The following is a 55,621-nucleotide window of genomic DNA, read 5'->3' on the forward strand; positions in this document are numbered from 1 at the left end:
CGCCCGCCACGGCGAGGCGGCCCACCGCAGCCCGGTCGGCAGCAAGTCGGGTGGTGGGTCGGGTGGCGGGTGGCTGCTGGGGCAGGGGCGGGGGCTGGGGTGGGGAGGTGGGTGGCGGCGGTGAGGAGGGTGGGGAGCATGCGGGTGGCGTGGGTGGCGTAGCCGTGCGGGGAGGGGTGGATGCCGTCGGGGCCGAGGAGTTGGGCGGCGCGGTGGTGGAAATCGGGGCCGGAGGTGGGGGCGAGGTGGGCGTCGGTGCGGGTGGCGGTGCGGGTGTGGAGGCGGGCGAGGCGGGTGGAGCGGTGGTGGCCGATCCAGCGGACGGGGGTGCGGAAGCCGGGCGCGTAGCCGGGGTCGGGGCAGGGGACGACGACGAGTTGCCAGCCGGCCTCGCGGAGGGTGCGGGCGAGGTGGGCGTGCCGGCGGGCGGCGCGGCCGAGCGGGGCGGGCAGCAGGACGTCGTTGCCGCCGACGATCAGTACGGCGACGCCGGGCCGCAGCCGGGCGGCGCGCAGGACTTGGCGGCCGACGGCGGCGGTGGTGGCGCCGGCCCGGGCGTGGACCCGCAGGTCGACGGGCCGGCCGGTGCCCTCGGCGAGGCCGGTGGCGAGCAGGGCGCCGAGGGTCTGCTCGGGGCGGTGGGCGCCGAAGCTCTGGGCGAGCGAGTCGCCGAGCATCAGCAGGGTGAGCGGGTGGTCGGCGGCGTCCGGGGCGGAGCCGTACCGGCCGTCGGCGACCGGGACGAACCAGTCGGTGGGCGGCCGGTGGGCGAGCAGGCGCAGGTACAGCCGGGCGAGCCGGTGGGCGAGGCGGCACATGGGGGGATGGACTCCGGGGTCGGGCGGGAGGGCGGTCAGGCGGCGGTGAGGACGACGGCGGCGTTCTGCCCGCCGAAGCCGCAGGAGACGGACAGGGCGGAGGGGGCGTCGACCGGCCGGGGCGCCTTGGTGACCACGTCGAGGCGGATGGCGTCGTCGAGCCGGTCGAGGTTGGCGGTGGGCGGGACCAGCCGGTGCTGGAGCGCGAGCACGGTGAGGGCCGCCTCGATGGCGCCGGCCGCGCCCATGGTGTGGCCGATCACGCTCTTGTTGGCGGTGACCGGCGGCGGTCGGCGGAAGACCTGCCGCAGGGCCGCCGCCTCGGCGGGGTCGTTGAGCGTGGTGCCGGTGCCGTGCGCGTTGACGTGCCCGATCTCCTCGGGTGCCAGCCCCGCGTCGGCGAGTGCCGCCCGTACGGCCCGGGCCAATCCGTCGCCGCCGGGGTGCGGGGCGGTGAAGTGGTGGGCGTCGCCGCCGGCGCCGTGCCCGGCGAGGTACCCGCGGACGCGGGCGCCGCGGGCCCGGGCGTGGTCGGTACGTTCGAGCAGCAGGACGCCCGCTCCTTCGCCGAGGACGAAGCCGTCCCGGTCGGCGTCGAAGGGCCGGGAGGCGCCGGCCGGGTCGTGGCGGCGGCGGGAGAGCGCGCCGAGGCGGTCGAAGCCGACGCAGGTCATCGCGGAGCGGGCGCTGTCGGTGCCGCCGGCCAGCACGAGGTCGCAGGTTCCGGCCCGGATCAGGTCGCTGCCGAGGGCGAGCGCGCTGGTGCCGGAGGCGCAGGCGGTGCTGACGACCAGGCCGGGGCCGAGGGCGCCGAGGTCGAGGCTGACCTCGCCGGCGGCCATGTTGGGGATGGAACGCGGGATCATCAGCGGGGAGATCCGGTCGGCCCGGCCCGCGGCGAGCCGGCCGTACTCGACCACGTGGGTCTGCACGCTGGTGGCGCTGACCCCGAGGACGACGCCGACCCGGGTGCCGTCCCAGTGCGCCGGGTCGAGCCCGGCGTCGGCGACGGCCTGGCGGGCGGCGAGCACGGCCAGCTGGCTGAACCGGTCGAGGCGCCGGGCGAGCCGCCCGCCGAGCAGGGCGGGCGGGTCGAAGTCGGCGACCCGGCAGGAGAAGTCGACGTTCAGGCCGAGGAGTTCGGGGTCGGGGCGGGCGGTGGGCGCGGCGCCGAGGAAGTGCTCCCAGACGGCGTCGGCGCCGCTCCCGGCCGGGGTGACCAGGCCGAGTCCGGTGACGGCGACCATCGAATGGGACGGAGCCGCCGGACGGGACGGGGCAGCTGAACGCAGCGGGCTCAACTGACCGATTCCCGGGCCAGGGTGGCGTCCGCGTGGGCGGCGAGTTCGCCGAGGGTGCGGTCCGGGCCGATGTCGGCGACGGTGACGCCGAGCTTCTCCTCGACCACCAGGGAGAGTTCGACCAGGGCGAGGCTGTCGAGGGCGAGCGAGGCGAGGGTGGCGTCGGGGGTGACCACGGCCGGGGAGACGTCGAACTCGTCGATCAGGCAGGCGCGGATCGTCTCGTAGCTGCTGGGCATGGTGAAGTTTCCTTTCAGCTGGGGGTGTTGAGGGTGTCGATGACGGCGGAGGCGGCAGCCCGCCGCCCGGGCAGCCGGGTCCAGGCCAGCGCGGCGCCGAGCAGGGCCACCGCGCCGCCGACGACGGCGGCGGCCGCCAGACCGTCGGTGAAGGCGGCCGGGTCGCCGGGAGCGGCGCCGGTGAGCGAGGTGGCGAGGACGGAGCCGAGCACCGCCACGCCGAGGGTCGAACCGACCTGCCGGGTGGCGTCGTTGAGCGCCGAGCCGACCCCGGCCGCGCCGACCGGGACGGCGCTCATCACCACCTCGGTGGCGACCGGGGCGAGCAGCCCGGCACCGAGCCCGGCGAGGGCCTCGAAGAGCAGCACCCGCCCGTCCCCCGAGTCGGCGGCCAGCCGGCCGAGTTGGACGAATCCGGCGGCGATCAGCAGCAGTCCGCCGGCCGAGGGCACCCTGGCCCCCAACGGCCGTGCTAGCAGAGGCCCGAGGAGCGCGCCGACGGCGAGCCCCAGGGACAGCGGGACCATCCGCAGCCCGGCCTGCCAGGCGCTCAGGCCCCGCACCTGCTGGAGGTAGAGGGTGAGCAGGAACATCGCGCCGAACATCGCGAAGGACATCAGCGCGAGCGTGGTGGTGGCCGGCCAGACCGGCCCGCCGCGCAGCAGCCGGACCGGCACCATCGGTGCGGCGCAGCGGAGTTGGCGACGCACGAAGGCGGCCAGCAGCAGGACGGCGATCGCGAAGGCGGTGAGCACGGCGGGGCCGGTCCAGCCCCGGCCGGGGGCCTCGATCACGCCCCAGACCAGGGCCAGCAGTCCGGCACAGGACAGCAGCGCCCCGGGCCGGTCCAACGGCCGGGCCTCCGGCGCACGGGACTCGGGGACGGCGACCAGGGCCGCCGCGCCGATCACCGCGATGACCGGGACGTTGAGCCAGAACGCCGACTGCCAGCCGTACCGGTCGACCAGCAGTCCGCCCGCCACCGGGCCGAACACCGCACCGACCCCGGCCACCGCCGCCCAGATGCCGATCGCCCGCTTCCGGGCGACCGGATCGCGCAGCACGTGCACCACGGTGGACAGGGTGGCCGGCATGAACAGGGCCGCGCCGAGGCCCATCCCGCAGCGCGCGGCGACCAGTTGGGCGGGCCCGGTGCCGAGCGCCCCGGCGGCCGAGGCGGCCCCGCACAGCGCCAGCCCGGCGAGGAAGGCGCGCCGCCGGCCGTACCGGTCCCCCAGCGCACCGCCCGCCAGCACGCAGCCGCCCAGCGCCAGCGCGTAGCCGTCCACGATCCACTGGGTCTCGGCGAGGGTCGGGCCGAGGTCGGCGCGCAGGCCGGGGACGGCCACGTTGAGCACGGTGAAGTCGAGGCCGAGCAGGAACAGCGCGGCGCAGACCACCGCGACCGCCGCCCAGGCCCGCCGCGCGGTGGGCGGCGAGCTCACGGGCGCCGGGGCCGCAGGAGTCGAGCTCACGGGCGCCGGGGCCGCAGGAGTCGGGCCCACAGACGTCGGGGTCGCAGGCGTCGGGGTCGCAGGAGTCGGGGCCATCAGGCGGACAGCCGCAACGGCTCGTCGCGCCGCCGGAAGCCGATCCGGTACAGCGTGGCCGCGCCGCGCAGGAAGGTCACCTCGCTGGCCCGCAGGTAGCGCCGGTACCGCCGGTAGCCCTCGGGGCCGACCAGCTGCTCGGCCTGCTCGCGGGCCCGCAGCAGCCGGGCCGACCAGGAGGCGAGGGTGCGGGCGTAGTCCTCGGCGGAGGCGGTGAGGGCAACCACCGAGAAGTACGGGTCGCAGGCGGCGGCGATCTCGCTCAGCCGGGGCAGCCGGGCGGTCGGGAAGACGTCGTTGCCGACGAAGTCGCCGATCGGGCCGGAGCCGTCGGCGGCGCCGTCGTAGGCGATGGTCTGCAGCGACATCCGGCCGCTGGGGCGCAGCCAGCGGTGGCAGGCCGCGAAGTAGCGGGCGTAGCAGTCGAGGCGGTCGGCCCGGCTCATCCCGGCGGTGGCGAAGTGCTCGAAGGAGCCCATCGCCATGACGGCGTCGTACGGCCGGTCGGGGTCGTGGGCCTCCCAGCTCTCCAGTCGGGGTTCGACGCCGGGCAGGGCACGGGCGGCGAGGAACTCGTACTGGGCGCGGGAGACGGTCAGCCCGACGGCTTCGCGGACCCGGTCGTCGCCGCTCGCGTGCGCCAGCATGGCGCCCCAGCCGCAGCCGACGTCGAGCAGCCGCAGGCCGTCGCCGGGGCGGGCGCCGACCAGGTCGAGGTGGTGGTCGAGCTTGGCCCGCTGGGCGCGCGGCAGGGCGGTGGCGTCGGGCGCGTCGCGGGGGATGCCGTCCCACTTGGCGGCGGTGTAGGCGAGGGTCTCGTCCAGCCAGAGGGCGTAGAAGTCGTTGCCCAGGTCGTAGTGGAACTCGATGTCGGCGGCGGTGGTGCCGGCCGTGGTGACGGTCATGCGGATCCTGTTCCGGGTGGTCCTGCGGTCCGGGCGGTCTGTCGGTCCGGGTGGTCTTGCGGAGGTCCAGGTGGACTTGCGGAGGTCCAGGTGGACTTGCGGGGGCCCGAGCGGCCTTGCGGGCCCTACGGAGGCCCGGGCGGGCGGTGCTCTCAGCCGGCACCGGCCCGGCGGGCCCGGACGGCGAGGGCCTGATCGCGGCGCTCGACGAAGCGGGCGGCCCGCGCGTCGGTCCGTGCGAGGTGTGCGGCGATCCGTTCGCGGGCCTGTTCGCCGGTGGGGCCGAGCCCGGTCAGCTCGGTCACCCGGAGGGCGCGCAGCAGCGGGACGAGCACCTCGTCGTGGTGCACCCGCAGGTCGTAGACGCCGGCCACCGCGATCTCGGCGGCCAGTCGGCCGAAGCCGGGCATGGCCTGGCCCGGCATGGCGAAGTCGCGGATCGTGGCGTCGAGCGTGACGAGCACCTGGTCGGCGTCCACCTCGACTGCCGCGCGCAGCAGTTCGCGGTAGTAGACCATGTGGAGGTTCTCGTCCTGGGCGATCCGGGCGAGCAGCCGCTCGCAGACCGGGTCGCCGCTGAGCCGCCCGGTGTTGCGGTGGCTGACCCGGGTGGCGAGCTCCTGGACGGCGGCGTAGGCGACCACGCCGAGCACCCCGTCGAGCTCGGGGGCGGTGCCGGTGGCGAGGTGCGCCATCCGGGAGCGCTCCAGCGCGACGGGGTCGACGGCGCGGGCGGCGTGCAGGTAGCCCCGGATGGCGGCGGCATGGCGGTCCTCCTCGGCGGTCCACCGGTGCAGCCAGGCGCCCCAGGCGCCGTCCCGGGAGGTCCGGCTGCCGATGGTCCAGTGGTAGCCGGGCAGGTTGTCCTCGGTCAGCAGGTTGACGACCAGGGCGGAGCGCACGGCGGGTGCCAGCGCGGACTGCTCGGGGCGCCAGGGCTCGCCGCCCAGCGGGCCGTCGAAGTCCCGGCCGAGGCTCCAGGGGACGTACTCGTGCGGGAACCACTCGCGGGCGGCCGCGAGATGACGATTCATCAACTCCTCGGCAGTGGCTTCGAGTTCGGAGAGCCAGCGGGCGGTTTCCGCGGTAGCGATCTTCACGGGCCATGATCGTCGCGGACCGGCGCGCGGCTGCGCAAGCCCGCCTCACCCGTTCAGGTGACCCCGGGATCACGGCCCTGACCTGGGTCTATGCCACCGGCAATCCGGGCGCCGAGCGGCCCGACACGCGGCGCGTGAACGGCAACGACAACGGTCACCAGTACAGCCTTTGGATCTTTGTCGATTTTGCGGTTCACTTCGAGTGCGGGCGATCGCACCCCGTCACCACCCACCCGTGCGTCCAGAGAGGACTTCGATGGCCGGGCACGAGCATTCCCACGATGATCATGCGCATGACCACCAGAACCCGAAGGGCCACGGCCACGGAGGGCACGGCGGCCACGCGCACGGCCACGGGGGCCACGGCGGCCACTCCCACGGCGTCGCCGCCGACGCCGACCGCCGCTGGCTGGTCAGCGCCCTCACCCTGATCGTCGTCTTCATGGCCGGCGAGGTCGTGGTCGGCTTCGCCGCCCAGTCCCTGGCCCTGATCTCCGACGCGGCGCACATGCTCACCGACGCCGCCTCGATCGTGCTCGCCCTGGTCGCCATGCGGCTCTCCGCCCGCCCGGCCCGCGGCGGCTACACCTACGGGCTCAAGCGCGCCGAGATCCTCTCCGCCCAGGCCAACGGCGTCACCCTGCTGATCCTCTCCGCCTGGCTCGGCTACGAGGCGATCACCCGGCTGATCAGCCCGCCCGAGGTCACCGGTTCACTGGTGCTGGTCACCGCGCTGATCGGGATCGTGGTCAACCTGGCCGCCACCTGGTGCATGTCCAAGGCCAACCGCAGCTCGCTGAACGTCGAGGGCGCCTTCCAGCACGTGCTCACCGACCTCTACGCCTTCATCGCCACCGCCGTGGCCGGTGCGGTCATGCTGACCACCGGCTTCGCCCGGGCCGACGCGATCGCCTCGCTGATCGTGGTGGCGCTGATGCTCAAGGCCGGCATCGGGCTGGTCCGGGACTCCGGGCGGATCTTCCTGGAGGCCGCCCCCGCCGGGATCGACCCGGACGCGGTGGCCGACCGCCTGGTCACCGAGCCGCTGGTCGAGGAGATCCACGACCTGCACATCTGGGAGATCACCTCCAACCAGCCGGCCCTGTCGGCGCACATCCTGGTCACCCCCGGCGGCGACTGCCACGCCGTCCGGCGCGAACTGCAGCGCCGGCTGTCCGAGGAGTACGGCATCACCCACAGCACCCTCCAGGTCGACCACGTCGGCGAGGACGAGGCGGGCGCGCTGCTGCAGATCGCCGGCCCGGGCGAGTCGGCCGCCGAGCACTGCGCCGACGCCCACGGCCCGGTGCACCGCGCCGGCCCGCACGAACACTGAGCGCGAGCACTGAGCAGGATCGCTGAGCACGAACGCCGAGCACGAACGCCGAGACCGCCGTTCGTCGTCGCAGTGCGGCATGATCTGACTCGTGACCGCACCGCGACTGATGCTGCTCGACTCCGCCAGCCTGTACTTCCGGGCCTACTACGGCGTACCGGACTCCCTGCGCTCGCCGCAGGGGGAACCGGTCAACGCCGTCCGCGGCCTGCTGGACTTCATCGCCCGGCTGGTGCACGACCACCGGCCCGAGGAACTCGTCGCCTGCATGGACGCCGACTGGCGCCCCCAGTGGCGGGTGGACCTCGTCCCTTCGTACAAGACCCACCGGGTCGCCGAGGCCGCCGTGGACGGCGAGGAGGAGGTCCCGGACACCCTCGCCCCGCAGGTGCCGGTGATCGAGCAGGTGCTGGACTCCCTCGGCATCGCCCGGGTCGGCTGCCCCGGCTACGAGGCGGACGACGTGATCGGCACCCTCACCGCCCGCGCCACGGGCCCGGTGCAGATCGTCACCGGCGACCGCGACCTGTTCCAACTGGTCGACGACGAGCGGCTGATCACCGTGCTGTACCCGGTCAAGGGGATGGGCAACCTCCAGGTCACCGACGACGCGGTGCTGCTGGAGAAGTACGGCGTGCGCGGCGACCGGTACGCCGACATGGCCGCCCTGCGCGGCGACCCGTCCGACGGCCTGCCCGGCGTCAAGGGCATCGGCGAGAAGACCGCCGCCCAGCTGATCAACGAGTACGGCGACCTGGCCGCGATCCGCGCCGCCGCCCTGGACATCGGCTCCCGGCTCACCCCGGCCCGCCGCCGCAACATCGTCGAGGGCGCCGCCTACCTGGACGTCGCCCCCACCGTCGTCCGGGTCGCCCAGGACGCCCCGCTCCCGGACTTCGACCCGGTCCTCCCCCGCGAGCCCGCCGACCCGATGACGCTGGAGCACCTCTCCGCCCGCTGGGGTCTCGGCACCTCCCTGGAACGCGTCCTGGAGGCCCTGGCCACCCGCTGAGCCCGCTCCCCGCCGGCGACCTGTCGGCAGCCAGCCAGCGACCTGTCGGCGGGCAACGGTAGGGTTCGGGGAAACTGATGATCAGTTGTGTGTTTCCGAACTCGGGGGGTCCCTTGAACACCGTCTCCGTCAAGCGCCGCGGCGCGTTCCTGCTCGCGGCCGCCGCCCTGGCCACCGTCGGCGTCGCCGGCACCGCCCAGGCCGTGCCCAACTCCGGCTCGCTGTGGGTCGGCTACGGCAAGAGCAACACCTACGCCAGCGTCAAGTGCGTCCAGCTCATCTCCAACAGCCTGCACTACCAGACCGGTTACCACACGGTCGACGTGGACGGCTCGTTCGGCCCGGACACCTACGGCGCGATCGTCGCGCTCCAGAAGTGGGCCAGCCTGGACCCGGACGGCGTCGTCGGCCCGCGGACCGGCGACGTCATGATCGAGGCGACCAAGGACAGCTACCACTGCTACTCCTCGCTGCCCACCCTCAAGTAGGCACCGGCACCCAGCACTGCAGGGGCCCGCACGTTCCCTCGAACGTGCGGGCCCCTGCGCGTTGCCGGCGGCCGGGCCCCGTCCGGCCGGACAGGGCCTAGCCCCTAGCCCACCGAGGAGTAGGCGATGATGCCGCGGCGCAGGCCGTCGACGGCCTTGCGGGCGGTCCTGCGGAGTTCGGCGTCCTCGCCGGCCGCGTCCTGGATCTGACCGAGGACGTCGATCAGCTGCTTCGTCCAGCGGACGAAGTCGCCGGCCGGCATGTCGGCGTCGCGCAGGACCTGGTCCAGGCTGTGGCCGAGCGCCCAGCGGTAGGCGGCCCAGGCGAAGCCGAGGTCGGGTTCGCGCTGGCCGACGCCTTCGGCGGTGTTGATCCGGTGCTGCTCCTCCAGGGCGTCCAGGTGGCCCCAGATCCGGACCATCTGGCCGAGCGCCTCCTTGGCCGCGCCCTCCGGCACCCGGGGGGCGCCGGCGTCGTCGGCCTGCCGCGACTCGAAGACCAGCGCCGAGGCGCAGGCGGCGAGTTCGGCGGCGGCGAGGCCGCTCCAGACGCCCTCGCGGATGCACTCGGAGGCCAGCAGGTCGAGCTCGCCGTAGAGCCGGCCGAGCCGCTTGCCGTCGTCGGTGACGGTGTCACCGCTCAGGTAGCCGAGGTCGGTGAGCAGGCCGCAGACCCGGTCGAAGGTGCGGGCGATGGTGTGGGTGCGGGAGCGCATCCGGCGTTCCAGCAGTTCGGTGTCGCGGTGCAGCCGGTGGTAGCGCTCGGCCCAACGGGCGTGGTCCTCGCGGTCGGAGCAGCCGTGGCAGGGGTGCTGGCGCAGCTCGGTGCGCAGCCGGGTGATCTCCGGGTCGTCGGCGGCGGCCGCGCGGCCGCGCCGGAACCGCTCGGGCTCCAGGTGGCCGGCCTTGGTGCGCAGCGCGGAGGCGAGGTCGCGCCGGGACTGCGGGCTGCGCGGGTTGAAGGACTTGGGGATGCGGACGCGTTCGACGGCGACCACCGGGTGCGGGAAGTCGATCATCGCGAGCCGCTTGACCTGCCGCTCCGCGGTGAGCACCACCGGGCGCGGGCCGTCCTGGAAGTCGGGGTGGCGCGGGCCGCCCCGGCCGGAGCGGCTGACCGGCGGCAGGCCCGGGTCGAGGACCAGGGCGAGACCGGCGAACTTGCCGGTGGGGACGTGGATGACGTCGCCCGGCTTGAGCTGCTCGATGGACTCGACGGCGGCGGCGCGGCGCTGGCTGCTGCCCTCGCGGGCCAGCTCGTTCTCGCGGTCCTTGAGCCGGCGGCGCAGCTCCATGTACGCGTCGAAGTCGCCGAGGTGGCAGGTCATCGACTCGCGGTAGCCGTCCAGCCCCTCCTCGTTGCGCTGCACCTGGCGGGCGATGCCGACGACCGAGCGGTCCGCCTGGAACTGGGCGAAGGAGGTCTCCAGCAGTTCGCGGGAGCGGTGCCGGCCGAACTGGGAGACCAGGTTGACGGCCATGTTGTAGGAGGGCCGGAACGAGGACTTGAGCGGGTAGGTGCGGGTGCCGGCCAGACCGGCCAGCGCCTCCGGGTCGAGGCCGCGCTGCCAGAGCACCACGGCGTGGCCCTCGACGTCGATGCCGCGCCGCCCGGCCCGGCCGGTGAGCTGGGTGTACTCGCCCGGGGTGATGTCGGCGTGGGTCTCGCCGTTCCACTTGACCAGCTTCTCCATGACCACCGAGCGGGCGGGCATGTTGATGCCGAGCGCCAGGGTCTCGGTCGCGAAGACGGCCTTGACCAGGCCCTTCACGAAGAGCTCCTCGACCACTTCCTTGAACCGGGGCAGCATCCCGGCGTGGTGGGCGGCGATGCCGCGCTCCAGTCCGTCCAGCCACTCGAAGTAGCCGAGGACGTGCAGGTCCTCGTCGGGGATGTCGGCGCAGCGCTCCTCGACGATGGCCCGGACCACGGCGCGGTCGGATTCCTTGTTGAGCCGCAGGCCGGAGCTGAGGCACTGCTGGACGGCGGCCTCGCAGCCGGCCCGGCTGAAGATGAAGGTGATCGCGGGCAGCAGGCCCTCGGCGTCGAGCCGGTCGATGACGTCGACCCGGCCCGGCGTCCAGACCTTGCCGGGGCGGCCGTTGGGCATGGAGCGGCCCCGGCCGCGGCCGAACCGGTCGCGCGGGTTGCGGTCGAGCTCGGAGCGGGCGAGCCGGACCAGCTCGGGGTTGACGGCCTTGCCGGGGTTCTTGAGGCTGTGCTTGGGGCGGCCGTCCCGGTCGGGGTCGGCGAACAGGTCGTACATCCGGTTGCCGGCCATCACGTGCTGCCACAGCGGGACGGGGCGGGTCTCGGAGACGATCACCTTGGTGCCGCCGCGGACGGTGTCCAGCCAGTCGCCGAACTCCTCGGCGTTGGAGACGGTCGCGGAGAGCGAGACGAGGGTGACCGACTCGGGGAGGTGGATGATGACCTCCTCCCAGACGGCGCCGCGGAGGCGGTCGGCGAGGTAGTGCACCTCGTCCATCACGACGTAGCCGAGGCCGTCGAGGGTGCTGGAGCCCGCGTAGAGCATGTTGCGGAGCACCTCGGTGGTCATGACCACCACGGGGGCGTCGCCGTTGACGGAGTTGTCACCGGTGAGCAGGCCGACCTTGGCGGCGCCGTAGCGCTTGACCAGGTCCCCGTACTTCTGGTTGGAGAGCGCCTTGATCGGCGTGGTGTAGAAGCACTTGCGGCCGCCCTGGAGGGCCAGGTGCACGGCGAACTCGCCGACGATGGTCTTCCCGGAGCCGGTGGGGGCGGCGACCAGGACGCCGGAGCCGGCCTCCAGGGTCTCGCAGGCCTCCAGCTGGAAGTCGTCCAGCGGGAAGTCGTACAGCTGCTGGAAGCCGTACAGGGCGGTGGCCTGCTCCTTCGCCCGGCGACGGCTGGCCGCGTACGCCTCGGCGGGGCTGAGCTCCTGGTCTTCCTGGGGCTCTGGATCGGGGGTGTTCATCGCCGTCCGGGTGTGGTTGGTGTGATCTCGCATCTCAGCGAGAGGTTACCCGGGAGGAGTGACATCGATAGCACCGTTTTCCGAGGCACCGTTTTCAGAGCCGGGAGATCACTCCTCTCTCAGATCCATAGTTGCAAATGTCTTCAAGTGATCAGAGTCCGGCAAGATCCGAGCGACTCCGGTCATTCGCGGTGGAGTCCGGGATTCGCTCCCTACCTTCGTGAGCCAGGGCCGCGAGCGACGCGATCACCGCGCCGTCCCCGGCCACCGACTCACGGGAGGACCGCCACGATGGCGAACCTGGAGACGTCCCTCAAGGACTCCATGTCGATCGACGGCGCGATCGGCGTCGCCCTGGTCGACTACGGCAGCGGCATGGCCCTCGGCACCCTCGGGGACGGCGGCGAACTGGACCTCAACGTCGCCGCGGCCGGCAACACCGACGTGGTCCGCGCCAAGATGCGGGCGATGGAGGCGCTCAACCTGCTCGACAACGAGATCGAGGACATCCTGATCACGCTGACGCACCAGTACCACATGGTCCGGCCGATCACGACGCCCAGCGGGCGCGGGCTGTTCCTCTTCCTGGTGCTCCACCGCAACCGTTCCAACCTGGCGATGGCCCGCCACCGGCTCAAGCAGATCGAGCTCTCGCTGGAGATCTGAGCCCGCCGACACCAGGGAAGGGGGGCCTCGTGACGATCGGAGTACCTCCCGGCCGACGGCCGGGGGAGCTGTACCAGGCCAAGGCCGAGTTCTTCCGGATGCTCGGCCATCCCGTCCGGATCCGGGTGCTGGAGCTGCTGCAGGCCGGACCGACACCCGTCCGCGGACTGCTCGCCGAACTGGAGGTGGAGCCCTCCAGCCTGTCCCAGCAGCTCGCGGTGCTGCGCCGGTCCGGCATCGTCACCGCCACCCGGGACGGCAGCACCGTGGTCTACGCGCTGGCCGGCGGCGACGTCGCCGACCTGCTGCGAGCAGCCCGGCGGATCCTCACCGGGCTGCTCGCCGACCGCGACCTGCTGCTCGCGGAACTGCGGGCGGCGGGCGACCAGGGCCCGGCCGGCCCCGCGCCCACTCCTTGAACAGGGGCCGGTCGGCCGCGTGCCTACTCCTTGAACAGTTCCACCAGCGCGTCCGCGAGCCGCTCGTAGTCCGCCGCCCGGTTGTACAGCTGGGCGCTGACCCGCAGCACCGCGCCGTCGGGCCCGGGCCGGACGGCGACCCGGATCCGGTGCCGCCGCCACAGCTCGCCCAGCAGCGCCTGGTACTGCGCCTCGGTGTCGCCGCACCCCGCCGGCAGCCGTACGGCGCGCATCCACACCCCGGGCGTCGCGGGCAGCGCCCGCAGGCCCGCCCGCTCGACCAGCACCCGCTGGCCGTACGCGGCGAGCGCGGCGTTGTGGGCGGCGACCGCCTGGACGCCCAGTTCGCGCAGCAGCTCGAAGCCGGCCGGGGCGGCCAGCCACGGGGTGTAGTCGCAGGTGCCGCGCCACTCGACGTTGGCCGGGAAGCCGCGGTGGTGCTCCCAGGACAGCGCGAGCGGGCGCACCCGGGCGGTCCACTCGGGGCGGACGGACAGCACCCCGGTGGCGCGCGGCGCGAAGGCCCACTTGTGCAGGTTGCCGAACCAGAAGTCGGCGTTCGGGTCGACCGGCCCGGGCAGCATCCCGGGGGCGTGGGCGCCGTCCACCACGGTGGTCACCCCGCGTCCGCGCAGTTCGGCGACCAGGGCCGGGGAGGCCACCGCACGGGCGGTCAGCGAGGTGATCCGGTCCAGGACGGCGACGGTGGTGCGGTCGTCCACGGCGGCGAGCACCGCGGCCCGGACGGCGGCCTCGTCCGGGGCGTCCAGCGGCACCTCGGCGACCACCAGCTCGGCCCCGGTCTCGGCGGCCCTGCGGGCGACGGCCTGGGTGACGGCGCCGTAGCCGTGGTCGGTGACCAGGATCCGGTCACCGGGGGCGAACGGGATGCTGTCCAGGGCGATCGCGGCCGCCTCGGTGACGTTGGCGACCAGGGCCAGCCGCTCCGGGTCGGTGGCCAGGTCGGCGGCGATCCGCGCCCGGGCACCGGCGATCCGGGCCGGCAGGTCGGCGAAGAAGCCGTCCGGGTCCAGCTCGTGCTCGGCCCGCAGCTCCTGCTGCACCCGCTGCACCGGGACCGGCACGGCCCCGAAGGAGCCGTGGTTGAGGTGCGCGGCCTGCGGCGAGACGCTGAACAGGCCCTCGGCGGCGGGCAGCGGGACCGGAGGCTCGGCGGTGCTCAGGTCGTCGACCACGGCGGTACTCCCTCTGGTGATGTGTGACATTGCATGCGTCAGGCTACGGCCCGGCCTCTGTTCCGTACACGTCTTCGGGGCGATCCATTGAGTTCCCGCCGGACCGACTGGGAAACTCCGCCTGACCGCGGAGACCGCGACGGAACGGGGAGAGCACAGGATGAGGATCGAAAGACCGGGACCGGTCGGGCAGCGGCAGTGGACCCCGCTGACCATGGCCAACGCGGGGCTCGCCTTCGGGCTGGAGCTCGCCCTGCTGGCCTCGCTCTGCTACTGGGGGTTCAGGACCGGCTCCGGCCTGGGCACCCGGCTGCTGCTGGGCCTCGGCGCACCGGCCCTGGCGGCCGCGTTCTGGGGGCTGTTCCTGGCCGCGGGCGGGCCGAGGTTCCGCCAGCCGCTCGGCGTGGAGATCGTGCTCAAGCTGCTGGCCCTGCTCACCGGGGCGCTCGCGCTGCACGCCGGCGGGCGGACCACCCTGGCAGTGGTCTACGCGGTACTGGTGGTCGTCAGCGTGACCGTGGAGTACACCGTGCGCTGACCCCGCAGAAGGGTTCGCGCCGTCCTCCGCAGGCACCGGCCGGCGGCGACTGCGCAGGGTAACTCCGCTGTCCGACAACGATCGTGGCGCCCCGGGAACGGAGTGTTCGGTCACGTCCGATAAGCTGGGACTTCAAGAGAGCTTGAAGTCGAGCGGCAGCGACGAGTCAAGGAGCGGTGACCATGACCGGGACGGCACCCGTCGACCTGCTCAGCGTGGGCGAGGTGGCCCGCCGGGCCGGGATCGCCACCTCCGCCGTGCGCTTCTACGAGGAGCAGGGGCTGATCTCCTCCGAGCGCTCGGCCGGCAACCAGCGCCGCTACCGGCGGCACGTCCTGCGCCGGATCTCGCTGATCCTGGTCGCCAAGCGGCTCGGCATCCCGCTCGCCGAGGTCGCCGAGGTGTTCACCGGGCTGCCCGAGGACCGGATGCCGGGCAAGCACGACTGGGAGCGGATCTCCCTCCGCTGGGCCGAGCAACTGCGCGCCCGCCGAACCGAGTTGGAGCGGCTGGAGGACGAACTGACCGGCTGCATCGGCTGCGGCTGCGTCTCGCTGCGCCGCTGCCGGGTGCTCAACCCCGGTGACGAGCTCGCCACCGAGGGGCCCGGGCCCCGGCTGCTGCTGCCCTCCGAGGAGCAGCAGGGGGAACAGTAGGGGGACCCGCGGGGGGAGCAGTGGCGGGTTGGTACCCGGTCGGACGCGGCCCTCGTGAGGTTCCCCGCCACGCCCGACCGGGGGCTTTTCCGGTTACGGCTGCTCCGGGAAGTGGCAGGCCGCCTGGCGCCCGCCGACCCCCACCACCTCCAGCAGCGGCCGTTCCGTCCGGCAGCGCGCCTGCGCCTTGGGGCAGCGCGGGTGGAAGCCGCACCCGGTGGGCGGGTCGGCCGGGCTCGGCGGGTCGCCGAGCAGCACGATCCGTTCCCGGGCCCGCTCCGCCGCCGGGTCCGGCAGCGGGACGGCGGACAGCAGCGCCCGGGTGTACGGGTGCGCCGGACGGCCGTACACCTCGGCCTTGTCGCCGATCTCCACGATCCGGCCCAGGTACATCACCGCGACCCGGTCGCAGACCCGCTTGACCACCGAGAGGTCGTGCGCGATGAACACGTACGCCAGGCCCAGCTCCCGCTGCAACTGCTCCATCAGGTTGACCACTTGGGCCTGGACGGAGACGTCCAGCGCGGAGACCGGCTCGTCCGCGACCACCAGCTTCGGCGAGGTGGCCAGCGAGCGGGCGATGCCGATCCGCTGCGCCTGGCCGCCGGAGAACTCGTGCGGGTAGCGGTCGAGGTGCTCGGGGATCAGCCCGACCAGCTCCATCAGCTCGGCCGCCCGGCCGCGCGCCGCCGCGGCACCCGCGCCCTGGACCAGCAGCGGCTCGGAGATGATCCGGGCCACCGTCTGCCGGGGGTTGAGCGAGGAGTACGGGTCCTGGAAGACCATCTGCAGGTGCCGCCGGTGCGGCCGCAGCCGGGCCTGGGACAGCCCGCCGATCTCGGTGCCGTCGAAGGTGACGGTGCCCGAGGTGGGGTCGAGCAGCCGGACGATCATCCGGCCGGTGGTGGACTTGCCGCAGCCGGACTCGCCGACCAGGCCCAGGGTCTCGCCCGCGGCGAGGTCGAAGCTCACCCCGTCCACGGCCCGGACCGGCGCACCGGCCCGGCCGGTGCGGGTACGCCGTCCGGCGAAGGTCTTCACCAAGTCCCTTACGGACAAAAGCGGTTCGGCCATCAGAGGGCCCCTTCCGGCACCAGTGGCAGATGGCAGGCGGCCCGGTGGCCGACCCCGGGCGGGCCGGACGGGTCGAGCGGCGGGCGCTCGGCCAGGCAGCGGGCGTGCTCCTCCGCGGTCGCCGCGGTGGTGCGGGCGCAGCGCGGGGCGAAGGAGCAGCCGGGGGCGGGGGTGAGCAGCGAGGGCGGGCTGCCGGGGATGGCCCGCAGCGGGGCGTCGTCGGAGTCGTCCAGGCGCGGGAGCGAGTCCAGCAGCCCGCGGGTGTACGGGTGCGCGGGTGCGGCGAACAGCCGTTCCGCCGGGGCCTGTTCGGCCGCCCGGCCGCCGTACATGACCAGCACTTCGTGGGCGACCCGGGCGACCACGCCCAGGTCGTGGGTGATCATCACGACGCCGAGCCCGCGGTCCTGCTGGATCCGGGCGATCAGGTCGAGGATCTGCGCCTGGACGGTGACGTCCAGCGCGGTGGTGGGCTCGTCGGCGATCAGCAGGTCCGGTTCGCAGGCGAGCGCCATGGCGATCATGACGCGCTGGCGCATGCCGCCGGAGAACTGGTGCGGGTACTCGTCGACCCGGCGGGCCGGTTCCGGGATGCCGACCTCGGCGAGCATCTCGACGGCCCGGGCCCGGCCGGCCTTGCGGCCCGCCCGGAAGTGCACCCGGTAGTGCTCGGCGATCTGTTCGCCGACGGTGTAGAAGGGGTGCAGGCTGGACAGCGGGTCCTGGAAGACCATGGCGATCCGCCGACCCCGGACGGCGCCCAGCTCCCGCTCCCCCAGACCGGTCAACTCCCGTCCGTCGAGCCGGATCGAGCCGGAGACGGCGGCGCCGCGGTGCAGGCCCATCAGGGCCAGCGAGGTGACGGACTTGCCGCTGCCGGACTCGCCGACCAGGCCGAGGGTGCGCCCGGCCTCGACGGTGAAGGAGATGCCGTCCACGGCCCGGACGGTGCCGCGCGGGGTGTCGAAGGCGACCTTGAGGTCCTCGACCTCCAACAGGCTGGTCATCAGTACCTCACTCTCGGGTCGACGTACGCGTAGAGCAGGTCGACCAGCAGGTTCGCGACGACGATGAAGAAGGCCGCGAGCAGGGTGACGCCGAGGATCACGGGCTGGTCGGAGCGGGCCAGGCCGTCGTAGAACAGCCGGCCGACGCCGGGCAGACCGAAGATCGACTCGGTGATGACGGCCCCGGCCAGCAGCCCGCCGAGGTCCATCCCGAAGATGGTCAGGATCGGTGTCGTCGCGGAGCGCAGCCCGTGCTTGACGGTCACCGTGCGCGGCGGCAGCCCCTTCGCCCGGGCGGTGCGGATGTACGGCTCGGCCATCGCCTCGATCATCGAGGTGCGGCTCTGCCGGGCGTACATGGCCGCGTACAGCAGGGCCAGGGCGGTCCAGGGCAGCAGCAGGTTGGTGGCCCAGTCGAGCGGGCCGTCGGTGAACGCGTGGTACGAGGGGTAGGGCAGCAGCCCGGCCGTGCGGACCACGCCCCAGATCAGCATGATCGAGGTGAAGTAGACCGGCAGCGAGGCCGCCCCGACCGAGAGCACCATCAGGGCCCGGTCGGTGAAGCCGCCCTTGCGCAGCGCCGAGGTGACGCCCGCGCCGAGGCCGAGCAGCAGCCAGAGCACGGCCGCGCCGAGGGCGAGCGAGACGGAGACCGGCAGGCGGTCGGCGAGCAGGTCCCGGACCGGCAGCCCGTACTCGTAGGAGTAGCCGAGGCAGGGGAAGCCGCAGTGCACGGCACTCGGGCCGGTGCCGTAGTCGCGGCCGGCGAAGATGCCGGTCAGGTAGGTGGCGAACTGCTCCCAGACCGGTTTGTCCAGGCCCATCGCCGCCTTGACGTCGGCGAGCCGTTCGGGGCTGCAGGTCTTGCCGCAGGCGGCCGCGGCCGGGTCGTTGGGCAGCAGGTAGAAGATGGTGAAGGTGATGGCGCAGATGGCGAGCAGGATGCCGGCCACGCCGAGCAGGCGGCGGCCGAGGTAGAGGATCACGACCGGCCTCCGCGGGGGTCGGGGTGGCGGTTCACGAGCGGGCTCCCCGGGGGTCGAGGATGTCGCGCAGCGCGTCCCCGAGCAGGGTGAAGGCGAGCACGGCGAGGAACAGGAAGGCGGTCGGGATGAGGAAGTAGGTGGGGTCGGTCTCGTAGTGGGCGATGCTCTCGGCGATCATCTGCCCCCAGGAGGGGGTGGGCGGGCGGACGCCCACGCCGAGGTAGCTGAGCGCGGCCTCGGTGGCGATCATGCCGGGGATCAGCAGCGTGGTGTACGCGATGACCGGGCCGGAGACGTTCGGCAGGATCTCCCGGGTGAGGATCCGCCAGGAGCGGGCGCCGCCGACCCGGGCGGCCTCGACGTACTCGCGGTGCTTGAGCGAGAGGGTCTGGCCGCGCACCACCCGGGCGATGCCGGGCCAGGTGAACAGGCCGATCACCAGGGTGATCAGCAGGATCCGGTTGACGTCCTTGGCCACCGACATCATCGCGATCATGAAGATCAGCGAGGGGAAGGACATCGTGAGGTCCATCAGCCGGGACAGCACGGCGTCGGTCCGGCCGCCGAAGTAGCCCGCCGAGACACCGGCCAGGGTGCCGGTGACCACGACCACCGCGGTCGCGGTGAACGCGATCAGCAGCGACACCTGGCCGCCGTGCAGCACCCGGGCGAACAGGTCGCGCCCGGTGATCGGCTCCACGCCCAGCCAGTGCCGGGTGCTGATGCCGCCGAAGTCACCCCTGGGCATGCCGCCCAGGTAGGCGTCCACGGCACGTTTGTCGAACTCCTCGGGGGACCAGCCGCCGAGCGCGCTCAGCGGGCCGGCCAGGGCGGCCGCCAGGACCAGCACGCCGACCGTGACCAGGCCGAACCGGGCCGAACCGCGGGCCCACAGCTGGTCCAGGACGAGCCGCCACGGCCCGCGCCCGGCCGCCACGGCGGGGCCCGCCGGCGCGCCCGCCGGCGCCGAGGGGGCTTCGGTGGTGGTGCTCATCGCGCCGCTCACTTGCCCTTGGCCGGGTCCTTGAGACCGACCACGGCCAGGTCGATCATCCCGGCGTAGCCCGAACTGCCGAACGCCCCGGCCACGTTGGTGCCGACCATGAGCGGGCGGCGCTGCCACATCAGCGGGACGGCCGGGGCCTTGCGCAGCAGGTCCTCGTCCAGCTGCTGCCAGGCCTTGTTGGCCTCGTTGACGTCCGGCATGGCCGCGATCGCGTCCATCCGGTCCATCGTGGCCTGGTCCCGGAACTGGCTGTAGTTGCCCTGGTTGCCCTTGTCCTTGATGGTGCGTCCGTCGAACAGGAACGGCAGGAAGGTCGCGGCGGAGGGGTAGTCCGGGCACCAGCCGTTGATGGTCAGCTCGGGAGCGTTCTTCGTGTCGCCGAGGGTGTCGGTGAAGGCGGACGGGTCCACGGTGTTGACGGTGACCTGGACGCCGGCCCTGGCCAGCGACTGCTGGATCGCCTCGGCCCGGGTCTTGTCGTTCTGCGAGACGGTCAGCCCGACTTTGAGGTCGGTCTTCCCGGCCGCCTTGAGCAGGGCCTTGGCCTTCTCCGGGTCACCGGCCGCCGGGATCTTCAACGGGTCGGCCGTGGCCCCGCCGGTGAGCGAGGGCGGCAGGAAGGAGGTCGCCACGTCGGCCATCGCCGGGCCGCCGAACGCGGTCACCTGGGCCTCCCGGTCGACGGCCCACATGATCGCCTCGCGCACCTTCGGGTCGTCGAAGGGCGCCTTGGCGGTGTTCAGGTACAGCATGTCCGTGCAGCCGGTCCGCTCGGCCGCCATCCGGGACTTGACGTCCGCCTTGGGCAGCACCTTGGCGACCGACTCGTGCTGCATCCAGGGCATGTTGAGGGCGTTGGCGTCGGCGCCCTCGCTGGCGATGATCCGGTCGTCCGCCTGGCCGCCCTTGATGCCCTCGGTGACCACGATCCGGTCCGGGTAGGCCTTGCGGACGGTGTCGGTGGCCTGGTCCCAGTGGGTGTTGCGGACCAGCACCAGCTGCTTGCCCCGGTCGTAGGTCTCGATCTTGTACGGGCCGGAGGAGAACGGCCGGGAGTCGTACTGGGTGCCCTTCTCCTGGGACTGCGGCACCGGGGCGAAGGTCGGCAGGGTGACGGTGTCCGAGAACTCGGCGACCGGGCGCTTGAGGTGGAAGACGATCGTCCGCTCGTCCGGGGTCTCGATGCTCGCCAGGTGCTCGCCGGTGAGCGGGCCCTTGTAGTTCTCGCCGCCGGCCAGGTACTGGATCGCGTAGTCCGGTCCGCCGGTGAGGTCCGGGGAGAAGGAGCGCTCGACGTTGTACTTGATGTCGGCGGACCTGATCGGGCTGCCGTCCTCGTACGTGAGGCCTTCCTTGAGGGTGAAGGTCCAGGTCTTGCCGCCGTCCGCGGACTTGCCCAGGTCGGTGGCGAGGTCCGGGACGATCTCGCTGCCGGCGGCCCCCGGCTCGGCCTTGAAGGTGGTCAGGGTGCGGTAGAGCAGCCGGGTGCCGAAGTCCATGTGCGGGACGGTCCAGTTGCGGGCCGGGTCGAGGTGGGCGAAGTCCTGGTTGGTCAGGACGGTGAGGGTGCCGCCCTTGGCCGGGGTGCCGCCGATGACCGAACCGCTCTCCGCGCCCGGGCCCTTGGTGCTGCTGGGGGCCGCGTCGTCGCCGGTGTCGCTCTTGTCGTTCTTGCAGGCCCCGAGGCCGAGGGTGAGGGTCGCCGCGAGGGCGGCGGCGAGGAGGGCATGGCTGCGCCTGGTCATGTGGCAACTCCGCTGTGGGGGGGCCTGCATCGGTCAGCGGGGCCGGCTCTGGCCGCGCCGCTGTGTGACCCGTAACATAGTAATGTGAAATTGCACTGCACAAGAGGTGGCGCCCGCCGTTACCCAGCTGTGTCCCACCAGCCCCAGCTCCCCACCCCCGCCTAGGAGTTCACCGGTGACCCAACCCCAGCCCCGGCTCGCCACCGGCAGCCACGACCTCCCGGTCTCCCCCGCCCTCGACGCCTTCATGGGCACCGCCTGGGCCGCCACCCCGCTCCCCGCCGACCAACGCGTCCCCGGCTACCCCGAGTTCGCCCGCCGCCGGGCCCGGCTCTCCGCCGCCTTCCCCGGCGAACGGCTGATCGTCCCCGCCGGACGCCTCAAGGTCCGCTGCAACGACCTCGACCACCGCTTCCGCCCGCACAGCGCCTACGCCTGGCTCACCGGCCTCACCGGCGAGGACCAGGCCGACCACGTCCTCGTCCTCGAACCGGCCGGCCCCGAGGGCCACGAACCCGTCCTCCACGTACGGCCCCGATCCCCGCGCAGCGGCGGCGAGTTCTACCGCGACCGGCGCTACGGCGAGTTCTGGGTCGGCCGCCGCCCCGACCTCGACGAGACCGCCCGGCTCACCGGACTGCGCACCGAACACCTCGACGACCTCGACACGTTGCTCGCCGGACCGCAGCCCCCCACCCGGGTGCTGGCCGGCACCGACGCCCTCGTCGACCGGGCCACCGGGCGCGGCTCCTTCACCCAGGACGACGAACTCGCCGCCGTGCTCTCCGAGTTGCGCCTGGTCAAGGACACCTGGGAGGTCCAGCAGCTGCAACTCGCCGTCGACCACACCGTCAGCGGCTTCGAGGACGTCGTCCGCGCCCTCCCCGCCGCCCTGCGCCACCACCGCGGCGAACGCTGGATCGAGGGCGTCTTCGACCTGCGCGCCCGCGCCGAGGGCAACGGCCCCAGCTACACCACCATCGCCGCCTCCGGCGCCCACGCCTGCGTCCTGCACTGGATCCGCAACGACGGCGCCCTCGACCCGGACGCCCTGCTGCTGCTCGACGCCGGCGTCGAGACCGACACCCTCTACGCCGCCGACATCACCCGCACCCTCCCGCTCAGCGGCACCTTCACCCCGGTCCAGCGCCAGGCCTACGAACTCGTCCTCGCCGCCCAGAGCGCCGGCATCGCCGCCCTGCGCCCGGGCGCCCGCTTCCGCGACTTCCACCGCGCCGCCATGCGGGTCATCGCCGAAGGCCTCGCCGACTGGGGGGTCCTGCGCGTCCCCGCCGAGCAGGCCCTCGCCGACGACAACGGCCTGTACCGCCGCTACACCCTCTGCGGCAGCGGCCACATGCTCGGCCTCGACTACCACGACTGCGCCAAGGCCCGCGCCGACCACTACGTCGACGGCACCCTGGAAGCCGGCATGGTCCTCACCGTCGAACCCGGCCTCTACCTCCAGCCCGACGACGAAACCCTCCCCCTCGAACTCCGCGGCCTCGGCATCCGCATCGAGGACGACCTCGTCATCACCGAGGACGGCGCCCACCTGATGTCCGGCGCCCTCCCCCGCACCGTCCCGGCCATCGAGTCCTGGATGTCCACCCTGCTCAGCTGAGCCGGGCCCCCCGCGCGCTCCGCCAGAGGTCCGCCACGAGCTGCTCCGCCGGGCCGGTGGCGGCCAGGCGGTGGGCGGTGCCGGCCCAGAGGTGCATGGCGGCGGTGTCGGCGCGGCGGGTGGCGGCGGTGCGCAGGGGGGCGGTGAGGTGGTGCACCTCGGGGTAGGCGGGCGGGGCGTACGGGCCGTGGCGGTCGATGAAGGCGTTGCGCAGGCCGCGGGCGGGGCGGCCGGTGAAGGCGCGGGTGACCACGGTCTCCGGGAGCTCGGTGAGCGCGGCCCGGTGGGCCGCCGAGGCGCCGGACTCGTCGGAGCGCAGCAGCGCCGTCCCCAGCTGCACCGCCGCCGCACCGGCCCGCAGCGCCGCCGCGACCGCCGGGCCGTCGCCCAGCCCGCCCGCGGCGATCAGCGGCAGCGGCGTCACCGCCCGTACGGCGGGCAGCAGTTCCAGCAGCGGCAGTTCCCCGGGCCGGTCCGTCACCCGGTGGGTGGCGCGGTGTCCGCCGGCCTCCGGGCCCTGGACGCACAGGGCGTCCATGCCGACCGCCTGCGCGGCCCGCGCCTCCTCCGGGCCGGTGACGGTGCCGACCTGCAGCGTGCCCACCGCGCGCAGCGCCGCCGCCTCCTCGGCCGTGGGCAGCCCGAAGGTGTACGAGACGACCGGTACCGGGTCGGCCACCAGCGCGGCCAGCTTGGCCTCCCAGTCGTCCCGGTCCGGCCCGATCTCCTCCGGCAGCGCGACGCCCCAGTGCTCGGCCTCGGGCCGCAGCCGCTCCCGGTAGGCGGCGACGGCCGCCGGATCCCCGGGCGGGGCCGGCACGAACAGGTTCACCCCGTACGGCCGGTCGCTCGCCTTCCGCACCTCGGCGATCTGCTCGGCCATCGCGGCGGCCGACTTGTAGCCCGCGGCGAGGAACCCCAGCCCGCCGGCCCGGTTCACCGCGGCCACCAGCTCGGGGGTGGAGGTCCCGCCCGCCATCGGGGCGCCGATCACCGGCACGGCGAGGTCATCGAGACGGACGGTCATCGGAGCGGCTCCTCAGGCGGCTGCGGGCACGGATCGCCCCCACCCTACGCCCGGCCGGCTCAGCGGATCAGCCCCCGCCCGCGCGCCTCCCGCACCGCCGCGGTGCGCGAGTCCACGCCCAACTTCGTGTAGATGTGCACCAGATGGGACTTCACGGTGGCCTGGCTCAGGTGCAGCCGCTGGCTGACCTGCTGGTTCGTCAGCCCGTCCGCGACCAGCCCGAGCACCTCGGTCTCCCGCGCGCTGAGCGCCGCGGCCGGCGTCCGCATCCGTTCCAGCAGCCGGTCCGCCACGCTGGGCGCCAGCGCGCTGCGGCCCGCCGCCGCGGCCCGGACCGCCTGGGCGAGTTCCTCCGGCGGCGCGTCCTTCAACAGGTAGCCGGTGGCGCCGGCCTCCAGGGCCGGCAGGGTGTCGGCGTCGCTGTCGTAGGTGGTGACCACCAGGACCTTCGGCGCGCCCGCCCGGGCGGTGATCGCGGCGGTGGCCTGGGCCCCGTTCATCGCCGAGCCGGGCCCGAACTGGAGGTCCATCAGCACCACGTCCACGCCCGGTCCGGCCGCCAGCTCGACGGCCCGCTCGGCGGTGGCGGCCTCGGCGACGATGGCGAAGTCCGGTTCGCTCTCCAGCACCGCCCGCAGCCCGGCCCGCACCACCGGGTGGTCGTCGGCGATCAGCAGCCGGATCACGGCCCGGCCTCCGGCGCCGGGGCGACGGGCAGTTGCACGGCCAGCGCCGTCCCCTCCCCGGGCGCCGACTCCACGGTGAAGCTGCCGCCGAGCGCCCGGGCCCGGGCCCGCATGGAGGGCAGGCCGAAGCCGCCTTCCCCGTCGGTGCGGCCGGCCACCGCCGCCGGGTCGAACCCGGCCCCGTCGTCGAACACGTCCAACGCCACCTCGCCCTCCATGTAGCTGAGTGTCACCTCGGCCCGCGAGGCCTTCGCGTGCCGCACGGTGTTGCCGAGCGCCGACTGCGCGATCCGCAGCAGCGCCACCTCCTGCGCGGCGGGCAGCCGCACCTGCTCCCCGGAGACGTGCAGGTGGACGGGCAGACCGCTGTGCGCCGTGGTGGTCGCGCACAGCCGCTCCAGCGCGACGGACAGCGGATCGCCGTCCAGCGCGGGCGGGGTGAGCGCGCGGACGAAGCGCCGGGCCTCGTCCAGGTTGTCCTGGGCGGCCTGCCGCGCCTGCTCGACGTACCCGGCGGCGGCCTCGGTGCGCTCGGGCAGCGCCCGCTGGGCCGCCCGCAGCAGCAGCTGGATGGAGCTGAGGCTCTGCGCGAGGGTGTCGTGGATCTCCCGGGCCAGCCGCTCGCGCTCGGCGAGCACGCCGGCCGCGTGGTGGGCGGCGGCGAGGTCGGCGCGGGCGGCGGTCAGTTCGTCGATCAGCCGGCGGCGTTCCTCGCTCTCCCGGTACAGCGCCTGGTAGCCGAGCACGGTGGCGGTGGCGACGGCCGCGCCGAGCAGCGGCCCGATGGAGGCGGCCAGGTTGAAGGCGTGCTGGTGGAAGGACCATCCGGCGATCGCCGCCGCGGCCGTCAGGCCGACCGCGACCAGCCCGCTGCGCCGGCCGAGCAGGTGCAGTTCCAGGAAGTACAGCGGGAACGCCAGCCACACCCCGTCCTGGGTGGCGACCAGCACGCCCGCCCAGGTGACGCCGAGCAGGGCCAGCCAGAGCGCCGCGCCCCGACGGGACCGGTGCACGGCGGCCAGCCTCGGCCCGACGGCGTACACGGCGGCCATTGCGGAGGCCGCGGCGCCCACGGCGGCCGGGTCCCCGCCCCGGGCGGCGAAGGCGGCCCGGGCAACGGCGAGCGCCAGCAGGCCCGCCACCAGCAGGTGCAGGCAGAGCCGGAGGACGAGGGCGACGGGAGTGGTTCTGGATCGTTCGGTCGCCATCCCTCCAGCCTAAGTTCCGGCCCGGTGCCCGGCATCAATCAAAAGGTTGAACTCCGCTTCTGCCCTTTGATGCCCAGGATGCAATCCCCGGCGCGATGCCTGCGGGCCCCCTGCTCGGCGACCGTGGGGGCATCGCTGGTTCCGTCCACCGCACCCGTCCACCCTTCGATCCAACGCGCCATCCGCCACTCCGTCCACCGCTCCGCCCGCAGAAAGGCCCACCGTGTTCGTCGCCTGGAGGGATCTGGGGTTCGCCAAGGGGCGGTTCGCCCTGATGGGAACCGTCATCGTGCTGATCACCGTCCTGGTCGGCATGCTGTCCGGGCTGACCGCCGGACTCGGCCGGCAGAACATCTCCGCGATCAGCGGGCTGCCCGCCGACCACCTGGTCTTCGGCAAGCCCGCCGACGGCCAGGAACTCAACTTCACCGACTCCCAGGTCACCCCCGACCAGTGGCAGGCCTGGGCGCGCGAGCCCGGCGTCACCTCCGCCCAGCCGCTCGGCATCACCACCACCAAGGCCGCCGCCGGACAGCGCACCGCCGCGCTCTCCGCCTTCGGCGTCCCCGACGGCTCCGACCTGGCCCCGCAGGGCGGCATGATCGCCCCGGGCAGGGCGGTGCTCTCCCGGACCGCCGCCGAGAAGCTGGGCGGCCTCACGCCCGGCACCGGCTTCACCCTCGCCGGGCACCCGCTGCAGGTGGCCGCCGTCGACGGCGACGCCGCCTACAGCCACACCCCGGTGATCTGGACCAGCCTCGCCGACTGGCAGCAGTTCGCCCCCGGCGGCGCCGGCCACGCCACCGTCATCGCCCTCCACACCGCCGCGGGCGCCGACCTGACCGCCGCCGACGCCCACCACGGCACCGTGACCCGCACCCGGGACGACGCCCTCGCCGCGATCGGCTCGTACACCTCCGAGAACGGCTCCCTCCAGCTGATGCGCGGCTTCCTGTTCGCCATCTCCGCCCTGGTCATCGGCGCCTTCTTCACCGTCTGGACGATCCAGCGCAGCGGCGACATCGCCGTGCTCAAGGCGCTCGGTGCCTCCACCCGCTACCTGCTGCGCGACGCCCTCGGCCAGGCGGTGCTGCTGCTGGTGCTCGGTACGGCCGTCGGCACCGCGATCGCCCTCGGCGCCGGCTCGCTGATCGGCTCCGCCGTGCCGTTCGTCCTGGACGCCCCGACCCTGCTGCTGCCCGCCGTCGTCATGATCGCCCTCGGCGCGATCGGCGCGGCCCTGTCCATCCGGCGGATCACCTCCGTCGACCCGCTGACCCCCCTGGGGAGCGCCCGTTGAACGAGCGAAGCGAAGTGACCATCGAAAGGTGCGCGTGGGCTCATGCCCCCGCCGAGCGAAGCGAGGCGGGCGCATGAGCTTGGAACTCGACCGCATCACCCTGACCTACCCGGACGGCGACGGCCGGCTCACCGCCCTGGACGACGTCTCACTGACCGTCCCCAAGGGCACCCTCACGGCCGTCGTCGGCCCGTCCGGCTCCGGCAAGTCCAGCCTGCTGGCCGTCGCCGCCACCCTGATCGGCCCGGACACCGGCCGGGTCGTCGTGGACGGCACCGACACCGCGGGCCTCGGCCGCGCCGAACTCACCGCCCTGCGCCGCACCCGGATCGGCATCGTCTTCCAACAGCCCAACCTGCTGCCCTCGTTGACGGCCGCCGAACAGCTCCAGGTGATGGCCCACCTGGACGGCCGCTCCCCCCGCAGCGCCCTCCCCCGCGCCCTGGAACTCCTCGACGCCGTCGGCCTGCGCGACCAGGCCGCCCGCCGCCCGCACCAGCTCTCCGGCGGACAGCGCCAGCGGGTCAACATCGCCCGCGCCCTGATGAACGACCCCACGGTGCTGCTGGTGGACGAGCCCACCAGCGCCCTCGACCACGAACGCGGCGCGGCCGTCCTGGAGTTGATCACCGAACTCACCCACCGCCGGGCGACCGCCACCGTCCTGGTCACCCACGACCGCACCCACCTGACCGCCGTCGACCAGATCGCCGAGGTCCACGACGGCCGCGTGACCATCCCCGCTCCGACCCGTTAGAAGAGGAGGTCGTCCACGCTCAGGGCCACCACCGCGCCGATCGACTCCGGCAAGGTGAACTCCCCCGAGGCGTGGACGGCCTGCTCCCGGTACACGCCGTCCACAGGGTCCGTCATCACCAGGACCCGACGCCCGATCCGGTCCACGACCACGTAGACCGGCACCCCCGCGAGCGCGTAGGCGGCGGGCTTCCTGGTGAGATCGCTGCACAATGCGGCCGAGGTCACCTCCAGCACGAACCGGAAGATCTTCGGGTCGTAGCAGTTGTACGTGACCATGTGATCGTCGCTGTCCGCATCGACGATCGACAGGTCCGGCATCGCGAAGTCATCGGGCCCGGTCGGCAGCCAGATCGCGATCCGTTGGAAAACCTCGGTATCTCCATCGTCCGACCCCGCCGCAGAGCAGGCCCTCCGCACACGGTTCAGAACCCTGGCATGCCGCATGTCCGGCACCGGTTCAACGGACACCTCGCCACCGAGCACCTCCACCCGGCGCCGGGGAAAGCGCTCGAAAAGGGCGTCAGCCAAGTGGAGCACGAAGACGACTACTTCTTGGTCATGAGTACGTCGTCCACCGAGAGCGTCACCGTTGCCCCGATCGACTCGGGCAGCGTGAACGACTGCCCCGGATGGTGTACCGCGTGCACCCGGTACTCGCCGTCCTTGGGGTCGGTGAGCACCATGACCCGCTGGTTCGTCCGGTCCACGATGACGTAGACGGGCACCCCTGCCTCGGCGTACAGCAGAGGCTTGACCTTCAGATCAGTCGTGAAGTTCGACGATGTCACTTCCAGTACAAGACGGAAGACCATCGGGTCATAGCAATTGAGCTCGATCAGGTGTTCTCGGTAGTCGGCATCGACGACACACAGATCCGGAACCGCATAATCGGACGGTCCGCTCGGCAACCACAGACCCATCCCCGGGACCACTCGGGACACATCACCATGGAGCCCCGCCGCCGACAAAGGGATGATCAGGTCGGTGAGCATGTCATTGTGCGGCCCGTCCGGAGGCGGCGTCACCGTGATCTGTCCTCCAAGAACCTCGACCCGGTGCCCCACGAGTCGATCGGAGATCAGCTCTGCGGCTTCGAGCAACGTCACCTGCTCGAAGGGTCCTTCCACTGCGGCGGCGGACATGGAAATCCTCCTGGCTGCCGATGTCGGGACCATCATGGTAGAGCGCGGGCACCCTCCGACGCCCGATCCTCCGCATTCACCCGAACGGGTGGTTTAGCCCCCTACCGAGCCCGGAGCCGCAGGCCCGGGCGCTCCGCCTCGGCCTCCTCGTCCTGGCCCGCCCAGAGCGAGCGGACGTGGCTGAGGTGGCGGGTCATGCAGGCCTCGGCCGCCTCCGCGTCGCCGCTCAGCATCAGGTCGAGCAGCTCGACGTGCTCCTCCGCCGAGGAGACCAGCTGCCCCAGCTCGTCCAGCCGGGTCAGCCCGTACAGCCGGGAGCGCTTGCGCAGGTCGCCGACGACCTCCACCAGCCGGGCGTTGCCGGCCAGCCCGAGCAGGTCGAGGTGGAACTGCCGGTCCGCCTCCAGGTAGCCGATCAGGTCGTGCTTGCGCGCCGCCGCGACGATCGCCTCGGCCTCGGGGCGCAGCCGCTCCAGCTGCTCCTTGGTGGCGGTACGGGTGACCAGGCCGACGGTGGGGACCTCGATCAGGGCGCGGATGCCGGTGTAGTCGTCGAGGTCGCGCTCGGTCAGTTCGGTGACCCGGAAGCCCTTGTTGCGGACGGCCTCGACCAGGCCCTCCCGGGCGAGGTCGAGCATGGCCTCGCGGACGGGGGTCGCGGAGACACCGAAGTCGGCGGCGAGGGCGGGGGCGGAGTAGACGACGCCGGGGCGCAGTTCGCCGGAGATCAGGGCCGCCCGGAGCGCGTGGGCGACCTGGTCGCGGAGCCGCTCCTGCACGGAGATCAGGGTGCGGGACTTGAGCTCGGCCATGGTGTTCCTCCGGTGGGTGCAGAACACCAGCGTACAATGTCACGTTACGTTGAGCGTGCAACAAGCCGGGAATCCGAACAGCCTGTCACGGTCGCCGCCGCCGACGTTCATGGTGGCAGCGACCACCGGTCGGCACAACGGTCGACGCCACACCGGCGACCGCCGGAACACCCTCGGACGAACGGAGACACCGGAACGTGGGCATCGAGATCGCCCTGCACGACGGCCGGCCCGGCGCCGGCCGCACCGCCCCCGCCCTGCTGCACCTGTCCACCGGCCACGGCCCGGCCCTCGCCGCCGCCCTCGCCGCGCACACCCGGCCCGCCGACCACCGGCTCGCCCGGATCGACCCGTACGGCGACACCCACTTCAACGAGCAGGACGCGGCCGCCGCCTTCGAGGAGGCCACCGCCCTGCTCGCCCGCTGCACCACCGAACCGCAGCGGGCGGCCGTCCGCGACCTGCGCAACCTGCTCGCCAACTGCGCAGCTATACCGGGGAGTTGGCTCAGCCTCTACGGGGACTGAGGCGACGACGGCGCCCCGGCCCGGTACACCTCCGCCGCCACCGCCAGGTCCTCCCAGGCCATCCCGACGCTCTTGAAGAACCGCGGCCGCCCCTGCGGCAGCAGTGCGTCGCCGCGCAGCAGCTCGGCCAGGTTCCACACCTGCCGCCGCCCGAGCGCGCCCGCCAGCAGCAGGTCCCCGGCCTCCCGGGCCGCGACGGCCCGCGCCTCCACGTACAGTTCGGCCCGCCCGACCAGCACCTCGTCCACCTCGCGGGCGTCCGGCTCGTGCGAGCCGACCGCCGCGACGGCCGCGTGGTCGGGCACCAGCGCACCGTCGAACAGCGGGGTGCGCGCGGTCGTGCAGCAGACCACCACGTCCGCCCGCCCGACCGCCTCCGGCCCGCCCACCGAGGCGGTCAGCCCGAGCGCCCGGCCGTACTCGGCCAGCGCGCCCGCCCGTCCGGCGTGCCGCGCCACCACGGTGAGCCGCCGCAGCGGCCGCACGGTGAGCAGCGCGTCCAGGTGCCCGTAGGCCTGCGGCCCGGAGCCGAACACCACCACGTGTTCGGCCTCCGGGACCGCGAGCCGCGCCAGCGCCGCCGCCGTCACGGCGGGCGTGCGCAGGGCGGTGAGGGCCGCGCCGTCCAGCAGCGCCAGCGGCTGGAGCGTCGGCCCGTCCAGCAGCAGGTAGCTGCCGGTGATCCGGGGCAGTCCGCGCGCGGGGTTGGCCGGCGCCACCCCGGCGATCTTCACCCCGGCGTACGGCCCGGCGGCGGCGGGCATCAGCAGCAGCTCGCCGGCGGGCACCGGTACGGCCGACCGGGCGGGCGCCGCCTCCGGGTCGAGCCCGTCCAGCAGCACCCGCTCGATCGCCCGCACCGCCCCGGCGGGCCCGATCCCGCCGGTGCCCGGCACGGCGTACTGGAGCGGCTCAGCCCCCGCGCCGGGCAGCTCATCAGGGGTCACGGCATCGGGGGGCACAACATCGGGGGTCACAGCGTGAACCCCGGCGCGTCCCCGGGCTCCAGCACGAACAGTTGCTCCCCGGTGCGGTACGCCGTCCCGCCGACCTCGGTGACGACGCCCTCCCCCAGCGGGTCGCCGCCGCCCACCACCCGCCCGGTGAACACGGTGCCGATGACGGACTCGTGCCGCAGCTCCTCGCCCGGCGCGATCCGCCCTTCGGCGGCGAGCACCGCGAGCCGCGCGGAGGTGCCGGAGCCGCACGGCGAGCGGTCGATCTGCCCGTCCGCGAACACCACGACGTTCCGCTGGCTCAACACCCCCTCCTCCGCAGGAAGTTCGTCGTACAGCACGACCCCGTACACCCCGGAGAGCCGCGGGTCGGTCGGGTGCGCGACGGCCTCCGACCCGGCCAGCAGCGCCCTGATCTCCCGCCCCGCGGCGACGAGTTCGGGCAGCAGCCCGGGCTCGACGGCGAGCCCGAGGGCGGCGGCCGGCACCGAGGCGTAGCACGCCCCGGAGTGCGCCACCGCGACCTCGACCGTCCCCCGCGAGGTCTCGACCGGCAGCTTCAAGGCGCTGACCCGGCTCAGCACGTTGCGGAAGGTGACCCCGGTGGTGCGCCCGCCGCTCCGCCGCACCAGCGCGGTGACCCGCCCGGAGGGGACGTCGATCCGCACCCGGGCCACGCCGTCCGCGGGGGCCGGGACCAGCCCGGAGTCCACGGCCCAGGCGCCGAGCGCGATGGTGCCGTGCCCGCAGGCGGTCGAGTAGCCGTCCTTGTGCCAGAACAGCACGCCCAGGTGGGCCTCGTCGTCGTCCGGCGGCACCAGGAACCCGCCGTACATCCCGGCGTGCCCGCGCGGCTCGTGCACCAGCAGCCGCCGGACCTCCTCCAGCGCGCTCGGCCGGGGCGCGGTCGCGCTGCCGCCCGCGCCGATCGCGATGGCCCGCCGCTCGGCGACGCTGTCGCCGGGGATCGGGGGCACGCCGTCCAGCACGATCCGGAACGGCTCGCCGGCCGTGTGGTAGTCGACCGTACGGACGCACAGCACCGGCCCCGGCCCCGCACCCGGCGCCGTCCCGACCCCTGTCCCCGTCCCCGAGCCCGTCCCCGCTGCCCTGCCCGGCATCACAGCCCCCCGCCCGGCAGCACGCTGACCGTCCGGCCGACGGTGTAGAACTCCAGTGCCGCCCGGCCCTGTTCGCGCTCCCCGTGGGCCGCGCCCTTGGTCCCCCCGAACGGCAGGTGGAAGTCGACGCCGCTGGACGGGGCGTTGACCCGGATCATGCCCGCGTCCAGCCGGTCGGCGACGGCCAGCGCCGCGTCCAGGCTCCGGGTGTGCACCGAGGTGGCCAGGCTGTGCGGAGTGTCGTTGGCGAGCGCGACGGCCGCGTCCAGGTCGGCCGCCGCGTGCAGCACCGCGACCGGTCCGAAGAACTCCTCGCGCGCCAGCGGGTGTTGCGGGGGGACGTCGGCGAGCAGGGTCGGCTCGACGTACCAGCCGGCCCGGTCGGGCGCGCCCCCGCCGACCAGCACGCTCGCCCCGTCCGCGACGGCCGACTCGACCGCCGCCACCAGCCGCTCCCGCGCGTCGGCGCCGATCACCGGCCCGCAGACCGTGTCGTCCACCGCCGCCAGCGCCTTGACCAGGGCCTCGCGCAGCGGCTCGTACGCCGTCCCGACCGCGATCACCCGGCTGGTCGCCGTGCACTTCTGTCCGGCGTACCCGGCGATCGCGGCCGCGATGTGCCCGGCGGCCAGTTCCACGTCCGCGTCCGGCAGCACCAACGCCGCGTTCAGGCCGCCGAGTTCGGCCTGCACCGGCACCCCGCGCCCGGTGGCGGCCAGGACCACGGCCCGGCCGACGCCGGTGGAGCCGGTGAAGGAGACCACGTCCGCCGCCGCGACCAGCGCCGCCCCCTCCTCCGCGCCGCCGGGCAGCACCGCGAGCACGTCCGGGGGCAGCACGGCCGCGGCCAGCTCGGCCAGCCGCAGCGCGCACGCCGTCGCCTCCGGCGCGGGCTTGAGCACCGCCGTGTTGCCGACCGCCAGCGCCGGAGCGGCCTTCCAACTCGGGATCGCCAGCGGGAAGTTCCACGGCGCGATCAGCCCGGCCACCCCGTGCGGGCGGCGCCGGGTGAACAGCAGGCCCGGTCCGGCGGCGGTCTCGTGCACCGCGCCGGACGGCTCGTACGGCGCCTGGGCGTAGTAGCGCCAGATCGCCGCCGTCCGGGCGACCTCCCCCCGCGCCTCGGCGAGCGGCTTGCCGACCTCGCGCACGATCAGCGCGGCGAGTTCCTCGGCGTGCGCCTCGACCGCCTCGGCGATCCGGCCCAGCGCGGCCGAGCGGGCGCCGGCACCGGCCGCCAGCCAGCCGCCCTGGGCCGCCCGGGCCCGCCCGACGGCGGCCCGCACGGCCTCGGCGCCGGGTGCCTCGACGGCGACCACCAGGTCGGTCGGGTCGGCGGGGTTGTACGAGGTGATGGTCACAACTAGCAGCCCTTCAAAGCGCGTTCGGGAGGGAGCGTCAGAGCAGGAAGCCCGCCGGGAACGGGTCGTCCGGGTCGAGGAAGTACTGGGCGGTGCCGGTGATCCAGGCCCGCCCGGTCACGGTGGGCACCACGGCCGGCTGCCCGGCCACCTCGGTCTCCTCGACCAGCCGCCCGGTGAAGGTGGTCCCGATGAAGGAGTCGTTGCGGAAGTCCCGCCCCAGCGGGAGTTCGCCGCGCGCGTGCAGCTGGGCCATCCGGGCCGAGGTGCCGGTGCCGCAGGGCGATCGGTCGAACCAGCCGGGGTGGATGGCCATCGCGTGCCGGGAGTGCTCGGCGGTGGAGCCGGGGGCGAGCAGCTGGACGTGGTGGCAGCTGTGGATGGAGGGGTCCTCCGGGTGCACCGGCCGGTCGGGGCTCGCGTTGATCGCGTCCATCAGGGCCAGGCCGGCGTCCAGGATGTCCTGCTTGCGCTCGCGGTCGAACGGCAGCCCGAACTCGGCGAGCGGCAGGATGGCGTAGAAGTTGCCCCCGTACGCGAGGTCGTAGCCGATGGTGCCGTGGCCGGGCACCTCGATCTTGCGGTCCAGCGCGACGGAGTACGAGGCGACGTTGCGGATGGTGACGGCCTTGGCCGCGCCGCCCTCCACCCGCACCTCGGCGACCACCAGTCCGGCGGGGGTGTCCAGCCGTACCGTGGTGACCGGCTCGACCACCGGCACCATCCCGGTCTCGACCAGCACGGTGGCGACGCCGATGGTGCCGTGCCCGCACATCGGCAGCAGCCCGGAGACCTCGATGTAGAGCACCCCGAAGTCGGCGTCCGGCCGGGTCGGCGGCTGGAGGATCGCGCCGCTCATCGCGGCGTGCCCGCGCGGCTCGTACATCAGCAGGGTGCGGAAGTGGTCCAGGTGCTGCTGGAAGTGCACCCGGCGTTCGGCCATGGTGGCGCCGGGGATGACGCCGAAGCCCCCGGTGATCACCCGGGTCGGCATGCCCTCGGTGTGCGAGTCGACGGCGTGGAACACGTGACGGCTGCGCATTCCGCACAACTCCTCTGACGAAGCGGTTGGTTGAGGCCGGCTGCCCGCACAGCCGGCCGTACGACGGGTGGTGCCGGTAGTACCAGTGGTGCCGGTGGTGCCGGCCCGTGTCGGGCAGGCCCTACGCCAGACCCTCCGCGAGGGCCTTCTCGGTGGCCGCGCGCACGGCCGCCTCGATCTCCGGCTCCAGCGGCTGCCGCGGCGCCCGGACCGGCCCGCCGGGGCGTCCGGCGATGTCCATGGACAGCTTGATGGCCTGGACGAACTCGGTCCTGGAGTCCCAACGCAGCAGCGAGTGCAGCGACTTGTAGAGCGGCAGCGCGGTCTCCAGGTCGTGCCCGACGGCCGCGCGGTACAGCGCCGCGGACGCCTCGGGCAGCGCGTTCGGGTACCCGGCGATCCAGCCGACGGCCCCGGCCAGCGCCAGCTCCAGCAGCACGTCGTCGGCGCCGATCAGCAGGTCCAGCCCGGGCGCCAGCTCGGCGATCTCGTAGGCCCTGCGGACGTCCCCGCTGAACTCCTTGACCGCCACGATCGAGCCCGCGCCGTGCAGTTGGGCGAGCAGCGCGGGCACCAGGTCGACCTTGGTGTCGATCGGGTTGTTGTACGCGACGACCGGCAGCCCGGCCCGGGCGACCTCCGCGTAGTGCGCCCGCACCGAGGCGTGGTCGGCCCGGTAGGCGTTGGGCGGCAGCAGCAGGACGGAGCCGGCGCCGGCCTCGGCGGCCTGCTCGGCCCAGCGGCGGGACTCGGCGCTGCCGTAGGCGGCGACCCCGGGCATGACCCGGGCGCCGTCGCCGGCCGCCTCGACCGCGACCTCGACGATCCGGGTGCGCTCCTCGGCGGTGAGCGTCTGGTACTCGCCCAGCGAGCCGTTCGGGACGACGCCGTCGCAGCCGGACTCGATCAGCCAGCGGACGTGCTCGGCGTAGGCGTCGTAGTCGACGGAGAGGTCCGGGCGCAGCGGGATCGTGGTGGCGACCATGATGCCGCGCCAGGGGCGGGTGGTGTCGTGCGGGGTGATGGACACGTTGGGCTCCTTGGTGAGGTGTGACATTTTATAAACAGTGACAGGCCGGAGACAAGGGTCCCCGCCCGAGACGTTCCGACGGATCGGGCCCGGCCTACTCCCCCGGGCCGGCCGCCAGCTGCGAGAGCGGCACCGGGCAGGCCATCGGCCGCCGGTCCGCCCCCGGCTCCGCAGCGCCGGACAGGCAGGCCACGGCCGGACCGCACATCCGCCCCTGGCACCAGCCCATCCCCGCCCGGGTGAGCAGCTTGACGGTCCGGGGATCGCCCGCGCCCAACTCCTCCACCGCTTCCGCGATCCGCGCGACCGGCACCTCCTCGCACCGGCACACGTCGGTGTCCGGCCGCAGCCACCCGGTCCAGCCGGGCCCGGGCCGGTGGGCCGCCGCCATCAGCGCGGCGAACTCCCGTAGCCGGGCCCGGCGGCCCAGCAGCGCCCGCCCGGGCAGCACCCCGGCGACCGCGTGCGCGGCCAGCTCCCCCTCGGCGAGCGCGAGGTCCGCACCGCCGACGCCGTTGGTCTCCCCCGCGGACCACAGGCCCGGGACGGAGGTGCGCAGCCTGGCGTCGACCCGCAGCGCGACCGCGCCGTCCGGCCCGGCGAGGGTGTCCGCGCCGAGTTCGGTGGCCAGGTCGATCTGCGGCAGCAGCCCGTGGCCGACGGCGAGCGCGTCGCAGGCGATCCGCCGCTCGGTGCCGGGCAGCGGCCGCCAGTCGGCGTCCAGTCGGGCCACGGTGACGCCGGCGACCCGGTCCGTCCCGTGCGCCTCGACCACCGCGCTGCGCGGCCGCAGCCGTACGCCGTGCCGCAGCAGCGCGCCGCCGTGCCCGGCGCCCTCGACGAGCTTGGCGGGGACGGCCGCCAGCACGCCGGGGCGCCGGGCGTACCCGAGGTAGCCGCTCGCCTCGACCACCGCCGGGACCTCCGCCCCGGCGGCGACCAGCGAGGAGGCCGCGGCGAGCAGCAGCGGTCCGCTGCCGGCCACCACGATCCGCCGGCCGGGCAGCACCAGCCCGGCCTTGAGCATGGCCTGGGCGCCGCCCGCGGTGACCACCCCGGGCAGCGTCCAGCCGGGGAAGGGCAGTTGGCGCTCGTACGCGCCGGTGGCGAGCAGCACCGCCCCGGCCCGGAGGGTGGCCCGGTCGGCGGCCTGCGGGCCGCGGGTGACGTGCAGGGCGAAGCCGTCGACGGTCCGCTCCAGCGCCCACACCTGGTGCCCGCCGCGGAAGTCGGCCCGCGGGTGGGCTTCGAGCCGCGCGGCCAGCCCGGCGTACACCGGCCAGCGGTGGTGCAGGCGGCCCGGGCGGCTCGCGCCCAGTCCGGGCGCCGGGTGCCGGTAGTACTGCCCGCCGGGCCGGTCCGCGCCGTCCAGCAGGACGCAGCGCAGCCCGAGGTCGGCGGCGGTCACGGCGGCGGCCAGCCCGGCCGGCCCGGCCCCCACCACGGCGAGGTCGTAGGCCGACCCGGAGCGCCCGGCCGACCCCGAGCCCTCGGACGACTCGGAACGCTCAGACGGCGAGATCGGCACGACCGTGGCCCTCCTGACTGGTGACGACGGTGCCGGGCTCGGCGGGCAGCAGGCACAGCCGCTGGTTGGCCCGGCCGTCCACGGTGGCCAGGCAGTCGAAGCAGGCGCCGATCCCGCAGAACGCCCCGCGCGGCCGCCCGCCGGTCCGGGTGGTGCGCCAGGCGAGCACGCCGTCGGCCCAGAGCGCGGCGGCGATCGACTGCCCGGGCAGGGCGCGGACGGCCCGCCCGTCGAACTCGATCAGGTGCCCGGGCCCGGGGTCGGCCCCGACCAGCCCGGCAGGGGTTCGGCGACGCGTCACCGGCTTCTCCATTCCGTCGTCCAGCTCATCCGATCCGATCCGTCCACGGCCCGGCCCACACCGACACCCACGCCCGCCACCCCGCCCACGCCCGTCACCCCGCCGGGAACCGGTCGGCCCGGAACGGCGCGAGGTCCAGCCCCGGCCGCTTGCCGGTCAGTTGCTCGGCGATCAGCAGCCCGGTGGCGGGCGCCAGCCCGATCCCGGCCCCCTCGTGCCCGCAGGCGTGGTAGAGCCCCGGCACCCGGGGGTCCTCGCCGATCGCGGGCAGGTGGTCCGGCAGGTAGGGGCGGAAGCCCCGGTAGACGCGCATCACGGTGACGTCCGCGAGCACCGGGAACAGCTCCGCCGCCTGGACGGCGAGCCGGCGCAGCACCTCCTGGGAGAGGGTCCGGTCGAAGCCGACCCGCTCCCGGCTGGCGCCGATCAGCACCGGTCCGCCCGGGGTCCCCTCGACCACGGCGGAGGTCTGCAACCCGGCCGAGCCGCTGGCCACGTCCGCCACGTAGTCGGCGGCGTAGACCTTGTGCCGGACGATCCTGGGCAACGGCTCGGTGACCAGGACGAACCCGCGCCGGGGCAGCACCGGCAGGTGCACCCCCGCCAGCGCGGCCAGTTCGCCGCCCCAGGTGCCGGCGGCGTTGACCACCGCGGGGGCGGCCAGTCGGCGCCGGGCGGTCCGTACGCCGCGCACCGCGCCGTCCGGGCCGCGCTCCACGGCCGTCACGTCCTCCCCGGTGATCAGTTCGGCGCCCGCCCGGCGGGCCTCGCGCAGCAGGTGGGCGGCGGCGAGCGCGGGCTGCACCTGGGCGTCCTGGGGGTAGTGGTAGCCGCCCGCGAGCCCGGGGGCGAGGTGCGGCTCCAGCTCGCGCAGCCGCTCGGCCGGAACCTCCTCGGCGCTCACCCCGGCCGCGGCCTGCCCGGCGGCGAAGGCCCGCAGCGCCTGCTGTCCGGCCTCGGTCGAGGAGACCACGACGCCGCCCTTGGGCTCGTACTCCACGGCCGGGCCGAGCTGTTCGGCGAGTTCGCGCCAGAGCCGGGTGCTGAGCAGGGCGAGGTCGAGTTCGGGCCCGGGTTCCTTGTCGGAGACCAGCAGGTTGCCCTCGCCCGCCCCGGTGGTGCCACCGGCGACCGGCCCGCGGTCGACGACGGCGACGGCGAGTCCGGCCCGGGCGGCGTAGTAGGCACAGGCGGCGCCGACGACTCCGGCGCCGACCACGACGACGTCCAGTGGAGGTGTCCAGGTCTTCAGCACGCCAGTAATATGTCACATGCCATCTGCTCTGCCAAGAGTCCCCTGCCCTTCCCCGGAGAGTCCCCCGAGAGTCCCCGGAACGGCGGACGGCCCCGGCCCCCGCACGAAGCGGGAACCGGGGCCGCGGCCCGATCACTCACCGGCTCAGGTGATGTCGTCCATCTGCTCCCGCCGTGCGCCCGGCACCGGAGCGGCGCCCGCCGCCGGCGTCGCCGAGGCCTCGACCGTCTCCGTACCCGCCACCGGCTGCACCGAGAGGTCCACCTCGGAGGCCTCCTCGTCGTCCAGCTCGGCGTCCGGGTCGTTCCGGCGCTTGCGCCGGTCGTTCATGATCGAGATGCCCACCGCGATGAAGTACAGCGCCCAGATCGGCGCGGCCAGCGCCAGCATGCTCAGCGGGTCGGCGCTCGGCGTCGCGAAGGCCGCGAACACCGTGATGCCCATGACCATGCCGCGCCACCAGCCGAGCAGCCGCTTGCCGGTGACCATCCCGACCTGGTTCATCATCACCAGCAGCAGCGGGAACTCGAAGGCGAGGCCGAAGACCAGCACCATCCGGGTCGCGATGTCGAGGTAGTCCTCGGGCGGCAGGATCGGCGTGGTGTTGTTCGGGGTGAACGAGATCAGCACGTCGACCGTGGTCGGCAGCACCAGGATCGCCACGGCCACACCGGCCAGGAACAGCGGCGCCCCGCAGAGCATGAAGACGACCGCGTACTTCTTCTCGTGCCTGTGCAGACCGGGCGCCACGAAGGCCCACACCTGGTACAGCCAGATCGGCACGGTCCCGACCACGCCGGCCGTCAGCGAGACCTTCAACATCCAGGTGAAACCGGCGGTCAGACCGATGTTGGAGACCTGGGCGCACTTGCCGTGGTACTGCCCGGCGGTCTCCACGGTGCAGCGCGGCAGCGGCTGCAGCAGGAAGTCCTCGATCTGCTTGTGGTAGATCGCCGCGATGACGGTGATCACCAGGATCGCCAGGACCGACTTGACCACGCGGTTGCGCAGTTCCCGCAGGTGATCGGCGAGGGCCATCCGCCCCTCAGGATCCTTGGGCGCCTTCTGCGGCGCCTTGGAGAGCTTGCTCAACCCCGGTCCTCAACTCGTGCGTCGAGGCCCGCCGGTCGACGGGCCTCCGTGGTCGCTCGCGGCACCCGTGCCGCGTACCTCGGGTACGTCACGCGCGCCGCGCTCAGTGCGGGCGCTCGCCGCCGGGCACACCCGGGGCGCCGGGCGCCGGCTCGACGATCCGGGCCTCCGGCTGCGCCGAGCCCTGCGCCGAGACCTGCGGCGGCGCGGACGGCCGGACGGCCGACGCACTGCCCTCCGGCTCCTCCTCCGAGCGCATCGCCCTCGCCTCGCTCTTGAGGATCCGCAGCGACTGCCCCAGCGAGCGCGCCAGGTCGGGCAGCCGCTTGGCCCCGAACAGCACGACGGCCACCACCACGACCACCACGATCGCGGTCATCGAGAAGCGCATGCGCCGACCACCTTCAGCATCCGCGGCCCGACAGGCCGCCCGCCGCGGATGGTAACCGCTGCGGATGACGCCCCGACGACGGCCGCCCGAACAGGACAGCGGCCCCGACCGGCAGGACTGGAGCCACTGAGAGCGTAACCCGCCCTCACCTCAGGACAGCAGCCCCCGTACCGCCGATGACCCGGCCGTGCTATCGGGCGGGAACGGCCTCGGCCAGCTCCCCCGCCGCCTCGGCCAGCGCCCGGGACGCCGCGTCCACGCCCTTGGCCAGCGCCCGCACGTCCAGCCAGAGCCGGATCGCGAGGACCCCGAGGACCAGCAGGCCCGCGGTGGCGAGCAGGACGGCGGCGACGAGCATCCAGGACATGCGCCCCACCCTATACGGGGGTCACCCCTCCGCCGGGACGAGCCGCATGGTGCGCACCCCGGCCGCGGTGAGCGCCTCGACGATCTTCTCGCCGGCCGGTTTGCGGACCGCCGCCCCGCAGAGCGGGCAGCCGAAGCTGTAGTGCGCCTGCGCGGGAGTCCGGCCGAGGGTCAGCCGGAACTCCTCGGCCGGGAGCTCGACCTTCTCCCGGCACTGCGAGCAGTACACCTTGAATCTCGTCCCGGGCTCCACCGCTCAGTCCCGCCCCTCCCCGTAGGCGGCCAGCGCCTCCCGCGCGGCCGAGCGCGCCTGCTCGGCCGGCTCGGGCGGCGAGACGATCCGGCCGTCCCGGCCCAGCCGCAGCGCCAGCGGGCGCAGCTGGGAGGGGTCGGCGCTGCGCAGGGTGATCCGCAGCCCCCCGTCGGGCAGTTCCTCGGCCCGGTCGTGGGTGTAGTACTCGGCGACCCAGCGGCCGCCGGAGGAGACCTCGACCACCACCTCCGGGTCGTCGGCGGCCGGGTTGACCAGCCCGCCGCTGAGGTCGCGCGGCTCGCGCCGGGGCGGGTCGGCCGGGACGTCCAGGACGCGGATCTCGGCGACCCGGTCCAGCCGGAACATCCGGTGGTCCTCCGAGGTGCGGCACCAGGCTTCCAGGTAGGTGTGGCCCTCGGTGAGCAGCCGGATCGGGTCGACCTCGCGCTCGGTCATCCCGCCGCGCCCGTGCGAGTAGTAGCGCAGCCAGAGCCGGCGGCCCTCGCTGAGCGCGCGGTCGATGTCGGCGAAGACGTGGCTCTCGGCCTCGAAGGTCACGCCGACCCGGGCGCTGCCCTCGGCGCTCTCCCCCGCGGCGTTCTCGATCTTGGCGACGGCCCGGGTGAGGGCCTCCCGGTCCCCGGCCCGCAGACCGGGCAGCCCGGCCACCGCCCGGGCGGCCACCAGCAGCGCGGTCGCCTCGTCGGCGGCCAGCCGCAGCGGCTGGGCCACGTCGTCGACGTTGTGCCACCAGATCCGCTCGCCGTCGGTGTCGATGTCGAGCAGGTCACCGCCGCGGAAGCTGGTGCCGCACATCGGCAGCACGTTGAGGTCCGCGATCAGCTCGCGCTCGCTGATCCCGAACGCGCGCGCCACCTCGGCGACCTCGGCCCCGGGCCGCTCGCGCAGGTAGGTGACCAGCGACAGCATCCGTCGCGTCTGGTCGATCGCATTGCTCATGCCCGAACGTCCTCCGTGTCCAGCCCCGCGACCGCCCGCAGCCGGTCGATGACATCCGCCCGCAGCTCCTCCGGGCCGAGCACCAGCACGTCGGGCCCGAACTCCGCGAGGTCGGCGCCCAGCCCGTTGCCGTACGGGATCTCCAGCTCGTCCCAGACCTCGTCGACCCGGGTGCTGCCGAGCGCCTTGGTGCGCAGCGGGAAGCCCGCGCCCCGGCGGACCCGGACGGTCGCGGTGGCGGTGGCCCCCTCACCGGCGAACTTGGCCACGGTGGCCCGGACGTCCACGTGCTCGGGCACGGTGCCCAGGAACGCCCCGCTCCTGGCCTTCACCCTGCCGGTGATCCGGCTGAGCCGGAACACCCGGGCGTCGCCGCGGTCCCGGTCGTACCCGGCCAGGTACCAGTGCCCGCGCCAGCACTCCAGCGCCCACGGCTCGACGCTGCGCTGCTCGACGGCCGCGGCACCGGCCTTGCGGTACTCGAAGGTGACCGGGCGGCGGTCCCGGGCGGCGGTGAGCAGCGGCTCGAACGCGGCCTCCCGGGCGGGGATGCGCGGCTCCAGGGCGGTCCGGCCCTCGGCCTCGGTGAACGGCACCCCGGCCGCGCGCAGCTTCTGCAGCGCGCCGCTGGCCGCGCCGGACATCTTGGCCTGCTGCCAGACCCGGGCGGCCAGGGTCAGCGCGGCCGCCTCCTCGGCGTCCAGCGCGATCTCCGGCAGCCGGTTGCGGTCGGCGCGGGCGAGGTAGCCCAGCTCACCGTCCAGCGTGCTCTCGTCGACGTCGATCACCAGGCCGAGCTCGCGCAGGTCGTCCTTGTCCCGCTCGAACATCCGGTTGAAGGCGTCCTCGCTGCTGTTCTGCCAGGCTTCGCGGTAGGCCTCGATGGATTCCCGCAGCTCCTTCTTGGAGAGCGGACGTCTGGTGTTCATCAGGCACAGGGCGAGATTCATCAGCCGCTCTGCCTTGGCGATCGCCATCGCTGACCCTTCCGGTGTGCCGCGCCGCGCGCGGGGTGCGCCAACCGGGCGATCCCCACCCGGCGGGACCGACCGTACCGGTAGCGGTACGCACTGCAAAAGCCGCGTCCCGCGGCCGGTCCCCGGGAGCCGCCGTCCGGGCCCGGGAACGGCCTCGGGCCGGGCCCCCGAAGGGGTCCGGCCCGAGGTCACAGCAGGCTCAGACGGCCAGCAGGTCGACCACGAAGATCAGGGTCGAACCCGCCGGGATGAGCGGCGACGGCGACTGGTTGCCGTACGCCAGGTGCGACGGGATGGTCAGCTCGCGACGGCCGCCGACCTTCATGCCCTTGACGCCCTGGTCCCAGCCCTTGATGACCCGGCCGCCGCCCAGCGGGAAGCGGAACTCGTTGGGGCTCCGGTTCCAGCTCGCGTCGAACTCCTCGCCGGTCTCGAAGGTCACGCCGACGTAGCGGACGCTGACGTTCTGACCCGGCTTGGCCTCCTCGCCGTCACCGACGACGATGTCGCGGATCTGCAGCTCGGTCGGGGCGTCGCCGATCGGGAAGTCGATCTCGGGCTTCTCGTTCAGGTTCACAGCCATGGTCCCTCTTCTCACGTTCCCAAATTCCCTACACGACCAAGCGGCGGACACCCGTGCCGCGGTCCGTCCGGACCACGGTACGGGCGCCCGCCGCCCGCCGGGACGCGGCCACGCGGCCGCACCCGAAGGTCACACGCGCACCATTGTCCCCGAAAAGTCGATCAGCCCTGACCGGCGTCCAGGATGTCCACCACGAAGACCAGGGTCGCACCGGGCGGGATGTCGCCCTGGCCCTTGTCGCCGTAGCCCAGCGAGGCCGGGATCACCAGCTCGACCCGGCTGCCGACGGTCTGGCCCGTCAGCCCCTGGTCCCAGCCCTGGATGACCTGGCCGCCGCCGACCGCGAAGGAGAACGCCTGGCCCTTGCTGAGCGAGGAGTCGAAGACCTTGCCGTCCTTGGCCAGCGCGCCGGTGTACTGGACGACGACCTTCTCGCCCTTCTCCACCGCCGGCCCGGTGCCCTTGATCAGGACGTGGGTCTTGAGCTCGGTCGGGTCCTTGGCCCCGGCCACCGGGGTGATGTCGGCCGGCTTCTTGCCGTTGTCCTTGACCTGCGGGAAGTCGGCCGGCGGCGGGGTGACGGTGCCGCTGACCACCGCGTCGGGCGCGTTGGCGTTGCGGACGTCGATCACGAAGATCAGGTTGTCCTTCGGGCCGATCGACATGTCCGGCTTGCCCTGGGAGCCGAAGCCGGCCGCCGGCGGGGCCACCACCAGCAGTCGGCTGCCGGCCTTCTTCCCCATCACGGCCTGGTCCAGCGCGGGGATCAGCGCGTCGGTGCCGGCCTGGAAGATCTGCGGCTTGCCCTTGTCGTCGTACGAGCTCGGGATGTCCTTGCCGGTGTTCCAGTCCTTGGCGGTGTAGTCCACCGAGGTCCAGGAGTTCTTGTCCACCTTGGGGCCGTTGCCCTCGGACAGCACCTTCACCACGAAGGAGCCGTCGGAGGCCTCGCCCGGCACCTGGATCTCGGCCTTCTTGCCGAAGTCACCGGTGACGGTCGGCAGCACCTTGGCGCTGTCCTTGATCGGCGGCACCGGCTCGGCGGTCGGCGTGGGCGGCGCGGACTTCGTCGCGTCCGGCTGGGCGGCCGAGGCGGTGTCCTTCGACGAGTCCTTGTTCACCATGTACAGCGTGATGCCGCTGCCGACCAGCAGCACGGCGAGCACCGTGCCGAGGATCACGCCCAGCTTGCCGACGCCGGGCGGGTTCTCGTCGTACCCGGCCTCCGAGCTGTCGGCCTTGCGCACGTTGCTGGCGAAGATCTGCGGGGCCTCGTCGTCGTCCGACTTGGGTCCGGCCGCGCGCGGCTTGTCACCGGGCTGCGCCCAGCCCGCCTGCTGCGCGAGGATCGCCGGGGGCACGACGATCGACTCACGGTCCGCCGTGGCCTGCCCTCCCGGGCGGGAGGCGGCCGGGTCACCCGCAGAGCCGTCGTTCGCCGCGGTGCCGGCCGCGCCCGGGCTCGGCGTCTTCTCAGTCATGACTCCCCATCCATCTCGCCACGAGGTCTTCCAGGTCTGCGCCCGGCGTGGTGAGCGCCGGCCTGCCGCCGTACCCGTCCGCCCCGGACCCCGGCGCCGGGCGGCGCCTGCCACAGTGCGAGGGCAGTATGACAGCTCAGGATGAGGACGGACGCTTTGTTGTACGAGCGTCCGCCCAAGCGTACGGAATCCTCCCGGCGACTTCCTAGAGCGCCCGCTAGACCGCTTCCAGAATGTCGATCACGAAGACCAGCGTGGAGTTCGGCGGCACCGACCCCTGGGCCTGGTCCTTGTAGCCCAGGGCCGGCGGCACCACCAGCAGCACCCGGCTGCCCACGTTCTGCCCCACCAGCCCCTTGTCCCAGCCCTCGATCACGCTGCCGGTGCCGATCTGCACGGCCTGCGCCCCGCCGTGGGTCCAGGAGGCGTCGAACTGCTGCCCGTTGCTCCACAGCACCCCGGTGTACTGCACGATCAGGGTCTGCCCGGTCTTGACCTGCTTGCCCTCGCCCTTGATCAGCACGGCCTGCTGGAGGTCGGCGGGGGCGGCCTGCCCGGCCGGGACGGTGATCCCCGCCGGTGCCTTCCCGTTGTCCTTGACCTGCGGCAGCGTCGCGGCGGGCTGGGTCATGTTGCCGGTCAGCGTGGAGTCCTGCGGCAGCGCCTCCACGATGTCCAGCACGAAGACCACGGTGTCGCCCTTGTTGACGCCCAGCTGGGTGGAGCCCTGCTCGCCGAAGGCGGCCGCCGGCGGGGCCACCACCAGCAGCCGGGTGCCCACCTTCTTGTCGATCACGGTCTGGTCCAGCGCCGGCACCAGCTGCCCGCTGCCGGCCTGGTAGAGCTGGGGCTTGCCGTTGTCGTCGTACGAGCTGGGCAGGTCCTTGCCGGTGGTCCAGTCCTTCGCCGTGTAGTTGACCGTCACCCAGTCGCCCTTGCCGACCGTCGACCGCTCACCGTCCGTCACCGTGTTCACCACGAACTGGCCGCTGGGCTGCTGGCCCTCGGGGATGGTGATGGTGGCCTTGCTGCCGAAACCACCACCCGAAAGAGTGGGCATCGGGGAGGCCTCGCCCACCGGCGCCGGCACCGTCGGGGCCGCGCTCGGGGTGGACGGCGTCGCCGGTCCGGCCGCCTTGGGCGAGCTGCTGCAAGCGACCGCGAGCAGCAGCGGCAGGGTGAGAAGCAAACCGGCGGTGCGGCGCACGGTGGTCCTAACTGTCGGTCGAAGTCGGCTCTCCCGACTCGACGGACAGCGTATGCCCGGCATGCGTCCGGCCCCGGTAGACACCACCGGGGCCGGTCAACGCCGAGGGCGCGGCGGTCGGTCACACGCCGACGGTCACATGCCGGCGATCAGCTTCTCCACCCGCTCGTCCACCGAACGGAACGGGTCCTTGCACAGCACGGTGCGCTGCGCCTGGTCGTTCAGCTTGAGGTGCACCCAGTCCACCGTGAAGTCCCGGCGCTGCTCCTGCGCCCGGCGGATGAAGTCCCCGCGCAGCCGGGCCCGGGTGGTCTGCGGCGGGACGGACTTGGCCTCGAAGGTCTTGAGGTCGGTGGTCACCCGCTTCGCCTGGCCCTTGCCCTGGAGCAGGTAGAACAGGCCGCGCCGGCGGTGGATGTCGTGGTACGCGAGGTCGATCTGGGCGACCCGCGGGTTGGACATGCTCATCTCGTGCTTCTCGCGGTAGCGCTCGATGAGCTTGTACTTCATGATCCAGTCGATCTCGGTGGCCACCGTGTCGAGGCGCTCGGTGCGCACCGCCTCCAGGGTGCGGCCCCACAGTTCGAGCACCTGGGCGATGGTGCCGGTGTTGATGCCCTTGCGGTCGGCGAACTCCAGGGCCTTGCTGTAGTACTCCTCCTGGATGTCCAGCGCGCTGGCCTCCCGGCCGTTGGCCAGGCGCACCTGGTGGGTGCCGGTGAGGTCGTGGCTGACCTCGCGGATCGCCCGGATCGGGTTCTCCAGGGTGAGGTCGCGCATCACCACGCCGGCCTCGATCAGCCGCAGCACCAGGTCGGTGGAGCCCACCTTGAGCAGGGTGGTGGTCTCCGACATGTTGGAGTCGCCGACGATCACGTGCAGCCGGCGGTAGCGCTCGGCGTCCGCGTGCGGCTCGTCCCTGGTGTTGATGATCGGGCGGGAGCGGGTGGTGGCGGAGCTGACGCCCTCCCAGATGTGCTCGGCCCGCTGGCTGACGCAGAACACCGCGCCGCGCGGGGTCTGCAGCACCTTGCCCGCGCCGCAGATCAGCTGGCGGGTGACCAGGAAGGGGATGAGCACGTCGGCCAGCCGGGAGAACTCGCCGTGCCGGGCCACCAGGTAGTTCTCGTGGCAGCCGTAGGAGTTGCCGGCCGAGTCGGTGTTGTTCTTGAAGAGGTAGACGTCCCCCGCGATGCCCTCCTCGTGCAGCCGCCGTTCGGCGTCCACCAGGAGTCCTTCGAGGATCCGCTCGCCCGCCTTGTCGTGCGTGACCAGCTCGGTCACGTCGTCGCACTCGGGGGTGGCGTACTCGGGGTGGGAGCCGACGTCGAGGTAGAGCCGGGCGCCGTTGCGCAGGAACACGTTGCTGCTGCGGCCCCAGGAGACGACCCGGCGGAACAGGTACCGCGCGACCTCGTCCGGCGACAGCCGACGCTGCCCGCGGAACGTACAGGTCACGCCGTACTCGTTCTCCAGCCCGAAAATCCGGCGGTCCATGAGCACTCCATTCTCTGTCGGAGCTGTCCGAAACCGCCTCCACGACGACTGGGCCGCCGCAGGGGCACCGGAGTCCCGTACGCCGGCGGTCCGGCCGCCGTACGGGACTCCGCAGGCACTGCTACTCCGGCGCGCTCGCCGCCGGGTTCTCGTCGTCGTCCGACTCGGCGGACTGGTCCCCGTCGAGCAGCCGGCCGAGCTGGTTGCCCAGGATCCGCTTGAACTTGCGCTGCTGGAACCGCTGGCGGTCGAGGACCGCGACCTCCAGTTGTTCCGGGGTGAGGGCGCGCGGGCTGCCCCCGTTGGGGTCGCGGGCGAGCGAGTCGACCGCGACCTTCACCGCCTCGGTGAGGCTCAGTCCGGCGCGGTGGCGCTGGCCCAGGTAGTTGCCGATCGAGTCGGCGTTGCCGCCGACCACGACGTAGTTCTTCTCGTCGACGACCGAGCCGTCCGGCGTGAGCCGGTAGATCTGGTCGTTGTCGGCGGTGCGGCCGACCTCGGCGACGATCAGCTCGACCTCGTACGGCTTCTCGCCGACCGAGGAGAAGATGGTGCCCAGGGTCTGGGCGTACACGTTGGCCAGGCCGCGGGCGGTGACGTCGGCCCGGTCGTAGGAGTAGCCGCGCAGGTCGGCGTAGCGGACGCCGCCGATGCGCAGGTTCTCGAACTCGTTGTAGCGGCCGACCGCCGCGAAGGCGATCTTGTCGTAGATCTCGGAGACCTTGTGGAGCGCCCGGGAGGTGTTCTCGGCGACGAAGACGATGCCGTCGGCGTAGGTGAGCACGACCACGCTGCGGCCGCGAGCGATGCCCTTGCGGGCGTACTCCGCGCGGTCCGCCATGGCCTGCTGGGGCGAGACGTAGAACGGTGTCGACACCGGCGGTCGTCCCTTTCCTGTGAGGTGATGGCTAGATCAGCGGGGCCTGCGGGCCGTTGGGCCGGGTCAGGCGCTCGTCGGTGATGGCGACCGCGATCGCCGCGACCTCCGCGTTGTCGAGCCGGCGGAAGCCGTCCGCGGTGATCAGCGAGACGATCGGGAAGATCTTGCGGGCGAGGTCCGGGCCGCCGGTGGCGGAGTCGTCGTCGGCCGCGTCGTAGAGCGCCTGGACGACCAGGGTGGCGGCCTGCTCGGCCGTCAGGTCGTCGCGGTAGAGCTTCTTGAGCGAGCCGCGGGCGAAGACCGAGCCCGAGCCGGTGGCGGTGAAGCCGTGCTCCTCGGAGCGCCCGCCGGTGACGTCGTAGTTGAAGATTCGGCCGCGGCCGAGGTCGAGGTCGTAACCGGCGAAGATCGGCACCACCGCGAGGCCCTGCATCGCCATGCCGAGGTTGCCCCGGATCATGGTGGTGAGCCGGTTGGCCTTGCCCTCCAGGGAGAGCACCGCGCCCTCGATCTTCTCGTAGTGCTCCAGTTCCAGCTGGAACAGCCGGACCATCTCGACCGCGAGGCCGGCGGTGCCGGCGATGCCGACGGCGCTGTACTCGTCCGCCGGGAAGACCTTCTCGATGTCACGCTGGGCGATGACGTTGCCCATGGTCGCGCGGCGGTCACCGGCGATCACCACGCCGCCGTCGAAGACCGCGGCCACGATCGTGGTCCCGTGCGGGGCCTCGACCACGGAGCCTTCGGGGAGCCCGCGGTGGCCGGGCAGCAGCTCCGGCCGGTGCTCGGCGAGGAAGTCCAGGAACGAGGAGGACCCCGGGGTCAGGAAGGCAGCCGGTAGACGCCCGGTGCCACGAGTGTTGGCTTCCACACGATTCCTTCCAGGTAGCTTGAAGCGCGCATTGCCCGCACCCTACCCGCCGACGATCATCGTCCAACGCGTGGAGGGGCCGGTGCCGGGACGGCCGGGCGGACGGCGCCGCCCGACCGTCCCGGACGGTCACGACCGTGAATTCCCGATGACCGGGTACGGGCTATTGCCCGCCCTTCTGCACGAATCCCCGGACGAAATCCTCGGCGTTCGACTCGAGCACTTCGTCGATTTCGTCGAGCACCGCGTCGACGTCGTCGCTCAACTTTTCCTGGCGTTCCTTGAGGTCGTCGGAATTCTGGGTTTCCGCGACCTGCTCCTCGACCTCCTCGGAGGAGCGGTTTGCCCGCTGCTGGCCGCCGCCGGTGTCCTTGCTCGCCATTTCCCTCACCCCGCTCGAATCGTCTGGCACGGTTTGGTCGGTCGGTCGTTGCCGGTTGGCACCGACCCTATACACAAGGGGCGACTGCCGCTCCCGGTTTGCCGGTGGTGCTCCCTGTCCAACACCCGCTGCCACCCCGGATGATTCCCATTCGGCGGACGTTCACCCGTGGTGATCGAAAAGTTACCCGCCGGAGAGGACGCGCAGCAGGTCCTCCGCCGTGCGGCAGCGGTCCAGCAGCTCCTTGACGTGGTTGCGGGTGCCGCGCAGCGGCTCCAGGGTGGGCACCCGCTGGAGCGAGTCCCGGCCCGGCAGGTCGAAGATGACCGAGTCCCAGGAGGCCGCCGCGACGTGCTCCGCGTACTGCTCCAGGCAGCGGCCGCGGAAGTACGCCCGGGTGTCCTCCGGGGGCTTGGAGACGGCCCGTTCGACCTCTTCCTCGGTCAGCAGCCGCTCGAACCTGCCGCGGGCCACCAGGCGGTTGTAGAGGCCCTTCTCGGGCCGCACGTCGCTGTACTGGAGGTCCACCAGGTGCAGCCGCGGGTTGTCCCACTCCAGGGCGTCCCGGCTGCGGTAGCCCTCCAGGATCTCCCGCTTGGCGATCCAGTCCAGTTGCCGGGAGAGCGACATCGGGTCGCGCTCCAGCCGCCCGAGGACGTCCTCCCAGCGGGCCAGCACGTCCAGGGTCTGCTCGTCGGCGTCGGTGCCGAAGCGGTCCTCGACGTACTTGCGGGCCAGTTCGAAGTACTCCAGCTGGAGTTGGACGGCGGTGAGCTTGCGCCCGTTGCGCAGGGTGATCAGGTGCTTGAGGGTCGGGTCGTGGGAGACCCGGTGCAGGGTGCGCACCGGTTGGTCGATCGCGAGGTCGGAGGCGATGAAGGAGTCCTCGATCATCGACAGGACCAGCGAGGTGGTGCCCAGCTTGAGGTAGGTGGAGATCTCGGAGAGGTTGGCGTCCCCGATGATCACGTGCAGCCGGCGGTACTTCTCGGCGTCGGCGTGCGGTTCGTCCCGGGTGTTGATGATCGGGCGCTTGAGGGTGGTCTCCAGGCCGACCTCGACCTCGAAGTAGTCCGCCCGCTGGCTGATCTGGAAGCCGTTCGCCGAGCCGTCCTGGCCGATGCCGACCCGGCCGGCGCCGGTGACCACCTGGCGGGAGACGAAGAACGGGGTGAGGTGGCGGACGATGTCGGCGAACGGCGTCGCCCGCTTCATCAGGTAGTTCTCGTGGGTGCCGTAGGAGGCGCCCTTGTTGTCGGTGTTGTTCTTGTACAGGTGGATGTTCTGCCCGTTGGGCAGTTCCAGCGCCCGCAGCGCGGCGGCCGCCATGATCCGCTCGCCGGCCTTGTCCCAGAGCACGGCGTCGCGCGGGTTGGTCACCTCGGGCGAGCTGTACTCGGGGTGCGCGTGGTCCACGTAGAACCGGGCCCCGTTGGTCAGGATGACGTTGGCGAGGCCGATGTCCTCGTCGGTCAGCTGGCTGGCGTCCGCCACCTCGCGCGCGAGGTCGAAGCCCCGCGCGTCGCGCAGCGGGTTCTCCTCCTCGAAGTCCCAGCGGGCCCGCCGTGCCCGGTGCATCGCCGCCGCGTACGCGTTGACGATCTGGGACGAGGTGAGCATGGCGTTGGCGTTGGGGTGCCCGGGCACGGAGATCCCGTACTCGGTCTCGATGCCCATCACGCGCCGTACGGTCATGCGGCCCTCCTTGCCCGGTGCCCCGCCCCCGGCGGGCGGAACACGCTGACGTACCGCTGAACAACACCGGCGCCGGACATCTGCCCGCGGACGGTGGGTCGAGCCTATTTCCGTGCCGTACGGCGGGCCCCGAGACGCGCCGTCCGGCTGCGGGGCCGCGAGGCGCCACAGCCGGACGGGGTGCGTACAGCTCCGGGGACCGTCGCCGGCCCGGACAACCGCGTGCTTACAGGTACTGCCCCGTGTTGGCGACAGTGTCGATCGAGCGGCCGGACTCGGCGCCCTGCTTACCGGTGACCAGCGTGCGGATGAAGACGATCCGCTCGCCCTTCTTGCCGGAGATGCGGGCCCAGTCGTCCGGGTTGGTGGTGTTCGGCAGGTCCTCGTTCTCCTTGAACTCGTCCACGCAGGCGGCGAGCAGGTGGGAGACGCGCAGACCGCGCTGACCGTGGTCGAGGAAGTCCTTGATGGCCATCTTCTTCGCCCGGTCGACGATGTTCTGGATCATGGCGCCGGAGTTGAAGTCCTTGAAGTACAGGACCTCCTTGTCACCGTTGGCGTAGGTGACCTCCAGGAAGCGGTTCTCCTCGGTCTCCGAGTACATCCGCTCCACGACCGACTGGATCATCGCCGCCACCGTGGCCCCGACGGAGCTGTCGTGCTCCTTGAGGTCGTCCGGGTGGAACGGCAGCGAGTCCTTGAGGTACTTGGAGAAGATGTCCTTCGCGGCCTCGGCGTCCGGGCGCTCGATCTTGATCTTGACGTCCAGGCGGCCGGGCCGCAGGATCGCCGGGTCGATCATGTCCTCGCGGTTCGAGGCGCCGATGACGATGACGTTCTCCAGGCCCTCCACGCCGTCGATCTCGGCGAGCAGCTGCGGGACGATGGTGTTCTCCACGTCCGAGCTGACACCGGAACCGCGGGTGCGGAACAGGGACTCCATCTCGTCGAAGAAGACGATGACGGGCGTGCCCTCGCTCGCCTTCTCCCGGGCCCGCTGGAAGACCAGCCGGATCTGCCGCTCGGTCTCGCCCACGTACTTGTTGAGCAGCTCCGGGCCCTTGATGTTGAGGAAGTAGCTCTTCCCCTGGGGGCGGCCGGTGACCTCGGCGACCTTCTTGGCCAGCGAGTTGGCGACCGCCTTGGCGATCAGCGTCTTGCCGCAGCCGGGCGGGCCGTAGAGCAGCACGCCCTTGGGCGGACGCAGCTCGTACTCCTTGAAGAGGTCGGCGTGCAGGTACGGCAGCTCGACCGCGTCGCGGATCAGCTCGATCTGGTTGCTCAGGCCGCCGATCTGGCGGTAGTCGATGTCCGGGACCTCTTCGAGGACCAGCTCCTCGACCTCGGACTTCGGCACCACCTCGTACACGTAGCCGGAGCGGGGCTCCAGCAGCAGTGCGTCCCCCGCCCGGACGGTGATGTCCCGCAGCGGTTCGGCGAGGCGCACCACGCGCTCCTCGTCGGTGTGGCCGATGACCAGGGCGCGCTCGCCGTCCTCGAGGACCTCCTTGAGGGTGACGATCTCGCCGATGCGCTCGAAGGCCATCGCGTCCACGATGTTGAGGGCCTCGTTGAGCATCACTTCCTGGCCGCGCCGCAGTTCGTCGAGGGCGACGTTCGGGCTGACGTTGACGCGGAGCTTGCGACCGCCGGTGAAGATGTCGGCGGTACCGTCCTCGTTCGCCTCGAGGAAGGTGCCGAAACCGGCCGGGGGCTGTGCCAGCCGGTCCACTTCCTCCTTGAGGGCCACGATCTGGTCGCGGGCCTCGCGCAGGGTGGAGGCGAGTCGTTCGTTCTGGGCGGTCACGCCGGCCAGGTTGGTCTGGAGCTCGACGATCCGCTCTTCGAGGATTCTCGAATTGCGCGGCGAGTCGGCGAGCTTGCGGCGCAGTACGGCGATTTCCTGCTCAAGGTACGAGACCTGAGCGGCCTCGTCGGAACCACGAGCGGGCCTGCCGGTGCTGCGGTTGTAGTCGTCATCGTGGGCTGCCACGGTCCTCACCTCCTCCGGGGAGCTGGACGCTTCCAGACCCTACCTGGGACCAGGGGTCCGTAAACCCCTAGATCAAGAAAGATGGAACGGGCGTGTCCGATCTTCGCCCCAGCGTGCTTCCCCTCTGCTAAGGGGATACCCACCGCGCACCACCCAAAGCGGGCCAGATGTATCGTCGGGCGAAGTGATATCCGATCGCGACCGCGGTAGTGGGTCCGATCGTTGTACGAATGGCGGGATTGCCCCCGGAATAGGGGCGACCCGGGACAGAAACGGCAGGGGACCATGTCGGTGACCGAGCAGAACGCGGCAGCGGCCGACGAGCTGGAGGTGTGGATCGACCAGGATCTGTGCACCGGCGACGGCATCTGCGTCCAGTACGCACCGGAGGTCTTCGAGCTGGACATCGACGGACTCGCGTACGTGAAGGGCGAGGACGACGAACTGCGCCAGCAGCCCGGGGAGACCGCCCCGGTGCCGCTGACGCTCCTTCAGGACGTGGTGGACTCGGCGAAGGAGTGCCCCGGCGACTGCATCCACGTGCGCCGGGTCGCCGACCGGGTCGAGGTCTACGGGCCCGACGCCGAATAGGGTTTCGGGCCGCGCGGAGGGTTCAGGTCGCGCTGACCGGGGCGGCGGTCTGGGAGCGTTCCCAGCCGCCGCCCCGGTGCGTCCAGGTGAGGTCGAGTGAGAGGTCGGGGCGGAAGCGCGGCACCTCGTCGCTCGAATACCCCTGCGCGCGGCCGGTGATGGCGCCGTCGGAGCGCACCGTGAGCCGGCTCAGGGTGAGGTTCTCCCGGTCGGTCAGCAGGGTGGCGACCACCACCGGGCGCTGGTCCGGGCCGAAGCCGAGCAGGTAGACGGAGTCCGGCGGGGTGCCGGTGTCGGTGCCGCACTGCGCGGCGACGACCGTACCGGGACGGCCGTCGCCCAGTTCGGCGGGCACGCTGAGCACCGTCCTGACCGGGAACGGGCCGCAGTCCATGGGCAGTTGGGCCTTGGCCGGATCGGGGGCCGCGCCGGCCGCGAGCGCCTTGGGGGCGCCGCCGCGGGCGGGCAGCGGGGTGCCGGTCGCCGGGGAGGCGGCGAGTGCGGCGGCCACCACCGCGCCGCAGCCGGCCAGGGCGAGGGCCCAGTGCCAGGGTGCGGTCCGCGCGTGACCGGGCCGGGTGCGGCCCTGCGGTGTCTGCTGTCCGGCCGTCGCCGTCGTCCCGACCGCGGTCTCCACCCGGCGTCCCCTCCAGAGCTCCAGGAGCGTGTGAGCGAGCATCGTCCCACACGGAGCCTGCGGGCCGGCGGCCGGGGAGCCGAAGGGCGCGCCGGCCGAAAGACGAAGGGGTGGCGCGAGCGCGATGCTCGCACCACCCCTGCTGTTCCGGCCGGGCTCAGCCCAGGTCGGGCTGCTCGGAGTCGGTGTCGCGGGCCGCCTTGCGGGCCGCGGCGCGCTCCTGGAGGGACGGCTCGGGCGCCCCGTTGTCGTAGTCCTCGCCGTAGGCGCCCTTGGCCGGGCGGCGGCGGCGCAGCGGCGGCTCGACGCCGTCCGCCAGGCGGCGGGCGGTGAGCAGGAAGCCGGTGTGGCCGATCATCCGGTGGTCCGGGCGGACGGCCAGGCCCTCCAGGTGCCAGGTGCGGACCATGGTCTCCCAGGCCTGCGGCTCGGTGAAGGTGCCGTGGTCGCGCAGCGCCTCGACGGTCTTGGACATCTGCGTCGTGGTGGCCACGTAGCAGCAGATGAGACCGCCGGGGACGAGCGCCCGGGAGGCGACGTCCAGGCACTCCCAGGGGGCCAGCATGTCGAGGATGACGCGGTCGACGTCGGTCTCGACCAGGTTGTCCTGGAGGTCGCCGACGGTCAGCTTCCACGCCGGGTGCGGGCCGCCGAAGTAGCGCTCCACGTTGCCCTGGGCGATGTCCGCGAAGTCCTGGCGGCGCTCGTAGGAGGCCAGCAGGCCCTGCTCGCCGACGGCGCGCAGCAGGTACGTGCTAAGCGCGCCCGAGCCGACACCCGCCTCGATCACCCGGGCACCGGCGAAGATGTCGGCCATCGCCAGGATCTGCCCCGCGTCCTTGGGGTAGATCACGGCGGCGCCGCGGGGCATGGACAGGACGTAGTCGGGGAGCAGGGGGCGCAGCGCGAGGTACGGGACGTTCCCCGTGGTGCGCACGACCGTGCCTTCAGGAGCGCCGATCAGCTCGTCGTGCGGGAACGCACCCTTGTGGGTGTGGAACTGGTTCCCGGCCTGGAGCGTGAACGTGTAGTGGCGACCCTTGGGGTCGGTCAGCTGGACCTGGTCCCCGACCTGGAAGGGCCC

At 73.2% G+C, this 55,621-nt stretch carries 56 protein-coding genes (1 of these 56 cut by a window edge); 12 read left to right on the top strand and 44 right to left on the bottom strand.

The window, feature by feature from the left end:
- The 6 genes from ACFY2K_RS33725 to ACFY2K_RS33750 all read right to left on the bottom strand — a co-directional run.
- On the bottom strand, window positions 1-818 hold an 818-nt coding region (locus ACFY2K_RS33725; protein ID WP_387716445.1), incomplete at its 3' end, for an SGNH/GDSL hydrolase family protein.
- 35 nt (window positions 819-853) lie between these two features.
- The gene (locus tag ACFY2K_RS33730; RefSeq protein WP_387716447.1) at window positions 854-2,065 is read right to left on the bottom strand and encodes a beta-ketoacyl-[acyl-carrier-protein] synthase family protein; all 1,212 of its coding nucleotides are present in this window, start codon (window positions 2,063-2,065) and stop codon (window positions 854-856) included.
- A 50-nt stretch (window positions 2,066-2,115) separates the two neighbouring features.
- A complete protein-coding gene (locus ACFY2K_RS33735; RefSeq protein ID WP_375890866.1) occupies window positions 2,116-2,358 on the bottom strand; it encodes an acyl carrier protein in 243 nt (80 codons plus the stop codon).
- Between the two features lie 14 nt (window positions 2,359-2,372).
- Entirely contained in the window at window positions 2,373-3,803 is a 1,431-nt protein-coding gene (locus ACFY2K_RS33740) for an MFS transporter (protein WP_387716449.1), read from the bottom strand.
- Between the two features lie 104 nt (window positions 3,804-3,907).
- Window positions 3,908-4,813, bottom strand: coding sequence for a class I SAM-dependent methyltransferase (locus tag ACFY2K_RS33745; RefSeq protein ID WP_387716451.1), 906 nt, complete (start codon window positions 4,811-4,813; stop codon window positions 3,908-3,910).
- 152 nt (window positions 4,814-4,965) lie between these two features.
- Entirely contained in the window at window positions 4,966-5,913 is a 948-nt protein-coding gene (locus ACFY2K_RS33750) for an acyl-ACP desaturase (RefSeq protein ID WP_387716453.1), read from the bottom strand.
- 256 nt (window positions 5,914-6,169) lie between these two features.
- Here ACFY2K_RS33750 and ACFY2K_RS33755 point away from each other — a divergent pair, with 256 nt between their 5' ends.
- From ACFY2K_RS33755 to ACFY2K_RS33765, 3 genes are all read left to right on the top strand, one after another.
- Window positions 6,170-7,249 (top strand): cation diffusion facilitator family transporter, encoded by a 1,080-nt coding sequence (locus ACFY2K_RS33755; protein WP_380532545.1) that lies wholly within the window; start codon window positions 6,170-6,172, stop codon window positions 7,247-7,249.
- 109 nt (window positions 7,250-7,358) lie between these two features.
- A complete protein-coding gene (locus tag ACFY2K_RS33760) occupies window positions 7,359-8,261 on the top strand; it encodes a 5'-3' exonuclease H3TH domain-containing protein (RefSeq protein WP_375890946.1) in 903 nt (300 codons plus the stop codon).
- Window positions 8,262-8,374: 113 nt separating this feature from the next.
- Window positions 8,375-8,749 carry a peptidoglycan-binding protein gene (locus tag ACFY2K_RS33765; RefSeq protein WP_380532542.1) on the top strand — a complete coding sequence of 125 codons (375 nt, stop codon included), beginning with the start codon at window positions 8,375-8,377 and terminating at the stop codon, window positions 8,747-8,749.
- A gap of 104 nt (window positions 8,750-8,853) precedes the next feature.
- Here ACFY2K_RS33765 and ACFY2K_RS33770 read toward each other — a convergent pair whose 3' ends face one another.
- Window positions 8,854-11,709 (bottom strand): DEAD/DEAH box helicase, encoded by a 2,856-nt coding sequence (locus tag ACFY2K_RS33770; RefSeq protein WP_375890944.1) that lies wholly within the window; start codon window positions 11,707-11,709, stop codon window positions 8,854-8,856.
- A 291-nt stretch (window positions 11,710-12,000) separates the two neighbouring features.
- Here ACFY2K_RS33770 and ACFY2K_RS33775 point away from each other — a divergent pair, with 291 nt between their 5' ends.
- Both ACFY2K_RS33775 and ACFY2K_RS33780 read left to right on the top strand, forming a co-directional pair.
- The gene (locus tag ACFY2K_RS33775; protein WP_375890856.1) at window positions 12,001-12,375 is read left to right on the top strand and encodes a hypothetical protein; all 375 of its coding nucleotides are present in this window, start codon (window positions 12,001-12,003) and stop codon (window positions 12,373-12,375) included.
- A 29-nt stretch (window positions 12,376-12,404) separates the two neighbouring features.
- Window positions 12,405-12,794 (top strand): ArsR/SmtB family transcription factor, encoded by a 390-nt coding sequence (locus ACFY2K_RS33780; RefSeq protein ID WP_375890855.1) that lies wholly within the window; start codon window positions 12,405-12,407, stop codon window positions 12,792-12,794.
- Between the two features lie 23 nt (window positions 12,795-12,817).
- Here the strand turns inward: ACFY2K_RS33780 and ACFY2K_RS33785 are convergent, their stop codons facing one another.
- Window positions 12,818-13,990 carry an aminotransferase class V-fold PLP-dependent enzyme gene (locus ACFY2K_RS33785; RefSeq protein ID WP_387716455.1) on the bottom strand — a complete coding sequence of 391 codons (1,173 nt, stop codon included), beginning with the start codon at window positions 13,988-13,990 and terminating at the stop codon, window positions 12,818-12,820.
- Between the two features lie 160 nt (window positions 13,991-14,150).
- On the opposite strand from ACFY2K_RS33785, the gene ACFY2K_RS33790 reads away from it, so the two are divergent.
- A complete protein-coding gene (locus ACFY2K_RS33790) occupies window positions 14,151-14,528 on the top strand; it encodes a DUF2568 domain-containing protein (protein ID WP_375890851.1) in 378 nt (125 codons plus the stop codon).
- A 182-nt stretch (window positions 14,529-14,710) separates the two neighbouring features.
- On the top strand, window positions 14,711-15,184 hold the full coding sequence (gene soxR, locus ACFY2K_RS33795) for a redox-sensitive transcriptional activator SoxR (RefSeq protein WP_375890850.1): 474 nt from the start codon (window positions 14,711-14,713) through the stop codon (window positions 15,182-15,184).
- 93 nt (window positions 15,185-15,277) lie between these two features.
- Here the strand turns inward: soxR and ACFY2K_RS33800 are convergent, their stop codons facing one another.
- The 5 genes from ACFY2K_RS33800 to ACFY2K_RS33820 are packed head-to-tail and all read right to left on the bottom strand — an operon-like array spanning window position 15,278 to window position 21,002.
- Complete coding sequence (locus ACFY2K_RS33800) at window positions 15,278-16,258, bottom strand: ABC transporter ATP-binding protein (protein ID WP_380524718.1); 981 nt, start codon at window positions 16,256-16,258, stop codon at window positions 15,278-15,280.
- Window positions 16,258-17,265 (bottom strand): ABC transporter ATP-binding protein, encoded by a 1,008-nt coding sequence (locus tag ACFY2K_RS33805; RefSeq protein WP_387716458.1) that lies wholly within the window; start codon window positions 17,263-17,265, stop codon window positions 16,258-16,260. The genes ACFY2K_RS33800 and ACFY2K_RS33805 overlap by 1 nt, the downstream gene beginning before the upstream one ends.
- Window positions 17,265-18,251, bottom strand: a complete 987-nt coding sequence (locus ACFY2K_RS33810) for an ABC transporter permease (protein WP_380524716.1) — start codon at window positions 18,249-18,251, stop codon at window positions 17,265-17,267. The genes ACFY2K_RS33805 and ACFY2K_RS33810 overlap by 1 nt, the downstream gene beginning before the upstream one ends.
- Window positions 18,252-18,282: 31 nt before the next feature.
- Entirely contained in the window at window positions 18,283-19,245 is a 963-nt protein-coding gene (locus ACFY2K_RS33815) for an ABC transporter permease (protein ID WP_375890842.1), read from the bottom strand.
- A gap of 8 nt (window positions 19,246-19,253) precedes the next feature.
- Window positions 19,254-21,002: an ABC transporter substrate-binding protein gene (locus tag ACFY2K_RS33820; protein ID WP_387716460.1), complete on the bottom strand. Its 1,749-nt coding sequence runs from the start codon at window positions 21,000-21,002 to the stop codon at window positions 19,254-19,256.
- A gap of 175 nt (window positions 21,003-21,177) precedes the next feature.
- On the opposite strand from ACFY2K_RS33820, the gene ACFY2K_RS33825 reads away from it, so the two are divergent.
- On the top strand, window positions 21,178-22,626 hold the full coding sequence (locus ACFY2K_RS33825) for an aminopeptidase P family protein (protein WP_387716462.1): 1,449 nt from the start codon (window positions 21,178-21,180) through the stop codon (window positions 22,624-22,626).
- On the opposite strand, the gene ACFY2K_RS33830 is transcribed toward ACFY2K_RS33825, so the two are convergent.
- The 3 genes from ACFY2K_RS33830 to ACFY2K_RS33840 are packed head-to-tail and all read right to left on the bottom strand — an operon-like array spanning window position 22,619 to window position 25,547.
- Window positions 22,619-23,653, bottom strand: coding sequence for a nitronate monooxygenase (locus ACFY2K_RS33830; RefSeq protein ID WP_387716464.1), 1,035 nt, complete (start codon window positions 23,651-23,653; stop codon window positions 22,619-22,621). The two genes, ACFY2K_RS33825 and ACFY2K_RS33830, sit on opposite strands and share 8 nt — an antisense overlap.
- 59 nt (window positions 23,654-23,712) lie before the next feature.
- A complete protein-coding gene (locus tag ACFY2K_RS33835) occupies window positions 23,713-24,339 on the bottom strand; it encodes a response regulator (RefSeq protein ID WP_375890835.1) in 627 nt (208 codons plus the stop codon).
- Window positions 24,336-25,547: a sensor histidine kinase gene (locus tag ACFY2K_RS33840; protein WP_380524713.1), complete on the bottom strand. Its 1,212-nt coding sequence runs from the start codon at window positions 25,545-25,547 to the stop codon at window positions 24,336-24,338. Before ACFY2K_RS33840 ends, ACFY2K_RS33835 begins: the two co-directional genes overlap by 4 nt.
- Before the next feature lie 223 nt (window positions 25,548-25,770).
- Here ACFY2K_RS33840 and ACFY2K_RS33845 point away from each other — a divergent pair, with 223 nt between their 5' ends.
- Both ACFY2K_RS33845 and ACFY2K_RS33850 read left to right on the top strand, forming a co-directional pair.
- Window positions 25,771-26,847, top strand: a complete 1,077-nt coding sequence (locus ACFY2K_RS33845; RefSeq protein WP_387716466.1) for an ABC transporter permease — start codon at window positions 25,771-25,773, stop codon at window positions 26,845-26,847.
- A gap of 73 nt (window positions 26,848-26,920) precedes the next feature.
- Entirely contained in the window at window positions 26,921-27,604 is a 684-nt protein-coding gene (locus tag ACFY2K_RS33850; protein WP_375890829.1) for an ABC transporter ATP-binding protein, read from the top strand.
- Here ACFY2K_RS33850 and ACFY2K_RS33855 read toward each other — a convergent pair.
- The 3 genes from ACFY2K_RS33855 to ACFY2K_RS33865 all read right to left on the bottom strand — a co-directional run bounded on the left by ACFY2K_RS33855 (window position 27,601) and on the right by ACFY2K_RS33865 (window position 29,560).
- Complete coding sequence (locus ACFY2K_RS33855) at window positions 27,601-28,143, bottom strand: Uma2 family endonuclease (protein WP_375890827.1); 543 nt, start codon at window positions 28,141-28,143, stop codon at window positions 27,601-27,603. The two genes, ACFY2K_RS33850 and ACFY2K_RS33855, sit on opposite strands and share 4 nt — an antisense overlap.
- A gap of 8 nt (window positions 28,144-28,151) precedes the next feature.
- Window positions 28,152-28,748 carry a Uma2 family endonuclease gene (locus tag ACFY2K_RS33860; protein WP_375890825.1) on the bottom strand — a complete coding sequence of 199 codons (597 nt, stop codon included), beginning with the start codon at window positions 28,746-28,748 and terminating at the stop codon, window positions 28,152-28,154.
- A gap of 101 nt (window positions 28,749-28,849) precedes the next feature.
- A complete protein-coding gene (locus tag ACFY2K_RS33865) occupies window positions 28,850-29,560 on the bottom strand; it encodes a GntR family transcriptional regulator (RefSeq protein ID WP_375890824.1) in 711 nt (236 codons plus the stop codon).
- 197 nt (window positions 29,561-29,757) lie between these two features.
- Here ACFY2K_RS33865 and ACFY2K_RS33870 point away from each other — a divergent pair, with 197 nt between their 5' ends.
- Window positions 29,758-30,087: a hypothetical protein gene (locus ACFY2K_RS33870; protein WP_375890822.1), complete on the top strand. Its 330-nt coding sequence runs from the start codon at window positions 29,758-29,760 to the stop codon at window positions 30,085-30,087.
- On the opposite strand, the gene ACFY2K_RS33875 is transcribed toward ACFY2K_RS33870, so the two are convergent.
- The 23 genes from ACFY2K_RS33875 to arc all read right to left on the bottom strand — a co-directional run bounded on the left by ACFY2K_RS33875 (window position 30,075) and on the right by arc (window position 53,309).
- Window positions 30,075-31,034 (bottom strand): ornithine cyclodeaminase family protein, encoded by a 960-nt coding sequence (locus ACFY2K_RS33875; RefSeq protein WP_380643627.1) that lies wholly within the window; start codon window positions 31,032-31,034, stop codon window positions 30,075-30,077. The genes ACFY2K_RS33870 and ACFY2K_RS33875 overlap by 13 nt on opposite strands.
- A gap of 26 nt (window positions 31,035-31,060) precedes the next feature.
- Window positions 31,061-32,086, bottom strand: coding sequence for a proline racemase family protein (locus ACFY2K_RS33880; protein ID WP_387716470.1), 1,026 nt, complete (start codon window positions 32,084-32,086; stop codon window positions 31,061-31,063).
- Between the two features lie 77 nt (window positions 32,087-32,163).
- Window positions 32,164-33,525, bottom strand: a complete 1,362-nt coding sequence (locus ACFY2K_RS33885) for an aldehyde dehydrogenase family protein (RefSeq protein ID WP_380643622.1) — start codon at window positions 33,523-33,525, stop codon at window positions 32,164-32,166.
- 37 nt (window positions 33,526-33,562) lie between these two features.
- Window positions 33,563-34,567 carry a proline racemase family protein gene (locus ACFY2K_RS33890; protein ID WP_387716472.1) on the bottom strand — a complete coding sequence of 335 codons (1,005 nt, stop codon included), beginning with the start codon at window positions 34,565-34,567 and terminating at the stop codon, window positions 33,563-33,565.
- A gap of 121 nt (window positions 34,568-34,688) precedes the next feature.
- Window positions 34,689-35,552 carry a dihydrodipicolinate synthase family protein gene (locus ACFY2K_RS33895; protein ID WP_380524720.1) on the bottom strand — a complete coding sequence of 288 codons (864 nt, stop codon included), beginning with the start codon at window positions 35,550-35,552 and terminating at the stop codon, window positions 34,689-34,691.
- A 139-nt stretch (window positions 35,553-35,691) separates the two neighbouring features.
- Window positions 35,692-37,125 carry an FAD-dependent oxidoreductase gene (locus tag ACFY2K_RS33900; RefSeq protein WP_387716474.1) on the bottom strand — a complete coding sequence of 478 codons (1,434 nt, stop codon included), beginning with the start codon at window positions 37,123-37,125 and terminating at the stop codon, window positions 35,692-35,694.
- Window positions 37,106-37,426, bottom strand: a complete 321-nt coding sequence (locus ACFY2K_RS33905; RefSeq protein ID WP_380403980.1) for a (2Fe-2S)-binding protein — start codon at window positions 37,424-37,426, stop codon at window positions 37,106-37,108. Before ACFY2K_RS33905 ends, ACFY2K_RS33900 begins: the two co-directional genes overlap by 20 nt.
- Before the next feature lie 94 nt (window positions 37,427-37,520).
- A complete protein-coding gene (locus ACFY2K_RS33910) occupies window positions 37,521-38,681 on the bottom strand; it encodes an NAD(P)/FAD-dependent oxidoreductase (protein ID WP_387716476.1) in 1,161 nt (386 codons plus the stop codon).
- Window positions 38,682-38,825: 144 nt separating this feature from the next.
- Window positions 38,826-39,719: a twin-arginine translocase subunit TatC gene (tatC, locus tag ACFY2K_RS33915; RefSeq protein WP_375890940.1), complete on the bottom strand. Its 894-nt coding sequence runs from the start codon at window positions 39,717-39,719 to the stop codon at window positions 38,826-38,828.
- Between the two features lie 157 nt (window positions 39,720-39,876).
- The gene (gene tatA, locus ACFY2K_RS33920; protein ID WP_380524703.1) at window positions 39,877-40,164 is read right to left on the bottom strand and encodes a Sec-independent protein translocase subunit TatA; all 288 of its coding nucleotides are present in this window, start codon (window positions 40,162-40,164) and stop codon (window positions 39,877-39,879) included.
- Between the two features lie 190 nt (window positions 40,165-40,354).
- Window positions 40,355-40,531, bottom strand: coding sequence for a hypothetical protein (locus ACFY2K_RS33925; protein WP_360230298.1), 177 nt, complete (start codon window positions 40,529-40,531; stop codon window positions 40,355-40,357).
- A 21-nt stretch (window positions 40,532-40,552) separates the two neighbouring features.
- A complete protein-coding gene (locus tag ACFY2K_RS33930; RefSeq protein WP_333493513.1) occupies window positions 40,553-40,759 on the bottom strand; it encodes a hypothetical protein in 207 nt (68 codons plus the stop codon).
- 27 nt (window positions 40,760-40,786) lie between these two features.
- Entirely contained in the window at window positions 40,787-41,743 is a 957-nt protein-coding gene (locus ACFY2K_RS33935; protein WP_375890807.1) for a helix-turn-helix transcriptional regulator, read from the bottom strand.
- On the bottom strand, window positions 41,740-42,720 hold the full coding sequence (locus ACFY2K_RS33940; protein ID WP_375890805.1) for a helix-turn-helix transcriptional regulator: 981 nt from the start codon (window positions 42,718-42,720) through the stop codon (window positions 41,740-41,742). Before ACFY2K_RS33940 ends, ACFY2K_RS33935 begins: the two co-directional genes overlap by 4 nt.
- Window positions 42,721-42,919: 199 nt before the next feature.
- On the bottom strand, window positions 42,920-43,303 hold the full coding sequence (locus ACFY2K_RS33945; RefSeq protein ID WP_375890804.1) for an FKBP-type peptidyl-prolyl cis-trans isomerase: 384 nt from the start codon (window positions 43,301-43,303) through the stop codon (window positions 42,920-42,922).
- A 161-nt stretch (window positions 43,304-43,464) separates the two neighbouring features.
- Window positions 43,465-44,784 carry an FKBP-type peptidyl-prolyl cis-trans isomerase gene (locus ACFY2K_RS33950; protein WP_375890802.1) on the bottom strand — a complete coding sequence of 440 codons (1,320 nt, stop codon included), beginning with the start codon at window positions 44,782-44,784 and terminating at the stop codon, window positions 43,465-43,467.
- A gap of 217 nt (window positions 44,785-45,001) precedes the next feature.
- Window positions 45,002-45,991, bottom strand: a complete 990-nt coding sequence (locus ACFY2K_RS33955) for an FKBP-type peptidyl-prolyl cis-trans isomerase (RefSeq protein WP_375890800.1) — start codon at window positions 45,989-45,991, stop codon at window positions 45,002-45,004.
- A 135-nt stretch (window positions 45,992-46,126) separates the two neighbouring features.
- Window positions 46,127-47,488, bottom strand: a complete 1,362-nt coding sequence (gene pafA, locus ACFY2K_RS33960) for a Pup--protein ligase (RefSeq protein WP_375890798.1) — start codon at window positions 47,486-47,488, stop codon at window positions 46,127-46,129.
- A 121-nt stretch (window positions 47,489-47,609) separates the two neighbouring features.
- On the bottom strand, window positions 47,610-48,365 hold the full coding sequence (gene prcA, locus ACFY2K_RS33965) for a proteasome subunit alpha (RefSeq protein WP_375890796.1): 756 nt from the start codon (window positions 48,363-48,365) through the stop codon (window positions 47,610-47,612).
- A 31-nt stretch (window positions 48,366-48,396) separates the two neighbouring features.
- Window positions 48,397-49,239: a proteasome subunit beta gene (gene prcB, locus ACFY2K_RS33970; RefSeq protein WP_375890794.1), complete on the bottom strand. Its 843-nt coding sequence runs from the start codon at window positions 49,237-49,239 to the stop codon at window positions 48,397-48,399.
- Window positions 49,240-49,402: 163 nt separating this feature from the next.
- Window positions 49,403-49,621, bottom strand: coding sequence for a ubiquitin-like protein Pup (locus ACFY2K_RS33975; RefSeq protein WP_030286125.1), 219 nt, complete (start codon window positions 49,619-49,621; stop codon window positions 49,403-49,405).
- Between the two features lie 183 nt (window positions 49,622-49,804).
- Window positions 49,805-51,316 carry a depupylase/deamidase Dop gene (dop, locus tag ACFY2K_RS33980; protein WP_375890792.1) on the bottom strand — a complete coding sequence of 504 codons (1,512 nt, stop codon included), beginning with the start codon at window positions 51,314-51,316 and terminating at the stop codon, window positions 49,805-49,807.
- Window positions 51,317-51,542: 226 nt separating this feature from the next.
- The gene (arc, locus tag ACFY2K_RS33985) at window positions 51,543-53,309 is read right to left on the bottom strand and encodes a proteasome ATPase (protein ID WP_380524701.1); all 1,767 of its coding nucleotides are present in this window, start codon (window positions 53,307-53,309) and stop codon (window positions 51,543-51,545) included.
- 285 nt (window positions 53,310-53,594) lie between these two features.
- Here arc and ACFY2K_RS33990 point away from each other — a divergent pair, with 285 nt between their 5' ends.
- Window positions 53,595-53,900: a ferredoxin gene (locus ACFY2K_RS33990; protein WP_375890788.1), complete on the top strand. Its 306-nt coding sequence runs from the start codon at window positions 53,595-53,597 to the stop codon at window positions 53,898-53,900.
- 22 nt (window positions 53,901-53,922) lie between these two features.
- On the opposite strand, the gene ACFY2K_RS33995 is transcribed toward ACFY2K_RS33990, so the two are convergent.
- Window positions 53,923-54,537: a hypothetical protein gene (locus ACFY2K_RS33995; protein ID WP_375890787.1), complete on the bottom strand. Its 615-nt coding sequence runs from the start codon at window positions 54,535-54,537 to the stop codon at window positions 53,923-53,925.
- A gap of 157 nt (window positions 54,538-54,694) precedes the next feature.
- A protein-coding gene (locus tag ACFY2K_RS34000; RefSeq protein ID WP_375890785.1) for a tRNA (adenine-N1)-methyltransferase crosses the window boundary here: on the bottom strand, window positions 54,695-55,621 show its 3' portion. The gene runs 33 nt beyond the window's last position; only the last 927 of its 960 coding nucleotides appear in the window; its start codon lies off the right edge, out of view — the gene reads right to left on this strand; the stop codon is at window positions 54,695-54,697.

It is taken from the genome of Kitasatospora sp. NPDC001309 (assembly GCF_042896295.1).
Lineage (GTDB): Bacteria > Actinomycetota > Actinomycetes > Streptomycetales > Streptomycetaceae > Kitasatospora.

What these genes read in the sequence shown, in the direction of transcription:
- ACFY2K_RS33770 (WP_375890944.1), bottom strand. Translation starts at nt 11,709, where the DNA reads ATGAACACCCCCGATCCAGAGCCCCAGGAAGACCAGGAGCTCAGCCCC.
- ACFY2K_RS33890 (WP_387716472.1), bottom strand. Translation starts at nt 34,567, where the DNA reads ATGCGCAGCCGTCACGTGTTCCACGCCGTCGACTCGCACACCGAGGGC.
- ACFY2K_RS33850 (WP_375890829.1), top strand. Translation starts at nt 26,921, where the DNA reads ATGAGCTTGGAACTCGACCGCATCACCCTGACCTACCCGGACGGCGAC.
- ACFY2K_RS33940 (WP_375890805.1), bottom strand. Translation starts at nt 42,720, where the DNA reads ATGGCGATCGCCAAGGCAGAGCGGCTGATGAATCTCGCCCTGTGCCTG.
- ACFY2K_RS33775 (WP_375890856.1), top strand. Translation starts at nt 12,001, where the DNA reads ATGGCGAACCTGGAGACGTCCCTCAAGGACTCCATGTCGATCGACGGC.
- pafA (WP_375890798.1), bottom strand. Translation starts at nt 47,488, where the DNA reads ATGGACCGCCGGATTTTCGGGCTGGAGAACGAGTACGGCGTGACCTGT.
- ACFY2K_RS33950 (WP_375890802.1), bottom strand. Translation starts at nt 44,784, where the DNA reads ATGACTGAGAAGACGCCGAGCCCGGGCGCGGCCGGCACCGCGGCGAAC.
- ACFY2K_RS33755 (WP_380532545.1), top strand. Translation starts at nt 6,170, where the DNA reads ATGGCCGGGCACGAGCATTCCCACGATGATCATGCGCATGACCACCAG.
- ACFY2K_RS33840 (WP_380524713.1), bottom strand. Translation starts at nt 25,547, where the DNA reads ATGGCGACCGAACGATCCAGAACCACTCCCGTCGCCCTCGTCCTCCGG.
- ACFY2K_RS33895 (WP_380524720.1), bottom strand. Translation starts at nt 35,552, where the DNA reads ATGGTCGCCACCACGATCCCGCTGCGCCCGGACCTCTCCGTCGACTAC.
- ACFY2K_RS33945 (WP_375890804.1), bottom strand. Translation starts at nt 43,303, where the DNA reads ATGGCTGTGAACCTGAACGAGAAGCCCGAGATCGACTTCCCGATCGGC.
- ACFY2K_RS33790 (WP_375890851.1), top strand. Translation starts at nt 14,151, where the DNA reads ATGAGGATCGAAAGACCGGGACCGGTCGGGCAGCGGCAGTGGACCCCG.
- ACFY2K_RS33935 (WP_375890807.1), bottom strand. Translation starts at nt 41,743, where the DNA reads ATGAGCAATGCGATCGACCAGACGCGACGGATGCTGTCGCTGGTCACC.
- ACFY2K_RS33925 (WP_360230298.1), bottom strand. Translation starts at nt 40,531, where the DNA reads ATGTCCTGGATGCTCGTCGCCGCCGTCCTGCTCGCCACCGCGGGCCTG.
- ACFY2K_RS33735 (WP_375890866.1), bottom strand. Translation starts at nt 2,358, where the DNA reads ATGCCCAGCAGCTACGAGACGATCCGCGCCTGCCTGATCGACGAGTTC.
- ACFY2K_RS33975 (WP_030286125.1), bottom strand. Translation starts at nt 49,621, where the DNA reads ATGGCGAGCAAGGACACCGGCGGCGGCCAGCAGCGGGCAAACCGCTCC.
- ACFY2K_RS33730 (WP_387716447.1), bottom strand. Translation starts at nt 2,065, where the DNA reads ATGGTCGCCGTCACCGGACTCGGCCTGGTCACCCCGGCCGGGAGCGGC.
- ACFY2K_RS33990 (WP_375890788.1), top strand. Translation starts at nt 53,595, where the DNA reads ATGTCGGTGACCGAGCAGAACGCGGCAGCGGCCGACGAGCTGGAGGTG.
- tatC (WP_375890940.1), bottom strand. Translation starts at nt 39,719, where the DNA reads ATGGCCCTCGCCGATCACCTGCGGGAACTGCGCAACCGCGTGGTCAAG.
- ACFY2K_RS33760 (WP_375890946.1), top strand. Translation starts at nt 7,359, where the DNA reads ATGCTGCTCGACTCCGCCAGCCTGTACTTCCGGGCCTACTACGGCGTA.
- ACFY2K_RS33820 (WP_387716460.1), bottom strand. Translation starts at nt 21,002, where the DNA reads ATGACCAGGCGCAGCCATGCCCTCCTCGCCGCCGCCCTCGCGGCGACC.
- soxR (WP_375890850.1), top strand. Translation starts at nt 14,711, where the DNA reads ATGACCGGGACGGCACCCGTCGACCTGCTCAGCGTGGGCGAGGTGGCC.
- ACFY2K_RS33865 (WP_375890824.1), bottom strand. Translation starts at nt 29,560, where the DNA reads ATGGCCGAGCTCAAGTCCCGCACCCTGATCTCCGTGCAGGAGCGGCTC.
- tatA (WP_380524703.1), bottom strand. Translation starts at nt 40,164, where the DNA reads ATGCGCTTCTCGATGACCGCGATCGTGGTGGTCGTGGTGGTGGCCGTC.
- dop (WP_375890792.1), bottom strand. Translation starts at nt 51,316, where the DNA reads ATGACCGTACGGCGCGTGATGGGCATCGAGACCGAGTACGGGATCTCC.
- ACFY2K_RS33860 (WP_375890825.1), bottom strand. Translation starts at nt 28,748, where the DNA reads ATGTCCGCCGCCGCAGTGGAAGGACCCTTCGAGCAGGTGACGTTGCTC.
- ACFY2K_RS33815 (WP_375890842.1), bottom strand. Translation starts at nt 19,245, where the DNA reads ATGAGCACCACCACCGAAGCCCCCTCGGCGCCGGCGGGCGCGCCGGCG.
- ACFY2K_RS33800 (WP_380524718.1), bottom strand. Translation starts at nt 16,258, where the DNA reads ATGGCCGAACCGCTTTTGTCCGTAAGGGACTTGGTGAAGACCTTCGCC.
- ACFY2K_RS33805 (WP_387716458.1), bottom strand. Translation starts at nt 17,265, where the DNA reads ATGACCAGCCTGTTGGAGGTCGAGGACCTCAAGGTCGCCTTCGACACC.
- ACFY2K_RS33745 (WP_387716451.1), bottom strand. Translation starts at nt 4,813, where the DNA reads ATGACCGTCACCACGGCCGGCACCACCGCCGCCGACATCGAGTTCCAC.
- ACFY2K_RS33830 (WP_387716464.1), bottom strand. Translation starts at nt 23,653, where the DNA reads ATGACCGTCCGTCTCGATGACCTCGCCGTGCCGGTGATCGGCGCCCCG.